Origin of the sequence: Kitasatospora sp. NPDC092948, from assembly GCF_044754805.1 — a bacterium.
GTDB lineage: Bacteria > Actinomycetota > Actinomycetes > Streptomycetales > Streptomycetaceae > Kitasatospora.
In genome coordinates, this window is record NZ_JBIVPU010000001.1 from 586,625 (window position 1) to 643,388 (window position 56,764).

General features: G+C 73.4%; 51 protein-coding genes (2 of these 51 cut by a window edge). 33 read left to right on the forward strand and 18 right to left on the reverse strand.

Translation table 11 applies throughout. From position 1 onward, the window contains the following. Positions 1-1,163, reverse strand: partial view of an alpha/beta hydrolase gene (locus ACIQF6_RS02150; protein ID WP_400888998.1) — the 5' portion only. Its footprint begins 70 nt before the window's first position; only the first 1,163 of its 1,233 coding nucleotides appear in the window; it begins with the start codon at positions 1,161-1,163; its stop codon lies off the left edge, out of view. Positions 1,164-1,347: 184 nt separating this feature from the next. Here ACIQF6_RS02150 and ACIQF6_RS02155 point away from each other — a divergent pair, with 184 nt between their 5' ends. Then, entirely contained in the window at positions 1,348-2,226 is an 879-nt protein-coding gene (locus tag ACIQF6_RS02155; RefSeq protein WP_400889001.1) for an ArsR/SmtB family transcription factor, read from the forward strand. A 288-nt stretch (positions 2,227-2,514) separates the two neighbouring features. Here ACIQF6_RS02155 and ACIQF6_RS02160 read toward each other — a convergent pair whose 3' ends face one another. Next, a complete protein-coding gene (locus ACIQF6_RS02160) occupies positions 2,515-3,051 on the reverse strand; it encodes a GNAT family N-acetyltransferase (protein ID WP_400889004.1) in 537 nt (178 codons plus the stop codon). 143 nt (positions 3,052-3,194) lie between these two features. Between ACIQF6_RS02160 and ACIQF6_RS02165 the strand changes: the two genes are divergently transcribed. Next, on the forward strand, positions 3,195-3,599 hold the full coding sequence (locus ACIQF6_RS02165; RefSeq protein WP_400889007.1) for a hypothetical protein: 405 nt from the start codon (positions 3,195-3,197) through the stop codon (positions 3,597-3,599). Positions 3,600-3,611: 12 nt separating this feature from the next. On the opposite strand, the gene ACIQF6_RS02170 is transcribed toward ACIQF6_RS02165, so the two are convergent. Further along, positions 3,612-4,220, reverse strand: coding sequence for a TetR/AcrR family transcriptional regulator (locus tag ACIQF6_RS02170; RefSeq protein ID WP_400889009.1), 609 nt, complete (start codon positions 4,218-4,220; stop codon positions 3,612-3,614). Between the two features lie 55 nt (positions 4,221-4,275). Here ACIQF6_RS02170 and ACIQF6_RS02175 point away from each other — a divergent pair, with 55 nt between their 5' ends. After that, positions 4,276-5,133, forward strand: a complete 858-nt coding sequence (locus ACIQF6_RS02175) for an alpha/beta fold hydrolase (RefSeq protein WP_400889012.1) — start codon at positions 4,276-4,278, stop codon at positions 5,131-5,133. A 323-nt stretch (positions 5,134-5,456) separates the two neighbouring features. Here the strand turns inward: ACIQF6_RS02175 and ACIQF6_RS02180 are convergent, their stop codons facing one another. After that, complete coding sequence (locus ACIQF6_RS02180) at positions 5,457-6,215, reverse strand: BTAD domain-containing putative transcriptional regulator (protein WP_400889015.1); 759 nt, start codon at positions 6,213-6,215, stop codon at positions 5,457-5,459. Between the two features lie 302 nt (positions 6,216-6,517). Here ACIQF6_RS02180 and ACIQF6_RS02185 point away from each other — a divergent pair, with 302 nt between their 5' ends. From ACIQF6_RS02185 to ACIQF6_RS02210, 6 genes are all read left to right on the forward strand, one after another. Continuing rightward, positions 6,518-6,928, forward strand: a complete 411-nt coding sequence (locus ACIQF6_RS02185; protein WP_400889018.1) for a hypothetical protein — start codon at positions 6,518-6,520, stop codon at positions 6,926-6,928. A gap of 233 nt (positions 6,929-7,161) precedes the next feature. After that, positions 7,162-7,596 carry a hypothetical protein gene (locus ACIQF6_RS02190; RefSeq protein ID WP_400889020.1) on the forward strand — a complete coding sequence of 145 codons (435 nt, stop codon included), beginning with the start codon at positions 7,162-7,164 and terminating at the stop codon, positions 7,594-7,596. 188 nt (positions 7,597-7,784) lie between these two features. Next, on the forward strand, positions 7,785-8,201 hold the full coding sequence (locus ACIQF6_RS02195) for a hypothetical protein (RefSeq protein ID WP_400889022.1): 417 nt from the start codon (positions 7,785-7,787) through the stop codon (positions 8,199-8,201). 321 nt (positions 8,202-8,522) lie between these two features. Continuing rightward, entirely contained in the window at positions 8,523-8,933 is a 411-nt protein-coding gene (locus tag ACIQF6_RS02200) for a hypothetical protein (RefSeq protein ID WP_400889025.1), read from the forward strand. 209 nt (positions 8,934-9,142) lie between these two features. Further along, on the forward strand, positions 9,143-9,559 hold the full coding sequence (locus ACIQF6_RS02205) for a hypothetical protein (RefSeq protein ID WP_400889028.1): 417 nt from the start codon (positions 9,143-9,145) through the stop codon (positions 9,557-9,559). Positions 9,560-9,704: 145 nt separating this feature from the next. After that, positions 9,705-10,679 (forward strand): hypothetical protein, encoded by a 975-nt coding sequence (locus ACIQF6_RS02210; RefSeq protein ID WP_400889031.1) that lies wholly within the window; start codon positions 9,705-9,707, stop codon positions 10,677-10,679. Between the two features lie 135 nt (positions 10,680-10,814). Here the strand turns inward: ACIQF6_RS02210 and ACIQF6_RS02215 are convergent, their stop codons facing one another. Both ACIQF6_RS02215 and ACIQF6_RS02220 read right to left on the reverse strand, forming a co-directional pair. Beyond that, complete coding sequence (locus ACIQF6_RS02215) at positions 10,815-11,207, reverse strand: VOC family protein (protein ID WP_400889034.1); 393 nt, start codon at positions 11,205-11,207, stop codon at positions 10,815-10,817. Positions 11,208-11,288: 81 nt separating this feature from the next. Next, positions 11,289-12,053 (reverse strand): TetR/AcrR family transcriptional regulator, encoded by a 765-nt coding sequence (locus ACIQF6_RS02220; RefSeq protein ID WP_400889036.1) that lies wholly within the window; start codon positions 12,051-12,053, stop codon positions 11,289-11,291. Positions 12,054-12,360: 307 nt separating this feature from the next. On the opposite strand from ACIQF6_RS02220, the gene ACIQF6_RS02225 reads away from it, so the two are divergent. From ACIQF6_RS02225 to ACIQF6_RS02250, 6 genes are all read left to right on the forward strand, one after another. Beyond that, the gene (locus ACIQF6_RS02225) at positions 12,361-13,782 is read left to right on the forward strand and encodes an APC family permease (protein ID WP_400890077.1); all 1,422 of its coding nucleotides are present in this window, start codon (positions 12,361-12,363) and stop codon (positions 13,780-13,782) included. A 26-nt stretch (positions 13,783-13,808) separates the two neighbouring features. Then, positions 13,809-15,449: an amidohydrolase gene (locus ACIQF6_RS02230; protein ID WP_400889039.1), complete on the forward strand. Its 1,641-nt coding sequence runs from the start codon at positions 13,809-13,811 to the stop codon at positions 15,447-15,449. A 125-nt stretch (positions 15,450-15,574) separates the two neighbouring features. Further along, positions 15,575-16,954: an NAD(P)/FAD-dependent oxidoreductase gene (locus ACIQF6_RS02235; protein ID WP_400889041.1), complete on the forward strand. Its 1,380-nt coding sequence runs from the start codon at positions 15,575-15,577 to the stop codon at positions 16,952-16,954. A 134-nt stretch (positions 16,955-17,088) separates the two neighbouring features. Then, complete coding sequence (locus ACIQF6_RS02240) at positions 17,089-18,060, forward strand: hypothetical protein (protein ID WP_400889045.1); 972 nt, start codon at positions 17,089-17,091, stop codon at positions 18,058-18,060. Positions 18,061-18,177: 117 nt separating this feature from the next. Next, a complete protein-coding gene (locus ACIQF6_RS02245; protein ID WP_400889048.1) occupies positions 18,178-20,088 on the forward strand; it encodes an HSP90 family protein in 1,911 nt (636 codons plus the stop codon). Beyond that, positions 20,088-23,060 carry a hypothetical protein gene (locus ACIQF6_RS02250; protein WP_400889051.1) on the forward strand — a complete coding sequence of 991 codons (2,973 nt, stop codon included), beginning with the start codon at positions 20,088-20,090 and terminating at the stop codon, positions 23,058-23,060. The genes ACIQF6_RS02245 and ACIQF6_RS02250 overlap by 1 nt, the downstream gene beginning before the upstream one ends. A 102-nt stretch (positions 23,061-23,162) precedes the next feature. Here ACIQF6_RS02250 and ACIQF6_RS02255 read toward each other — a convergent pair whose 3' ends face one another. The 3 genes from ACIQF6_RS02255 to ACIQF6_RS02265 form a co-directional block, all read right to left on the reverse strand. After that, positions 23,163-24,716, reverse strand: coding sequence for an adenosine deaminase (locus tag ACIQF6_RS02255; protein WP_400889054.1), 1,554 nt, complete (start codon positions 24,714-24,716; stop codon positions 23,163-23,165). A gap of 108 nt (positions 24,717-24,824) precedes the next feature. Beyond that, positions 24,825-26,468, reverse strand: a complete 1,644-nt coding sequence (pgm, locus tag ACIQF6_RS02260; RefSeq protein ID WP_400889057.1) for a phosphoglucomutase (alpha-D-glucose-1,6-bisphosphate-dependent) — start codon at positions 26,466-26,468, stop codon at positions 24,825-24,827. 130 nt (positions 26,469-26,598) lie between these two features. Then, positions 26,599-27,363 carry a LysR family transcriptional regulator substrate-binding protein gene (locus ACIQF6_RS02265; RefSeq protein ID WP_400889060.1) on the reverse strand — a complete coding sequence of 255 codons (765 nt, stop codon included), beginning with the start codon at positions 27,361-27,363 and terminating at the stop codon, positions 26,599-26,601. Between the two features lie 58 nt (positions 27,364-27,421). On the opposite strand from ACIQF6_RS02265, the gene ACIQF6_RS02270 reads away from it, so the two are divergent. After that, the gene (locus tag ACIQF6_RS02270; protein ID WP_400889062.1) at positions 27,422-27,808 is read left to right on the forward strand and encodes a DUF5997 family protein; all 387 of its coding nucleotides are present in this window, start codon (positions 27,422-27,424) and stop codon (positions 27,806-27,808) included. Between the two features lie 56 nt (positions 27,809-27,864). Here the strand turns inward: ACIQF6_RS02270 and ACIQF6_RS02275 are convergent, their stop codons facing one another. After that, a complete protein-coding gene (locus ACIQF6_RS02275; protein ID WP_400889065.1) occupies positions 27,865-28,767 on the reverse strand; it encodes a hypothetical protein in 903 nt (300 codons plus the stop codon). A 260-nt stretch (positions 28,768-29,027) separates the two neighbouring features. On the opposite strand from ACIQF6_RS02275, the gene galT reads away from it, so the two are divergent. Then, the gene (gene galT, locus ACIQF6_RS02280; RefSeq protein ID WP_400889068.1) at positions 29,028-30,110 is read left to right on the forward strand and encodes a galactose-1-phosphate uridylyltransferase; all 1,083 of its coding nucleotides are present in this window, start codon (positions 29,028-29,030) and stop codon (positions 30,108-30,110) included. Positions 30,111-30,337: 227 nt separating this feature from the next. Here the strand turns inward: galT and galK are convergent, their stop codons facing one another. Next, positions 30,338-31,483, reverse strand: a complete 1,146-nt coding sequence (galK, locus tag ACIQF6_RS02285) for a galactokinase (protein ID WP_400889071.1) — start codon at positions 31,481-31,483, stop codon at positions 30,338-30,340. 167 nt (positions 31,484-31,650) lie between these two features. Between galK and ACIQF6_RS02290 the strand changes: the two genes are divergently transcribed. The 3 genes from ACIQF6_RS02290 to ACIQF6_RS02300 all read left to right on the forward strand — a co-directional run bounded on the left by ACIQF6_RS02290 (position 31,651) and on the right by ACIQF6_RS02300 (position 34,543). After that, positions 31,651-32,442, forward strand: coding sequence for a DeoR/GlpR family DNA-binding transcription regulator (locus tag ACIQF6_RS02290; RefSeq protein WP_400889073.1), 792 nt, complete (start codon positions 31,651-31,653; stop codon positions 32,440-32,442). 173 nt (positions 32,443-32,615) lie between these two features. Next, positions 32,616-33,884 (forward strand): sensor histidine kinase, encoded by a 1,269-nt coding sequence (locus ACIQF6_RS02295; RefSeq protein ID WP_400889077.1) that lies wholly within the window; start codon positions 32,616-32,618, stop codon positions 33,882-33,884. Continuing rightward, positions 33,869-34,543, forward strand: a complete 675-nt coding sequence (locus ACIQF6_RS02300) for a response regulator (RefSeq protein ID WP_400889080.1) — start codon at positions 33,869-33,871, stop codon at positions 34,541-34,543. Before ACIQF6_RS02295 ends, ACIQF6_RS02300 begins: the two co-directional genes overlap by 16 nt. A gap of 54 nt (positions 34,544-34,597) precedes the next feature. On the opposite strand, the gene ACIQF6_RS02305 is transcribed toward ACIQF6_RS02300, so the two are convergent. Together ACIQF6_RS02305 and ACIQF6_RS02310 are read right to left on the reverse strand one after the other, a co-directional pair. Next, a complete protein-coding gene (locus ACIQF6_RS02305; RefSeq protein WP_400889083.1) occupies positions 34,598-35,761 on the reverse strand; it encodes a glycosyltransferase family 4 protein in 1,164 nt (387 codons plus the stop codon). Between the two features lie 31 nt (positions 35,762-35,792). Continuing rightward, entirely contained in the window at positions 35,793-37,406 is a 1,614-nt protein-coding gene (locus ACIQF6_RS02310) for a hypothetical protein (RefSeq protein ID WP_400889086.1), read from the reverse strand. Between the two features lie 153 nt (positions 37,407-37,559). Between ACIQF6_RS02310 and ACIQF6_RS02315 the strand changes: the two genes are divergently transcribed. The 4 genes from ACIQF6_RS02315 (at position 37,560) to ACIQF6_RS02330 (ending at position 40,713) form a co-directional block, all read left to right on the forward strand. Continuing rightward, positions 37,560-38,441: a helix-turn-helix domain-containing protein gene (locus ACIQF6_RS02315; RefSeq protein WP_400889089.1), complete on the forward strand. Its 882-nt coding sequence runs from the start codon at positions 37,560-37,562 to the stop codon at positions 38,439-38,441. Positions 38,442-38,737: 296 nt separating this feature from the next. Further along, on the forward strand, positions 38,738-39,604 hold the full coding sequence (locus ACIQF6_RS02320; RefSeq protein WP_400889092.1) for a carbohydrate-binding protein: 867 nt from the start codon (positions 38,738-38,740) through the stop codon (positions 39,602-39,604). 225 nt (positions 39,605-39,829) lie between these two features. Further along, positions 39,830-40,171, forward strand: a complete 342-nt coding sequence (cutA, locus tag ACIQF6_RS02325; RefSeq protein WP_400889096.1) for a divalent-cation tolerance protein CutA — start codon at positions 39,830-39,832, stop codon at positions 40,169-40,171. A 134-nt stretch (positions 40,172-40,305) separates the two neighbouring features. Further along, entirely contained in the window at positions 40,306-40,713 is a 408-nt protein-coding gene (locus ACIQF6_RS02330; protein WP_400889099.1) for a DUF3224 domain-containing protein, read from the forward strand. Positions 40,714-40,737: 24 nt separating this feature from the next. Here ACIQF6_RS02330 and ACIQF6_RS02335 read toward each other — a convergent pair whose 3' ends face one another. Both ACIQF6_RS02335 and ACIQF6_RS02340 read right to left on the reverse strand, forming a co-directional pair. Next, complete coding sequence (locus ACIQF6_RS02335) at positions 40,738-40,920, reverse strand: hypothetical protein (RefSeq protein ID WP_400889102.1); 183 nt, start codon at positions 40,918-40,920, stop codon at positions 40,738-40,740. 4 nt (positions 40,921-40,924) lie between these two features. Further along, positions 40,925-42,148, reverse strand: coding sequence for an aminotransferase class V-fold PLP-dependent enzyme (locus ACIQF6_RS02340; RefSeq protein ID WP_400889105.1), 1,224 nt, complete (start codon positions 42,146-42,148; stop codon positions 40,925-40,927). A gap of 548 nt (positions 42,149-42,696) precedes the next feature. On the opposite strand from ACIQF6_RS02340, the gene ACIQF6_RS02345 reads away from it, so the two are divergent. Further along, positions 42,697-43,440 (forward strand): dienelactone hydrolase family protein, encoded by a 744-nt coding sequence (locus ACIQF6_RS02345; protein ID WP_400889108.1) that lies wholly within the window; start codon positions 42,697-42,699, stop codon positions 43,438-43,440. Between the two features lie 129 nt (positions 43,441-43,569). Here ACIQF6_RS02345 and ACIQF6_RS02350 read toward each other — a convergent pair whose 3' ends face one another. Both ACIQF6_RS02350 and ACIQF6_RS02355 read right to left on the reverse strand, forming a co-directional pair. Beyond that, positions 43,570-43,737 (reverse strand): hypothetical protein, encoded by a 168-nt coding sequence (locus tag ACIQF6_RS02350; protein ID WP_400889111.1) that lies wholly within the window; start codon positions 43,735-43,737, stop codon positions 43,570-43,572. Between the two features lie 49 nt (positions 43,738-43,786). Continuing rightward, a complete protein-coding gene (locus ACIQF6_RS02355; protein ID WP_400889114.1) occupies positions 43,787-44,812 on the reverse strand; it encodes an NlpC/P60 family protein in 1,026 nt (341 codons plus the stop codon). A 147-nt stretch (positions 44,813-44,959) separates the two neighbouring features. Between ACIQF6_RS02355 and ACIQF6_RS02360 the strand changes: the two genes are divergently transcribed. Both ACIQF6_RS02360 and ACIQF6_RS02365 read left to right on the forward strand, forming a co-directional pair. Further along, complete coding sequence (locus ACIQF6_RS02360; RefSeq protein WP_400889117.1) at positions 44,960-45,394, forward strand: BlaI/MecI/CopY family transcriptional regulator; 435 nt, start codon at positions 44,960-44,962, stop codon at positions 45,392-45,394. Continuing rightward, positions 45,391-46,293: a M56 family metallopeptidase gene (locus ACIQF6_RS02365; RefSeq protein ID WP_400889120.1), complete on the forward strand. Its 903-nt coding sequence runs from the start codon at positions 45,391-45,393 to the stop codon at positions 46,291-46,293. The genes ACIQF6_RS02360 and ACIQF6_RS02365 overlap by 4 nt, the downstream gene beginning before the upstream one ends. A 67-nt stretch (positions 46,294-46,360) precedes the next feature. On the opposite strand, the gene ACIQF6_RS02370 is transcribed toward ACIQF6_RS02365, so the two are convergent. After that, the gene (locus tag ACIQF6_RS02370) at positions 46,361-47,146 is read right to left on the reverse strand and encodes a VOC family protein (protein ID WP_400889123.1); all 786 of its coding nucleotides are present in this window, start codon (positions 47,144-47,146) and stop codon (positions 46,361-46,363) included. A 227-nt stretch (positions 47,147-47,373) separates the two neighbouring features. On the opposite strand from ACIQF6_RS02370, the gene ACIQF6_RS02375 reads away from it, so the two are divergent. The 6 genes from ACIQF6_RS02375 to lpdA form a co-directional block, all read left to right on the forward strand. Next, positions 47,374-47,949, forward strand: a complete 576-nt coding sequence (locus ACIQF6_RS02375) for an O-methyltransferase (RefSeq protein WP_400889126.1) — start codon at positions 47,374-47,376, stop codon at positions 47,947-47,949. 83 nt (positions 47,950-48,032) lie between these two features. Then, positions 48,033-48,593, forward strand: a complete 561-nt coding sequence (locus tag ACIQF6_RS02380) for a DUF421 domain-containing protein (protein WP_400889129.1) — start codon at positions 48,033-48,035, stop codon at positions 48,591-48,593. A gap of 231 nt (positions 48,594-48,824) precedes the next feature. After that, positions 48,825-50,771 (forward strand): APC family permease, encoded by a 1,947-nt coding sequence (locus ACIQF6_RS02385; RefSeq protein WP_400890079.1) that lies wholly within the window; start codon positions 48,825-48,827, stop codon positions 50,769-50,771. A gap of 226 nt (positions 50,772-50,997) precedes the next feature. Next, entirely contained in the window at positions 50,998-54,831 is a 3,834-nt protein-coding gene (locus tag ACIQF6_RS02390) for a Pls/PosA family non-ribosomal peptide synthetase (RefSeq protein WP_400889132.1), read from the forward strand. Beyond that, positions 54,828-56,135: a M1 family metallopeptidase gene (locus ACIQF6_RS02395; protein WP_400889135.1), complete on the forward strand. Its 1,308-nt coding sequence runs from the start codon at positions 54,828-54,830 to the stop codon at positions 56,133-56,135. The genes ACIQF6_RS02390 and ACIQF6_RS02395 overlap by 4 nt, the downstream gene beginning before the upstream one ends. A gap of 78 nt (positions 56,136-56,213) precedes the next feature. After that, positions 56,214-56,764: the start of a dihydrolipoyl dehydrogenase gene (lpdA, locus tag ACIQF6_RS02400; protein WP_400889138.1), read on the forward strand. It continues 856 nt past the right edge of the window; only the first 551 of its 1,407 coding nucleotides appear in the window; it begins with the start codon at positions 56,214-56,216; the stop codon falls past the right edge of the window.

Genomic DNA, 56,764 nt, shown 5'->3' on the forward strand with positions numbered 1-56,764 from the left:
GGATCGACGGTGCCGATCAGCACGTTGCGCTCCGCAGCCGTCATCAACCCGGCTGCCTGGAGCTGGGGGAGCATCGCAGCGTAGTCGGTGAAGATCCAGTGGTTGGCGTCGGCGATCCGCGCGCTGCGGACCCATCGACCGGAGAGTGCGGCCAGGGCCGACCAGGAGCGGTCCAGTTCCTGCCGGCGATTGAACCCCTCGCTGCCGAGCAGGAGCAGTGGCCGGTCAATCCCGTCTGCCGCGACGGGGAACGGTTCGGCGGCGTCGCCGGGCGCGTCGGGCGGGTAGTCCAGGTAGCCCTCCAGGTTGATCCCGGCACGCACCCGTCGGTCCTCGTACATCACCTCGGTCACGGCGCTCCCGCCGGCGGAGTGCCCGTACACGCCGAGGCGGCGCAGGTCGAGCGTCTCGGCGAGGCCGCGCGGCAGCGGCAGGTCGGCCGCGTGCCGGAGCCGCCCGAGGACGCAGTGCAGGTCGGCGATCCGCGCGTCGATCATCGTGCGGGCCACGGCCGGCTGGTCCCGCGGGTCGCCGCGGAAGACGGTCGTCCGCACGGTGTCGCTCCGGTACGGCCGGGCATCCGGGAACTCGACCGCTGCGGCGTCGCCGGGGTGGTCGACGGAGAAGACGACGGCGCCGTGACTGGCCAGGTCTTCGGCCAGGGATGTCCCCAGGCCGCGCGGGTCGCCGCCGCCGGGGCTGTGCACCAGCACCGGCCATCGGCCCGACAGCGGCGACGCGCCCTCGAACGCGTGGGACCGGGTGGCGCCCCAGTTCACGCCCGCGGCGGGCAGGTGGAGGGGACTGAGCGGAGCGACCTCTCCGAACGCTTCCGCGGCCTGCGGCGGCAACTGTGGAGCCGGGGCGCGGCCGGCGACGTCGCGGGCCGGGTAGTAGACCGTCAGCATGAGCTCCCGCACGGGGATCTCGGGCGCCCACGGGTCGCGCCGGGAGTCGTCGACGAGGTACACCGGCCGGCACCCCACGAGGTGGCGGCCCGTGGGCGCGGGCAGGGTGAGAACGGCATCGCCCGGGACTCGGCCCGCGGCGGTGGCCCCGGCATCGGCGTAGGCGCGGTCGGTGGCGCCGAGCAACAGGGCGGCGGCGCCCAGCAGTGCGGACCTGGTGACGGCGCGTCGGCTGAGTGAGAAGTCGTGAGTCATGTCGTGCATGCTGTCCCGCCCGGCCCGGCGTCGGCGAGCGTTTAGGTTGGGGGCTCAAGGATGGCGCCCGGGACGCGGTTGGGGCCGACAGGCAGGGGGAGCCGTGCTCCGGATCCACTTCACGCCGGACGACTTCGCCCGGGTCGGCCTCGCGCCTCGGCCCGCGCCACTCCAGGAGCTCAACGTGGCGCTGACGATGATGTGCCGCCGGGACGGCGAGCTTCTCCACGGCTCATGGCGGCGCAGGGTGTTGCGCGCTCTGCCGAAGGCGACCCTCCCGCTCGCGGACCTCGTCCCGGGCGGGCGGGCGCCGAGCTTCCTGGACGTGCTGGCGGACTCCCTCCCGGACGCCTTGGAACAGGTCCGCCGGGCCCCGGCCGAGCTGGTCAGGGCCGAACTGGAACGCGTCTACGCACCCGCGCGCACCCCTGCCCCGGCGTGGATCCACGAACTGCACCGGGGTTCTCCCGAGGCATGGCACCTGATCCGTCGTGCGCAGGATGCAGCGTTCGAGGTGCTGCTCGGCCCTGTCTGGGCGCAGGTGCAGGACCTGCACCACGCCGAGTTCGTGCGCCGGGCCGTGCAACTTGCGGAAGACGGCGTCGGCTCGGTGCTGGCCGGGCTGCTGCCTGGCGCCCGCCTGCACGGAGGCGTTTGGGAGCTCCCGGGCAAGCCGCGGGAGGTCCACCTCGGCGGGCGCGGGCTGCTTCTCCTGCCCAGCTTCCACTGGACCGGTTGGCCGCTGTTGTCCGCCCTCCCCGACTGCCCGGTCGCTCTCACGTACCCGGCCGGTGCCGGCTTTCTGCCGCAGCCCGACGGCTCCGCCGGTCCGGAGGCGCTGGTCAAGGTGATCGGGAAAACTCGCGTCGAGCTGCTGCGCCTGCTGGCCGAGGAGCGCACCACGACCGAGCTCGCCCGACGGCTCGGCGTCAGCGCCGCCACGGTCTCGGCCCACACCGCAGCGCTACGCGGTGCCGGAATGATTTCCACCTCGCGTGCCGGCAAGGCGGTCCTGCACCGGCGAACCACGCTCGGCAGTCTGTTGCTACGCCACGATGCCTAGGGTCGGCCGCAAGCCACCACCGAATCCTCCGGTTCAGGCACGGCCAGCGCCAGCCCGGGTGAACGTATGCGGTCACGGCACCGGAGCGCCGTCGCGGAGACTCCGAACCCGCCGGCGACCTTGTTCACGGACGCCGCGTCCAGCCCCTCCGCGTCGGCGAGGGCCACGGCCGCCTCGGCGATGCGCTGCGAGGTCAGGCTCGGCTGGGGGCCGCGGGTCGGCCGGTCCTGCCCGCCCCACAGCAGTGGGATGCCCGCTGACGCAAACGTCCCGGTGGGGAGGATGGGTTCAGGCCGGGTGGCGGACGCCGAACCACTGCTCGGCGCCGTACTCCTCGAAGCGTTCGACCTCGGTGAAGCCCAGCTTCAGTGCCACGCGGCGCGAAGGGGCGTTGGCGACCTGGGTGGAGAGCACCACCGGCTCGCCCGCTCGCGCTTCGGCGCACCAGTCGAGGGCGGCCGCGCAGGCCTCGGTGGCGTAGCCGTGGCCCCAGGCGTGCGGCAGGAACATGTAGCCGAGCTCGGTCTCCGGGCCCTCCGGGCGGACGCGCCTGGGGTGCTCCGGGTCGCGCCGGTCGAGGGTGACGATGCCGATCATCGCGCCGTCGAGCTCGACCACGAACAGGCCGGGCCGCCGCCCGGGCGTCTCCGACATTGTCCGTTCGAGCTCCTCCCGCTCACGGGCGCCGCCGATGTACGTGCCGACCTCCGGCGAGGCGAACAGGTCGATGACCGCCGCCCGATCACGGGCCTCGGACTCGCGGAGAACGAGCCGCGCGGTGCGGACAGGAGCGGGCGGCCAGGCGTCGGATCCATGATCACTCATGCCGGGCAACCTACCCGAGACCTCCGATGCGCGGGCCGGAACGGGAGGGATCGGAAGGATCGGAGGGATCGGGAGGATCGGAAGGATCGGAACTGGCGGAAATCCCCGCGCGCGGCCGGTCGACGCCGTGTCAGGATCAGCGGATGCCCGCCCGCAACCGCCAGCTGCCACGCGGCCTTTCCTGGCCGCTCACCTCGACCGACATCCGCTCCACGCTCGGGGCGGAGGACGTGCCCGTCGGCTTCTGGCGGGCGGTCCGGGAGGACGGGGTGCTGGTGTCGGCCGAGTGGCTGCCCCGGCTCCGCGGCAACTACGGCGGCGGCATCCATCCGGGCTTGTGGGAGACGTTCAGAGTCGAGGTCTGGCCCCTGCCGTCGGCCCGGCGGGCCGCCGCCCGGCAGACGCTGCGCGCAGAGGTGCTGCCCGCGCTGGTGGAGTGGATCGCCGCCGCCCGCAGCGCGCCGGAGGGGTGGCAGGTGGTTGGACACAGCAGGTCCTGGCGGGTCGCGGACGGCGGCGCGGTCACGTACGTGGACGACCGGCGCTGATGCGACGGGCCGTCAACCGGCGGGCGCGAACAGCTCGTCCAGGTGGTGGGTGAGGATCGCGAGCGCGCGCTCGCCGTCGCGCTGGCCACCGAGGACGCTCTGGCCGAGGCCGTTGACCATGGCGGCGAGGCCGGCGGCGGTGACCTCCGGGTCGCGCGCGGGAGAGAGGCTGCCGTCCTGCTGGGCGGCGCGCAACTGCTTGGCGAGGAAGGACTCCAGGACATCGGCCTGGCCGGTGCCGTGCTTCTCCAGCGCCTCGGGGTCGTTGAGCACCAGGGCGTAGTACGCGGTGTAGGTGCGGGCGATGCGCCGGCTCTCGGCGTCGGTGGGTAGAATGCAGGCCAGCACCGCGGTGACCAGGGCGCGCGGGGTGGGCGGGCTGCCGGCGGCGGCGATCCAGCGGGCCATCCGGTCCTGCAACTGGGCGCCGAGGCGGGCCAGTGCGTCCAGCAGCAGGCCCTCCTTGGTCTCGAAGTAGTACTGGACCAGCCGCAGTGACACTCCGGCCTCGGCGGCGACCGCGCGCATGCTGGCGGACTGCAGCCCCTGGGTGTCGGCGATCCGCAGCAGCGCCTCGGCGATCTGCCGTCGGCGCTCCTCGTGCTCGACCTTCGTGTTCATGATCCGGCCTCCCTGGTACACCCGTATCATGCCGTGATACACATGTATCATGCGAATGAGCGAGTTCAGGAACGCCCAGGCCGCCGACCGATTCCACGCCGCCTACGACCACGCCCTGGCCGCCCTCTGGCCCGGCCCCCGCACCGCACAGGACGTCCCCACCGCCTACGGCGCCACCCGCGTCCACCGCACCGGAACCCCGGACGGACGGCCGATCGTGCTGCTCCCCGGGTCCGGCGGCAACGCCCTGATGTGGCACCACCACCTCGAACAACTCGCCCAGCACCACCAGGTGTTCGCCCTCGACCCGATCGGCGAACCCGGCGCCAGTACACAGACCGCACCGATCGCCGACGGCACGGACGCCGCCGCCTGGCTGGAGGACGTCCTGACCGGGCTCGACCTCACCGACGTGCACCTGGTCGGCTGCTCCTACGGCGGCTGGGTCGCACTCCAGCACCGGCTGCACCACCCCGGCCGGGTCGGCGCCATGACCCTGCTCGACCCGGCCGGCTTCAGCGGCTTCGGCTTCCGCTTCTACGCCTGGCTGATCGCCGGCGGCCTCGCCGCCTCCGCACCCCGCGCGCTGCGCCCCCGGCTGGCCCGGTGGGTCGCCAACAGCGCCGTGCTGGAGGACGAGTTGATGAAACTGACCCGCGCCGGCCTGGGCTTCCGCCGGGCCCTGCCCGTCCCGCCCGTGCTCACCGACGAGGAACTGCGACGGATCGACCTGCCGGCCCAGGTCCTGCTCGGCGCCCGCAGCGCCCTGCACGACTCCGCCGAGGTCGCCGCCCGGATCTCCCGCATCCTGCCCGAGGCCCGGGTCGAGGTCGTCCCCGGCGCCGGGCACTCCCTGCCGATGGACGCGCCCGACCTGGTGACCGAGCGGATCCTCGCGCAGAGCCTGGCCTGAGGCGCAGTCACATCCGGGACGCGACGCGACGTCGCTACCGAGCGGGACGCCGCTGCCGAGCGGAACGTGACTGCCGGACGAGAAGTCGCCGGCGGGCGGGAGGTTGCCGGCGGGCCGGACGGCGCTGCCTGGTCGGACGGCACTGCCCGGTCGGACGCTGCTTCCTGGCCGGACCGCGGTGGCTCGCTGCCGGGTGCCGGCTCGCGCCCGTGCGTGTCTCCTCGACCGTCGCGCGGCGAGGGCAGCGGTTCGCGGTCGGAGCCGTGGCCGCCGGGTCGGGTTGCCGTCACAGGTGCGCGGCAACCGGCGGCCGGTCGGGTACCTCAGGATGCGGCCCAGAGGGGCGTCGCGGTGTCGCCCTGCAAGATCCGGTGGTGCAACTCGCGGAGTTCGGGCCCGGGTTCGACGCCGATGGCGTCGGCGAGGTGGCGCCAGACCCGGTGGTAGACGGCGAGCGCCTCGGAGGGGCGGCCGGAGCGGGACAGGCCGGTCATCAGGAGCGCCCAGAAGCGCTCCCGCTCGGGGTGGCGGGCCGTCAGTTTGCGCAGCTCGGCGACGGCGGTGCCGGTGCGGCCCAGACGGAGCAGTGCCTCGACGCGCAATTCGCGGACGTCGAGGCGGAGTTCGGAGAGCCGGACGGCCTCCTCGTGGTGCAGGACGGCACAGGCGATGTCGGCGAGGGCCGGGCCCCGCCACAGCGCCAGGGCCTGATCGAGAGCGGCCAGGCCCTCGTCCGGACAGCCGTCGCGGACCTGCCGGGCTCCGTGTTCGTAGAGGCGGACGAACCGGTGGGCGTCGAGTTCGGTGTCGGTGATCGACAGCCGGTATCCGCCGGGGCCGGTCTCCAGGCGCGGGCCGAGCGGGCCGAGGGAGCGCCGCAGGCGCATCACATAGCTGCGCAGGGTGGTGGCGGCGCCGGCCGGTGGGCGGCCGTCCCAGACGAGTTCGGCGAGGGTGTCGCTCGGAACGAAACCGGGCCGCAGTAACAGGGCGGCCAGCAGGACGCGTTGGCGGGCGGCCGCCAGCGGCCGAGGACCGGTCTGATCGGATATCACCAGGGGGCCGAGAATCCCGAAGTGCATCTGTTCCTCCTCGTACGTGGGTGGACCCGGGACGGTGTCCCGGGACGGGGAGTTGTCGATCGCCCCCGGCCTACCCACGGTTCGGCGGAGCGAGCCGCCCCGCCGCCGCCGGTCAATCAATTCCGGTCAACCGGACAGCTGGACCCGCAGGTCGGGGCCGTTTCGCGGACGCCACACGGGTGCGACGGAGCCGCCACGGGCCTGACGAAGGATGGGTTTCGCGGGGCCACCGATCACTGGAGGGGCCCGCCGCCACTCCGGTGTCGGATGTTCCGGCACCGCCGTTGAGGAAGGACCTCGAGATGCGTCTTCGCAAGCTCATCGCCGCGGCCGGTATCGCCACCACCGTCGCCGGCTTCGGCCTGGCCTCCGCCGGTGAGGCTTCGGCCATCAACTACGACTGCTCCAGCGGCCAGGTCTGCCTGTACTACAACTCCTCGGGCAGCGGCTACAACGCCGTCTTCAAGCAGACCAGCAACATCTCCGACTACGCGAACTACTACTTCTCGGCCGGCAACAACGGCAGCGCCGGCGCCGGTGTCTCGGTGAAGAACAACGCCGCGGCGGTCGACAGCTGGTACAGCGGCACCTTCACCGTCTACTACAACAGCGGCTACAACTGCTCCGTCGCCTGCCAGAACATCGGGTCCCTGGCCACGGTGGACCTGAACTCGTCGCTGAAGAACAACAACGCCTCGGGCAAGTTCAACTGAGCCGACGCACCATCGGCTGAGTGATCGCCGGCAGGGCTGAGGCTCCCGACCGCTCACGCGGCCCGGGAGCCGCAGCCCCGCCCCGGCGGTCGGTTCATGGACGCCACCTCGCAGCGACGTGCCCGCCACGGGCACGGCGAAGGATGGGGTTCGTGGGCCATCAATTGTTGGAGTGGCCCGCCGTCGCTCCGGTGTCGGACGTTCCGGCGCCGTTGTTGAGGAAGGACCACGAGATGCGTCTTCGCAAGCTCATCGCCGCGGCCGGTGTCGCCACCACGGTGGCCGGCTTCGGTCTGGTCTCCGCCGGTCAGGCCTCGGCCATCATTGCCGACTGCTCCGGATCGCACTCCGTCTGCCTGTACTACAACCCCTCGACGTACGGCTACGGCGCCGTCATCAAGCAGGGCTTCGACATGCCGGACTACACGAACTACTACTTCTCGCCCAGCAACAACGGCAGCGGCGGCGCCGGGGTGCCGGCGAAGAACAACGCCTCGGCCGTCGACAGCTGGTACGGCGGCACGTTCACCATCTACTTCAGCCCGAACTTCAGCTGCTCCGTCGGCTGCGTGACCATCCCCGCCTGGGCCACGATGGACCTGACGGGGGCGGCGAACGACCACAACGCCTCGGGAGCGTTCACGGGCGGAGTGCCGGCTGCTGAGTGATCGCCAGTTCTGATCGACCGGGCCGCTGGACGCACAGGTCGCGGTCGGTTCGTGGACGCCACATGGGTGCGACGTGCCCGCCACGGGGGCGGCGAAGGATGGGGTTCGTGGGCCATCAATTGTTGGAGTGGCCCGCCGTCGCTCCGGTGTCGGACGTTCCGGCGCCGTTGTTGAGGAAGGACCACGAGATGCGTCTTCGCAAGCTCATCGCCGCGGCCGGTGTCGCCACCACGGTGGCCGGCTTCGGTCTGGTCTCCGCCGGTCAGGCCTCGGCCTTCGACGCCGACTGCGCCGGGAACACCCACGCCGTCTGCCTCTACTACAACACCTCGGCGAACGGCTACGGCGCCTACTTCAAGCAGACCGCCGACACCCCGGACTACGGGAACTCCGTCTTCACGGCCGGCTTGAACGGCACCGCCGGTGCCGGCGCCCTGGTGTGGAACCACGTCAAATCCGTCAACAGTTGGTACGGCGGCACCTTCGTGATCTATTTCGGCAGTGGCGCCTACAACTGTTCCGTCGGCTGCATGTCCGTCGCGCCGTGGGCCACGGTGGACGTGAACCTGCCGATGAACAGCACCATTTCGACCAGGTTCTCCTGAGCCGAAGCGCCGTCGGGCGCTCCCTCCGGCGTGTCCCTCCGGCGTTTCCCTCCGGCCTTCCGTCGGCAGTAGGGCTGCGGCTCCCGACCGTTCGCGCGGTCCGGAGCCCGCGGCCCCGCTCGCGGACGGCCCGGGCCGTGGCCGCGGTGCCGCCGCGTCCGGTCGACCGCACGGCGGGAGGCGCAGCTCGGAGCCGGTGGTTGCGGACGCCACGCGGGTGCGACGGGCCCGCCACGGGGTCGGCGAAGGATGGGGTTCGTGGGCCACCGATCGACGGGGCCCGCCGCCACTCCGGTGTCGTTGTCGAGGGAGGACCACGAGATGCGTCTTCGCAAGCTCATCGCCGCGGCCGGTGTCGCCGGCACGGTGGCCGGGCTCGGCCTGGTCCCGGCCGGTGAGGCTTCGGCCGTCACTGCCGACTGCTCCGGGTCGCAGTTCGTCTGCCTGTACTACCAGGTTCCGGCGGGCGGCTACGGCGCCACCTTCAAGCAGACCTTCAGCATCCCGGACTACGCCCCCTACGTCTTCACGGGCCCGAGCGGCAGCGCCGGCGTGGGTGTCTCGGTGCGAAACCACGTCGGAGCCGTCGACAGCTGGTACAGCGGCACCTTCACCATCTACTACAACACCGGCTACATCTGCGCCGTCGCCTGCCAGAGCGTCCCGGCCATGGCCACGGTGGACCTGAACTCGGCGCTGAAGAACAACAACGCCTCGGGCGCGCTCAACTGAGCCGACGCGCCATCGGCCGAACCGCCGTCAGCAGGATCGCGGCCCCGAACCGTTCGTGCCGTTCGGAAGCCGCGGCCCGCTCCGACCGCCGTGGACGCCACACAGGTGCGACGGGCCCGCCACAGGGTCGGCGAAGGATGGGGTTCGTGGGCCACCGATCGGCGGGGCCCGCCGCCACTCCGGTGTCGTTGTCGAGGAAGGACCTTCGGATGCGTCTTCGCAAGCTCGTCGCCGCGGCCGCCGTCGCCACCACGGTCGCCGGCCTCGGCCTGGCCTCCGCCGGCGAGGCCTCGGCCATCACTGCCGACTGCTACGGATCGCACATGGTCTGCCTCTACTACAACTCCTCGGGGAACGGCTACAACGCCGTCTTCATGCAGACCGGCAACATCTCCGACTACGCGAACTCCTACTTCCAGAGCAGCCGGAACGGCGGCACCGGCTCCGGCACCTCGGTGAAGAACAACGCCGCCGCCGTCGACAGTTGGTACAGCGGCACGTTCATCGTCTACTACAACAGCGGCTACAACTGCGCCGTCGCCTGCCAGAACATTCCGGCCTGGTCCACCGTGGACCTGAACTCGGCCCTGAAGAACAACAACGCTTCGGGCCTGTTCTACCTCTGAGCCGACGAAACCATCGACCGATCCGACGTCAGCAGGACCGCGACACCGGGTCGCTCGCGCGGCCAGGAAGCCGCGTCCTCGCTCGGGCCGGCCGGTTCAGGCCCGTGACAGCTGTGCCCGCCCCGACTTCGAGGAGTACCCGCTCGTGCCCCGCCACCCGCGCCGTTCCCGCCGTACCTCCGGGCTGCTCGTCCTGCCGCTGCTGCTGGCCGCCGGCTGCGCGGGTGCCGTCGCCGCGCCGCAGAGCGCCGAGCGGCCGAGCCAGTCCGCGTTGCCGACACCCTCGGTGGGTGCCGCGCCCGTGACCGACTCGGCCAACGCGCTGCCGCTGCCGTTGGACGGCTACCTGCTCAACCCGGCGCAGCTCACCGCCGTTCAGCAGGCGCAGGCGAAGCTGGTCGACACCTGCATGGCCGGGCTCGGCCTGGACTACCACTTCCCGGTGATGTCCAAGGAACTGCGCGACCCGGACGCGCCGACCACCCGGATCGACGGCCGGTACGGGCGGCAGAACGCGGAGTTGATGACCCGCTGGGGCTACCACCCGGTGGGCGGTGCGCCGACCGACTCCGCCAACGCCAAGCCGCCGGTGGAGGCCCCGGAGATCAGGACGGCCGAGACCGGGTCCGACAAGCCGAAGGACCGGTTCGGGCCCGGCGGGCAGCTGATCAACGGGCACAAGGTGCCCGAGCGCGGCTGCGTGGGCCAGGCCAACCGCCGGCTGACCGGGACCCCGGACGGGCAGATCGGCGACCCGCAGAGTGCTGTCGACGCGAAGTTCCGCACGCTGAGCGCCGCGCGGGAGGACCCGCGCACCCAGGCCGCGTTCGCGCAGTGGTCGGCGTGCATGGAGGAGCACGGCGTCACCGGGTACACCGACCCGATCGCCGCGATCGCCGACCCCGAGTGGAACAGCGGCCCGCAGCCCGGTGCACGCGAGCTGAAGGTGGCGAGCGCGGACGCCGACTGCCGGCACCGCGGCAACGTGGTCGGGATCTGGTACACCGTCGACTTCGCGTACCAGCAGGAAGTGGTGAACGCCGATCCGGCCGGGATGGCGCAGGTCAAGGCCGGACTGGAGACCCAGGTCCGCAACGCCACCGAAGTACTGGCCGGCTGACGGGAGTTCAAGCCGCCGACGCCGGGACCCGCAGACGGACGGGCCCCGGCGCGGGCGGCCCGCAGGGCGTCGTCGGGGAACTCCTGGAGCACCTGCCCGCCCGGCGAGGGCGCGGCTCGGACGCGGCCCCTTCGGTCAGGGCGTGGGGCGGACGATCTGGACCAGGTTGCCGCAGGTGTCGTCGAACACCGCCGCCGTCACCGGGCCCATGCGGGTCGGCTCCTGGGTGAACCGCACCCCGAGCGCGCGCAGTCGCTCGTACTCGGCCTGCACGTCGTCCACCATGAACGACACCGCCGGAATGCCGTCCGCGACCAGCGCCGCCTTGTACGGCGGGACGGCCGGGTGCTCGGACGGTTCGAGCAGCAGCTCGGTGCCCTCCGGCTGCTCCTGCGGGACCACCGTCAGCCAGCGGGCTCCGCCGCCGACCGGCACGTCGTGCTTCTTCACGAAGCCGAGCACCTCGGTGTAGAAGCGCAGCGCCTTCTCCTGGTCCTCGACGAACACCGAGGTGATCCAGATCCGCATCCCGTCGCCCTCCGCGCGTCGACACCCGCGACCGACCTTACGGCCCGTCACCACCGGGGCCGGCGGCGGCGCGCCGGGCGTTCACCCCGGGTGGGGGAGGCGGGCGGCGACGGCGGTGAGGAGGAGGTCGAGGGCGAGGGGGTAGGCGCTGCGGCGCATGTCGGCGGCGAGCAGGCGGGTGGTCGCGGCGATGTGCGGGTGCGTGGCGGGGGAGAGGGTGCGGTAGGCGGTGTCCCAGACGGCGAGGTCGGCGTGCTGGGCGGGCACGGGGAGGGCGAGTGCCGCGGAGTCGAGGACGGCGAAGCCGAGCGCCTGGTCGATGAAGGCGTGGTAGAGGCTGACGGCGTCCGGGTCGGGGAACCCCGCGTCGCGCAGGATGCCGAGCATGGTCTCGATGGCGCGGATCTCGTTGGCGCGGCCGGTGGTGCGGTGCGCGGCCAGGACGGCGGCCTGCGGGTGGGCGAGCGAGTGCGCGTGGACGCGCAGGCCGACCTCGCGCAGGTCGGCGCGCCAGTCGCCGGTGGGCTGCCACCCGCGCAGGGCAAGGCCGATGAGTTCGTCGGCGACGGCGAGCAGCAGGTCGTCCGTGCTGTGGAAGTAGCGGTAGATCGCGCTCGGGTCCGCGCCCAGCGCCGCGCCGAGCCGGCGGACGCTGAACGCCTGCGCGCCGTGCTGACCGACCAGGCGCAGCGCGGTGTCGACGATCACCTGTTGGGAGAGCACGGTGCCCTGCTTGGTGGGGCGCCGGCGGCGGCGCGCGGCCTCCGGGACGACGCGGTCGGGCGCGCGGTCCGACGCTCGGTCGGACGGTCGGTCGGGTGCGCGGTCGGAGGGTCGGTCGGTCATGGCAGCCGACCTTATGACAACGGCATTGACGTGTGAAGCGGCGCGCGGGTTTCATGGCGTGCCACCGGCCCTCCCGCCGGTGCCCCCACCCGGCGCGCCGGCCCCGGCGGCCGGCCCGTCGCCGTCCTGCCGCGCCCCCGGCGGCAGGACTGTCCCCGCACTGCCGCGCCCGCCGCTTCCGCTGTCGGCGCGCCCCCAACTCGCGCCCTCCGTAAGGGCGTTCCCCCACGACTGAATCGGTGGTGATCCCTTGGCGACGACGCTCAAGGACAGCGGCCCCGTCCCCGGCGGCGGTGCCCCCGGCACGATGCGCAAGTCGCTCGGAGTCGGCGCGGTGGTGGTGATCGCGGCGTCCAGCACCGCGGCCACCACGTCGATCGGCATCGGCCTCGGGCTGATGGCGGGCGTGGTCGGCCTGCATCTGCCGGCCATCATGCTGCTGGCCTTTCTGCCGGTGCTGGGCATCGCCAGCGGCTACGGCCGGCTCAACCGGGTCGAGCCGGACGCGGGCAGCTCGTACCGCTGGGTGGGGCGGACGCTCAGCCCGTGGCTGGGCTTCCTGACCGGCTGGGTCAACATCGTCACCACGATCGTCTTCATGGCGTACACCACCACCGTCACCGGCTCGGCGATCGTCCAGCTGGTCGGCAAGGCGGGGCTGCACGCGCTGCCGGGCGTGGCGCTGGACCCCGACTCCAGCGTCCAGTGCACACTGATCGGCATGCTGGTGCTGCTGGCCGCCACCGTGGTCGCGGTGCGCGGGCTGGACCTGGCGGCGGCGCTGCAGAAGTACCTGCTGATCTTCGAGTACGCGGTGCTGATCGCGTTCTGCGGGTACGGGCTGTTCTCCGGCGACCAGCCGTTCAGCCTGTCCTGGTTCAACCCGTTCGAGATTCCCTCGCTCGGTGCGCTCGCCCAGGGCATGGTGCTGGCGGTGTTCTGCTACTGGGGCTTCGAGTCGGTGTTCAGCGTCGGTGAGGAGGTGCACGACCCGAAGGACGCCTCCCGCGGCGGGTTCCGGTCGCTGCTGCTGATGCTCGGCCTGTTCCTGTTCGCCGGCACCGCGTTCCAACGGGTACTGCCGATGGACGAGTTGGCCGACAACGGGGCGACCGGGCTGGCCTACTTCGCCGAGCGGCTGGCCCACCAGCCGCTGGCCGCACTGCCGTTGGTGGCGCTGACGTTCTCCGCGGCGGCCTCGCTACAGGCCGCGGTGATCCCGACCGCGCGCGGCTGCTACGCGATGGGCCGCGACGGCACCCTCGGCACCGTGTGGACGCGGCTGCACCCGCGCTACCGCACCCCGTCCGCCGGCACCTGGCTGATCACCGGAATCTCCTTGGGACTTGCCGCGCTGTCGCTGGCCATCCCGACCGTCACCGAGCTGATCTCGGCGACCGTCAACGCCATCGGCATCGTGGTGGCGCTGTACTACGCGCTGGTGGCGATCGCCTCCGCCGTGCGCTTCCGGCACCTGCTGCGCGAGGACTTCGTGGAGGGGCTGAAGGCGGTGGTCGCGCCGCTGTTCGGCGGGGTGGTGCTGCTGCTGGTCGGCGGCTACCTGGCCTGGACCTTCTACGCCTCCGCCGACCACTTCGAACTCGCCGCCGACAACGGCTGGTTCGAGCTCTCGGTGCCGGTGCTGATGATCGGCTCCGGACTGCTGGCCGCGGCCTGGTCCCGCTGGGGCCGCCGCTCGCCGTACTTCGAAGCCGCCCAATCCGCCTGACCGCAAAGAAAGTTCGAGGTTCCACCATGACCCGCGCCGACCTGGTCTTCACCGGAGGACCGATCCACACCGGCGACGCCGCCCGTACCCGGGCCACCGCGCTGGCCGTCACCGACGGGCGGATCACCGCCGTCGGCCATGACGAGGTCCGGGAGTTGATCGGCCCCGGCACCGAAGTCGTCGACCTGCACGGCAGGTTGCTGATCCCCGGTTTCCAGGACGCGCACGTGCACGCGGTGTTCGGCGGCATGGAGATGGCCGCCTGCGACCTCACCGGCACCGTCGGCGTGGACGACTACCTGCGGCTGGTCGCCGAGTACGCCGCCACCCACCCCGAGAAGGAGTGGATCACCGGCGGCGGCTGGTCGATGGAGAGCTTCGACGGCGGCCTGCCCACCCGGCAGCTGCTCGACCGGGTGGTGCCCGACCGGCCGGTGCTGCTGGCCAACCGCGACCACCACGGCGCCTGGGCCAACTCCCGCGCCCTGGAGGCCGCCGGGCTCACCCGCGACACCCCCGACCCGGCCGACGGCCGGATCGAGCGCGAGCCGGACGGCACCCCGAGCGGCATGCTCCAGGAAGGCGCCGTCGGCCTGGTCGGCAAGCACGCCCCCGGCACCACGGCCGCCGACCGCCTGGCCGGCCTGCTCGCCGCCCAGCGGATGCTGCACTCGCTCGGCATCACCGCCTGGCAGGACGCCCTGCTCGGCGACTTCGGCGGCAACCCCGACCCGTCCGACGCCTACCTGACCGCCGCCCAGGACGGCACGCTGACCGCCCGGGTGGTCGGCGCGCTCTGGTGGGACCGTACGCGCGGCGCCGAACAGATTCCCGAACTCGTCGCCCGGCGCGAGAGGTTGAGCCACGGACGGTTCCGGGCCGGCGCGGTGAAGATCATGCAGGACGGGATCGCGGAGAACTTCACCGCCGCCCTCACCAGCCCCTACCTGGACGGCTGCGGCTGCGCCACCGGCAACAGCGGCCTCAGCTTCGTCGACCCGCTCGCGCTGCGCTCCCACGTCGCCGCGCTGGACGCGCTCGACTTCCAGGTGCACTTCCACGCCCTCGGCGACCGCGCCGTCCGGGAGGCCCTGGACGCCGTCGAGGCCGCCATCGCGGCCAACGGCCGCCGCGGCAACCGCCACCACCTCGCCCACCTGCAACTGGTCCACCCGGAGGACGTGCCGCGGTTCGCCGCGCTCGGTGCGATCGCCAACATCCAGCCGCTGTGGGCCGCCCACGAACCGCAGATGGACGAGCTCACCATCCCCTTCCTCGGCCCCGAACGCGCCGCCTGGCAGTACCCGTTCGGCGACCTGCTGCGGGCCGGCGCCACCCTCGCCGCGGGCAGCGACTGGCCGGTCTCCAGCCCCGTCCCGATCGACGGCCTGCACGTCGCCGTCAACCGCCGCGAACCCGGCGCCGACCCTTCGACCCCCGTCTTCCTCCCCGAGCAGCGGCTCGACCTGGCCACCGCCCTCGCCGCCTACACCGCCGGCACCGCCCACCTCAACCGCCTCGACGGCACCGGCGCCCTCCGGCCCGGCCACCTCGCGGACCTGGTCGTCCTCGACCGCGACCCGTTCGCCGCCCCCGCCGACGAGATCGCCGACACCCGCGTCCTGCGCACCTACGTCGGCGGCCGGGCGGTGCACGCCGCCGAGTGACCCGGACACCGTGTCAGTCCGCGGGCAGGCGGGCTGACACGGTGTTCGTTGCCGCGCTCGGGGCGGCCCGACTACCGTCCCAGCACGCATCGCACCCCCCACGTCTTCGGAAGCAGGACAGCCACATGAGTACCGTCAACGGCGGCGTCTCCTTCTGGTACGCGGCCACCGGGCTGCCCGCGCGGCGGGCGGCACTGACCGGCGAGATCGAGGCCGACGTCTGCGTGGTCGGGGGCGGGTACACCGGGCTGTGGGCCGCCTACTACCTGAAGCGGGCCGCACCCGAACTCGAAGTGGTCGTGCTGGAAGGCGAGTTCTGCGGGTACGGGGCGTCGGGCCGGAACGGCGGCTGGCTGTACAACGGGATCGCCGGGCGGGGCCGGTACGCGCGGCTGCACGGGGAGGAGGCCGCACGGCGGCTCCAACTCGCCATGAACGACACGGTGTCGGAGGCACTGCGGGCCGTCGACGAGGAGGGCATCGACTGCGACGCGCACCGCGGCGGGGTCCTGGAGGTGGCCCGGACACCCGCCCAACTGGCGCGACTGAAGGAGCGGTTCGCGCACGAGCAGGCATTCGGGGCGGACGAGGTGCACCTGCTGAGCGCCGCACAGACCGCCGAACGGCTGTACGTGCACGGCGCATTGGCGGCGACCTGGACGCCGAACGGGGCACGGGTGCACCCCGCGAAGCTGGTGGTCGGCCTGGCCGCCGCCGTCGAGCGGCTGGGCGTACGGATCCACGAGTCGACGCCCGTCACCACGATCACCCCCGGGCGGGCCGGCACCGCGCAGGGCGGCGTCAAGGCCCGGGTGGTGCTCCGGTGCACCGAGGGGTTCACCGCCAACCTGGCCGGACAGAAGCGCAGTCGGCTGCCGATGAACTCCTCGATGATCGCCACCGATCCGCTGCCCGCCGAGGTGTGGGAGGCGATCGGCTGGAACGGCCGCGAGGTGCTCGGCGACGAGGCGCACGCCTACATGTACGCGCAGCGCACCGCCGACGACCGGATCGCGCTCGGCGGCCGGGGCCGCCCGTGCCGGTACGGCTCGCGGATCGACCAGGACGGGGCCACGCCCGCCGGAACGGTGGCCCAACTCCGGGCGATCCTGCGGGAGATGTTCCCCGCCGCGGCCGACGCCCGGATCGACCACGCCTGGTCCGGCGTGCTCGGCGTCCCCCGCGACTGGTGCGCCGCCGTCGACCTCGACCCCGCCACCGGGCTCGGCTTCGCCGGCGGCTACGTCGGCAGCGGCGTCGCCACCGCCAACCTGGCCGGCCGCACCCTGCGCGACCTGACGCTGCGGCAGCTGGGCAAGGGGGAGCGGACCGGACTCACCGAGCTGCCCTGGGTCGGCCACCGCGTCCGCCGCTGGGAGCCCGAACCGCTGCGGTGGCTCGGCGTGCACGGGCTGTACGCCGTCTACCGGCATGCCGATCGCCGCGAGCACGCCACCACCTCCCCGCTCGCCGGCCTCGCCGACCGGATCAGCGGCCGGGCCTGAGGCACTGTCGGCGCGGTCGCCCGTCCCACCGGAAATTGATTCGCACACCTGTCGCACGGACGTGATATGAACATCCGTCCGGGCAGCGGAGCGCCGCCCACGTGGACAAACGGCACTTTTGAGGGGAACCGGGCATGGGACTGTTCGCGCGGCTGACGCGCCGCTGGAACACGGGCGGCGGTGCACCGGGCCTCACCATCGACCCGGCCCACGGCGACCCCGAGCTGACGCTGCTTCGGGAGCGCGCCCTGGCCGGCGACTGGCCCGGCGTCCGCGCCGTCCTCGACCGCGCCGTCGACCAGGACGACCTGACCCTGATGATCGGCCTGCTCGCCGACGTCACCGGCAGCGAGAGCTGGCTGGGCCAGGCCCTCGCGGCCGACCCCGAGGACCCGGTGACGCTGCTCGCCCACGGCGCCCGGCACATCCACTGGGGCTGGGAGGCCCGTACCGCCGCCCGCGCGCAGCACGTCAGCGAGGAGCAGTGGAAGACCTTCCACGAACGGCTGGAGGCAGGCGAGGAACTGCTGTTCAAGGCCGCCGAACTCGACCCGGAGCTGCTCGGCCCCTGGCTCTTCCTGCAGATGAGCGGCCGCGGCGCGTCCGTCGACCGCTCCGCCGCCCGGCACCGCTTCGACGCGGCGCTGCGCCGCAGCCCCGGCCACCCGGCCTCGCACCGTCAGCGGCTGCAGCAGCTGCGCGCGAAGTGGAGCGGCTCGCACGAGCAGATGCACTCCTTCGCCCGCGCCTCGATGCTCGCCGCCCCCGAGGGCAGCCCGCTCGGCGAACTCGTCGCTCTCGCCCACATCGAGCACTGGCTCTCGCTGCCCTCCGGCGAGGACGCCGCGTACATGGGCCGCAACCAGGTCCGGGACTCCCTCCACGAGGCCGCCGACCGCTCGATCCGGCACCCCGACCACGTCCGCGGCCGGACCTGGGCGCAGACCCACAACACCTTCGCGATGGCCTTCTACCTGGCCGGGCAGCCGCACGCCGCGAACCTGATCTTCCAGGAGATCGGCAACGCCGTCTGCGAAGACCCCTGGAACTACCTCGGCGGCGACCCGGTGGACACCTTCCGCCGCGTTCGCGCAGCCTGCGCCTGACGCCTGACGCCTGACGCCTGACGCCTGACGCCTGACGCCTGACGCCTGACGCCTGACGCCTGACGCCTGACGCCTGACGCCTGACGCCTTGCGCCCGACGCCTTGCGCCCGCGCCCGATGACCGGCCGCAGCCGTGACCCGCACCGAACCCCGAAGCGAAGGACCCGCCCGGTGACCCCGAACGACTCCAGCGCGCACACCTTCCAGGTGGACCTGCGCGGACTGGTCGACCTGCTCTCCCACCACCTGTACTCCAGCCCGCGCGTCTACCTGCGCGAACTGCTGCAGAACGCGGTCGACGCGATCACCGCCCGCCGCCAGCTCGACCCGGCCGCGCCGGCCGCCATCACCGTCACCACCGGCGACGAGTTCTCGGTCTCCGACACCGGCGTCGGCCTGACCGAGGCCGACGTCCACACCTTCCTCGCCACCATCGGCCGCAGCTCCAAGCGCACCTCCGACGGCGCCCTGGACGCCGGCCAACTCGCCGACGCCCGGGCCGAGTTCATCGGACAGTTCGGCATCGGCCTGCTGGCCTGCTTCGTGGTCGCCGACGAGATCACCGTCCGCACCCGCTCCGCCCGCACCCCCGACGCCCCGGTGATCGAGTGGCGCGGCCGCTCCGACGGCCGCTACACCATCACCACGCTGCCCGCCTCGGCCCGCCCCGAGCCCGGCACCACCGTCATCCTCACCCCGCGCGCCGACGCCGAGGAGTGGACCTCCACCCGGCGGGTCACCGAACTCGCCCGGCACTACGGCAGCCTGCTGCGCCACCAGGTCACCGTGGTCGACGGCGCCGGCCGCAGCACGCAGATCAACCAGACCCCCGCGCCCTGGGCCCGCCGGTACGACACCCCCGCCGCCCGCCGCGAGGCGCTCACCGCGCACTGCCGCGACACCTTCGACTTCGCCCCGCTCGACACCATCGACCTGGACCTGCCGCTGGTCGGCCTCAGCGGCGTCGCCTACGTGCTGCCCGAGGCCGTCCCGCCCTCCCGCCGCGCCGGACACCGGGTGCACCTCAAGGGCATGCTGCTCTCCGACCAGGCCGACGAACTGCTGCCCGACTGGGCGTTCTTCGTGCGCTGCGTGGTCGACGCCGAGCAGCTGCGCCCCACCGCCTCCCGTGAGGCGCTGTACGCCGACGAGACCCTGGCCGCCGTCCGGGAGGCGCTCGGCCTGCGGATCCGCGACTGGCTGACCGGCCTGTCCGCCAGCGACCCCGGGCTGCTGCACCGCTTCCTGTCCATCCACCACCTGGCCGTCAAGTCGCTGGCCCGGCACGACGACCAGCTGCTGAAGATGCTGCTGCCCTGGCTGCCGTTCGAGACCACCGACGGCAACGTCACCCTCGACGAGTTCGCCCGCGCCCACCCCGTCATCCTGGTCACCCGCACCGTCGAGGAGTTCCGCCAGGTCGCCCCGATCGCCGGCGCGGCCGGCCTCGGCGTCATCAACGGCGGCTACACCTACGACCGCGACCTGGTCCACCGGCTGCCCGAGATCCGCACCGGCACCAGCGTCGCCGACCTCGACCCGGCCACCGTCACCGCCCACCTCGACAACGTCGACCCGGCCACCGAACTCGCCGCCGCCGCCTTCCTCGCCGCCGCCCGCGAGGTGCTCGGCCGGTTCGACTGCGACGTCGCGCTGCGCACCTTCCACCCCAGCAGCGCCCCCGCCCTGCTGCTCGACGACCGGGAAGCCCGGCACGAGCGCACCCGCACCCAACTCGCCGACCAGGCCGACGGTTTGTGGGCCGACATCCTCGGCTCGCTGGGCAGCTCCGCGCCGCGCGCGCAGCTCGTCCTGAACCATCTCAACCCGCTGGTCCGGCGGGCGGCCGGGATCCGGAACCTCGAACTCGTCACCACCACCGTGGAAGCGCTGTACGGCCAGGCCCTGCTGCTCACCCGGCGCCCGCTCAAGGCCAGCGAATCCGCGCTGCTCAACCGCTCGTTCCTCGCCCTGCTCGACCACGCCATGCTCGGCCACGAGCCCACCACGCCGCACCGGGAGCCGTGATGCTCGACACCATCGACGCCGTCCGCGCCGCCCTGCGCGCCAACGACGAACAGCCGCACGGCCGGCAGCGCACCGTCACCGCCGAGGAACTCGTCGACGCCGCCGAGCAGTTCGACGACCCGGAGCTGCTCGCCTACGCCCTCCTCGACCTGATGGAGGCGTACGAGAACGACGCCGAACGGCGAAAGCTCCCGGTGGTCTTCGCCCGGGTCGTCACCCTGCGCAAGAAGCACCCCGAAGGCTTCGACGGCTGGGCCCAGCGCGCCACCGACTGGCGCTACAAGTGGGTCGCCAACGCCCTGCGCAGCGTCCCCGACGTCCCGTTGGAGGCCGTCCGCCGCTGGCACGGCGAACTGCGCGAGCACTACCGCAGCGCCGGCCACGACCTCCAGCCCTACTACGGCGAGCAGTACCACCTGGCCGCGCTCACCGGCCAGGGCGTCGAGAACGCCTTCGAGCTGTGGGCCGCCCGGGCCCGGTCCTCGTTCAGCGACTGCCGGGCGTGCGAACTGCGCTCCCAGGCACGGCACTTCGTCCGCCTCGGCGACGACGAACGGGCGCTGTCGGTCTGGCGGCCGGTGTTCGACGGCGAACACTCCTGCGCGGAGGAACCGCACGTCAGCCGCGCCCACGCGCTGCTGCCGCTGCTGCGGGTCGGCCGGATCGACGACGCGCGCTCGTTCCACCTCACCGGCTACCGGTGGGCCCGCGGCCGCTCGCGCGCCGCCGAGGAGATCGGCCTGCACCTGGAGTTCTGCGCGCTCACCGGCAACGAACCGCGCGGCCTGGAGATCCTCGCCGACAACCGCGACCTGTTCGACCAGCACGGCGACCCGCTGGCCCGCCTGCACTTCCTGACCGGCACCCAGCAGTTGCTCGCCCGCCTCGCCGCCACCGGCCACGGCGGCGTCCCGGTGGCCGGCCCGCCCGGCAACAGCTGGACGGTCGACGGGCTGCTCGCCGAACTCCGCACCGAGGGCGACGCCCTCGCCGCCCGCTTCGACGCGCGGGGCGGCACCACCGCCGTCGGCGACGCCCGCCGCGAACGCCTGGCCCGCACCCCGCTGTTCGCCGAACCGCTCGCCCTCGGCCTGCGCGCCGCCACCCCCGCGCCCGCCGCCGCGCCCAGCCCGGCGGCCGCGGCGCAGGCAGCTCCCGCCGCCACCGAGAGCGTGGCCGAACTCGTCGCCCGCGCCCGCGAGTTGCGCGACCGCCGGCACCCCGAGGCGGCCGCCCTGTGGCGGCGCATCGAGGCCCTCGCCGCCGCCGACGGCTACCAGCACCCCGACGATCCCGACCTCGGGCCGCTCGACCTGATGCGCGCCGAACTCGCCGAACAGCGCGCCCGCCGCGACGGCCTGCCCGACCACGAACTGGCCGCCCACCTGACCGAGGCCGCCGAGCTCTACCAGCAGGTCGGACGGGACGCCCAGGCGATCGGCTGCCGCGCGCTGGCAGCGGTCCTGCCCGAGCCGGACGCCACGACCGGGACCGACGCCACTGCCCACGCCGGAGTTGAGGACGTCGAGGACGCCGGGACCGGCGCCGCCGGCGACCTGGTGGCCGAACTCGACCGCTACGAGCAGCAGGTCCGCGACCTGATCGAGGCCGACGCCGTCCGGGCCCAGGACGCGCTGCTCACCGTGCTGCACGCCCACGCCGTCGTCGCGATCCGCCAGGACCTGCCGGACAGCCACCAGCGCCCCGCCGACGAACCCGAGCAGCGCGACCTCACCCGCACCGAGGCCGCCGTCGGCCGCCTGCTGGCGGAAGCCGTCCGGCAGGACGACGCGGCGACCGAGGTCAACGCGCACCAGTTCCTGGTCCGCGCCTACGTCCTGACCGGCCGCAGGCAGGCCGCCATCGAGCTGATCGAGCAGGCCGAACGCCGGATCGTGGCCGCCGACATCCGCTGGAAGCTGGTCGCCGTCCACGGCTGGCAGGGCGAATTCGCCCTGGAGGACGAGGAGTTCGCGCGCGCCGAGGAGCTCGCCCAGCGCGGGCTGAAGATCGCCGCCGAGTACAACGACCGCAGCGCCGTCCCCGCCCGGGTACAGCTGCTGCTGGCCCGGATCCACCTCGCCCGCGGCGAACACGAGTCCGCGGCACGGGCGTTCACCGAGGCCGCCGCCCGCTTCGACCACGCCGGGCAGGCCGACGACGCCGCCTCCTGCCGCGGCCGCCTCGGCCAGGTGCTGGCCTCGTCCGGCCGGTTCGCCGACGCCGCCGCCGTCCTGGAGGCCGTCCGGCTGGAGCCGGGCTTCGCCTCGCTCGACGTCCGCGAACAGGCGCAGATCCGCCTCGACCTCGCCCGCACCCTGCGCGAACTCGACGAACACCGGCCCTCCGCCGAGGAGTTCCTGCACATCGCCGACCTCGCCGCCGGCTGGGACGACCGCGAGGTGCACACCATGGTCGCCTGCGAGGCCGCCGTCGCGCTGGCCCGCACCGGCCAGTGGCCCGCCGCCGACCTGGCCCGGCAGCGCGCCCTCGACAGCCACCGCACCGCACCGCACGCCGCCGCGGCCTTCGACATGCTGCTGCGCCTGGCCCGGATCACCGCCGACACCCTCGGCGCGACCGCCCAGGACGAGGCCCTCGCCCGGCTCGACGAGGCCGCCGAGGTGGTGGCGAACGCCCAGCGCGACGGCCACGAACTCGGCAGCGGCAGCCCCGAAGGCACCCTGCACGACACCCGCGGCCGCACCCTGGTCGGCCTCGGCCGCCCCGAGGAGGCCCTCGCCGAGATGGAACTGGCGATCGCCGCGTTCGCCTCCCTCGGCACCGACGCCCGCCTGGCCCGCGCCGAGTCCATCCGCTACGCCGCCCTGATCGAGGGCAACCGCCTCGACCGCACCCAGGACGCGCTGACCCGGCTGGAGGCCGCCATCGCCTGGTGCCGCGAGATCGGCGAACCGCAGGCCGCCGACGTCCTCGACGACCTGCACACCCACCTGCGCCGCCAGCACTGACGCAGCGGCACCGATACAGCGGCACCGACGCAGCGGCGCCGACACGCCGACGGCCCGCCGGGAACCCTCCCGGCGGGCCGTCGGCCGTTCACCGCCCGCGGGCTACTTGCCCCGCAGCACCGCCTGCTCGAAGTCCCGGAACGCGCCCTCCTGCTGCCACTCCAGCGCCGCCTTCGGGTTGTCCCGCAGCAGCGCCGCGCACGCGGACGTCGGCTTCGTCCCCAGCGGGCGGTCCTGGCACTCCGCCACCGGCCGGTAGCCGTTGCGGTCCTGCCAGAGGCTGCGCCCGCCGACGAAGCCGTACTCCAGCGAGGTCCGCGCCAGGTCCTTCAAGTCCCGGTACGTCAACTGGTAGGTCCGGACGGCCCGGAGGTACTCGTGGGTGATGTCGATCCGCTCCACCCCGGGGTCGTCCGTGGACAGCGCCGTCGGGACGCCGCTCTTCCGGTACAGCGCGAACGGGTGGTCCTGGCCGGACACCTGGAGGATCTGGTCGTTGGAGGTGAGCGGCACCTCGATCAGCACCTTGCGCTCGGCCAGGGTGCGCAGCAGGTCCGCCGAGTCGTCCTCGTTGGCGACGTCGACGCCGTGCCCGATCCGCTCGGCGTGGCCGGTCAGCACGGCCTGGCGGATGTGGAAGCGCAGGTCCTCGGGCTTGACCAGGCCCGGTGCGAGCTCGCCCGCGTGCAGGCTGATGTGCGCGTTCGGGTACAGCGGGTGGAGGAAGTCCAGCATCCGCATCTGCAGGTCGTAGTTGTCCAGCGAGGCCTGGTAGTCCTCCGGCTGCACCAGGTTCACCGCGGCGAACCGCTGGTCCTGGGAGGCGAGTTCCATGCCGAGCAGCAGCTGGGTGAAGACCCGTGCCGGGGCGGCGGCCCGGGAGGCCTGGGACTGGATGCGCACCGTCACGGCGCAGCCGGGGCGGGCCTGCGCGGTGCCGCAGTGCTCGGTGTCCTGGTACTCGGCCATCGCCCGGTCCAGGTCGCCGCGGGCCTGGTCCACCAGCGTCTGGATCTGGCCGTCGGCCAGCAGCCGCTGCCGCAGCGCCGCGAAGTCCTGGTCGAAGCCGGTCTTCGCGGCGAGTGCGGCGGCCCCGCCCGACGCGGGCGTGAGCATCGTCTCCAGGTAGCTCTGGTGCTGGGCGGCCATGGTGTCGGTCACCTCGGCCAGCATCCGGCCCGGGTGGCGCCAGCTGGCCTCGCCGAACTTGCCGAAGGTCGCGAAGAAGTGGTCGTGGCCGGACTCCTGGCCCGGCGCGAAGTCCTGCATCGACCAGGACCGGATCACCTGGGTGCGGAAGTCCTGGTCGGTGACCGCGTCCTGGGCGGGGCGGGCGGTGCCCTGGCACGGGCCGGTGGCCGAGACGAAGGTCTCCGAGTCGATGCACAGCCCGTCCTCGGCGGCCAGCTGGATCAGCAGCTCGGTCGAGACCGCACCCGACAGGTGGTTGTGCAGGTCACCGCCCTTGGGGAGCTGCCGCAGGAAGGCGTCCAGCCGGGCCGGGTCCTGCCGGATTCCGTCCAGGAACGCGGCGACCCTGCCTTCCAGCGGGCGCCCGCCGGGGAGTTGCGTCCCGGCCTGGGCGGGGGCCAACGGCGCGAGCAGGGCCGCGCAGGCGACGAGGGCGGCCGTGGTGGTACGGCGAAGCGAGATCATGCCGCCATGCTGACGTTTCGTCAGCTGCCGTACTCCGTCCGGCCGCCCGTGTCGCGTCCACACCACCCGGACGAGTGGTGAGGTGGCGGAACAGCGCCAATCCGGGTGTCAGGCCTTCGTCAGCACTTCGCCGACCAGGGAACGGGCCTCGTCCTGGACCTGCGCCAGGTGCTCGGCGCCGCGGAAGCTCTCCGCGTAGATCTTGTACACGTCCTCGGTGCCGGACGGGCGGGCCGCGAACCAGGCGTTCTCGGTGCAGACCTTCAGACCGCCGATCGCCGCGCCGTTGCCCGGGGCGTGGGTGAGAACGGCGGTGATCGGCTCGCCCGCCAGCTCGGAGGCGGTGACCCGGGACGCGTCGAGCGCGGCCAGCGCGGCCTTCTGGTCGCGGTCGGCGGGGGCGTCCACCCGGGCGTAGACCGGGTCGCCGTGCCGGGCCGTCAGCTCGCGGTAGTGCTCGGACGGGGTGCGGCCGGTGACGGCGGTGATCTCGGACGCCAGCAGGGCCAGCAGGATGCCGTCCTTGTCGGTGCTCCACGGCGAGCCGTCGCGGCGCAGGAACGACGCCCCGGCGGACTCCTCGCCGCCGAACGCCACCGTCCCGTTCAGCAGCCCGTCCACGAACCACTTGAACCCGACCGGGACTTCGAGCAGCTCCCGGCCGAGCCCGCCCGCCACCCGGTCGATCATCGAGGACGACACCAGCGTCTTGCCGACCGCGGCCGCCGCCGGCCAGCCCTCGCGGTGCCGGAACAGGTAGTCGATGGCCACGGCCAGATAGTGGTTGGGGTTCATCAACCCGCCGTCGGGCGTGACGATGCCGTGCCGGTCGGCGTCCGCGTCGTTGCCGGTGGCCAGCGTGAACGCGTGCCGACGGTCGATCAGCGAGGCCATCGCGTACGGGGAGGAGCAGTCCATCCGGATCTTCCCGTCCCAGTCCAGCGTCATGAACCGCCAGGTCGGATCGGTCAGCGGATTGACCACCGTCAGGTCCAGCCGGTGCGTCTCGGCGATCCGCCCCCAGTACGCGACGGACGCCCCGCCCAGCGGGTCCGCGCCGATCCGCACGCCCGCCTCCCGCACCGCGGCGAGATCGACCACGGCCGGCAGGTCGTCCACGTACGTGCCCAGGAAGTCGTAGCGGCCGGTGGTGTCCGCCGCCAGCGCCCGCGCGTACGGAATCCGGCGGACCTCCTTCGACCCGCCCGCCAGCAGCTCGTTGGCGCGCCGCTCGATCCAGCCGGTGGCCGTCGAATCGGCGGGGCCGCCGTGCGGCGGGTTGTACTTGAAGCCGCCGTCGGCGGGCGGGTTGTGCGACGGCGTCACCACGATGCCGTCCGCGAGCGCCGCCGGAAGGGTCCGGTTGTGCGCCAGGACGGCGTGCGAGACGGCGGGCGTCGGGGTGTAGCCGTCGGCGGAGTCGAGCAGCACCGTGACACCGTTCGCCGCCAGCACCTCCAGCGTCGTCGCCCGGGCCGGCTCCGACAGCGCGTGGGTGTCGATGCCGAGGAACAGCGGCCCCGTGGTGCCCTGTTCGGCCCGGTAGTCGCAGATCGCCTGCGCCGTCGCCGCGATGTGGTCCTCGTTGAACGCCGCCCGCAGCGACGACCCCCGGTGCCCGGACGTCCCGAACGCCACCCGCTCCCCGACTTCCGCCGGATCCGGATGCAAGGTGTAGTACGCCGTCACCAGACGCGCGACGTCGATCAGGTCCTGCGGCTGCGCCGGCTGCCCAGCCCGCTCATGCACCATCGTGGCTTCTCTCCTAGGTCGGTACGGCAAGGATGCCCGCCGACCATCATCCGGGCCACACCGCCCCAACTGCGGGAACACGGAGGGAACCCGGACTGACGGTGCGTCGGACGAACGGGATGCCGCCGGCCTACCGCTTGCGGCCGCGCTTGGCCTGGGTCTGGCTCGTCCGGGGCTTGTGCTGGCGGGCGGCCTGGTGCGGCTGGGACTTGGCAGTCTTGGCGGACTTGGCGGGGGCCTTCTTCGCGGCGGGCTGCTTCTTCGCCGGTTCGGCGGCGCCCCGGCCGCGGGAGCTGTTGGCGGTGCGGCCGCGCACGATGCCGATGAACTCCTCCACCAGGTCGGTGGTCGCCGCCTCCGGCCAGGCCAGGGCGATCCGGGACTGCGGGACGTCCGCGAGGGTGCGGTAGGTCAGGTCGCGGCGGTGGTGCAGCCGGGCCAGCGACTGCGGGACGGCCAGCACGCCGACATTGGCGGCGACCAGCTCGATCGCGTCGGCGGTGGTGGCCGGGCGCTCGAACGCCGGGCGGCCGGGGAGGCCCTCCGGCCACTCCAGCGCGTCGTCCTGCGGGTGGAAGACGATCTCCTCGGCGAGGTCCTCGACGGTGACCTCCTCGGCGGCGGCCAGCCAGTGGTCCTTCGGGAACACCACCACGGTGGTCTCGGTGTACAGCGGGATCGCGCTCAGCACCGTCCGGTCCACCGGCAGCCGCACCAGGCCGGCGTCCGCGCCGCCCGACAGCAGCAGGCCGTGCCCGGCCTCCTGGGTGGACTGCAGGAGTTCCAGCGGGACGTCGGGCAGCCGCTCACCCCACACCCGCAGCCACTTGGTCGGCGTCACCCCGGGCACGTACACCAGGCGGAAGGGGGAGGAGGGCTGTTCGATCTCGGTCACACCGTCCAGGCTACCCACCGTGACCTGGGCAGGTGCGCACTCCCTATACCCTTGTCGCATGACTACGCCCAAGCCCAAGAGCTCCCAGACCATGAAGCCCGCGACTGCGGCCAAGAAGCTGGGGATCTACCTGGCGGCGACCCCCGCCGAGTTCCAGGCGGGCGTCGTCACCCGCGACGAGCTCAACGCCATGCAGGCCACCGCCCCGCAGTGGCTCGCCGACCTGCGCCGCAACGGCCCGCACCCGCGCCAGGTGGTCGCCGCCCGCCTCGGCATCTCGGTCACCGGCCTCAACCGCGCCGGCATCTCCGAGGCCCTCACCACCGAGCAGATCAACGCCCTCCGTGACGAGAACCCGGACTGGCTGCAGCGCGAGCGCACCATCCAGGCGGAGGTCCGCAAGGAGGCCCAGCGCCTCAAGGACAAGCCGGCCGCCAAGAAGTAGTTCCCGCTCCGGCCGCCGCGGGACGCGTTCGTGCGTCCCGCGGCGGCCGGAGGCGGTCAGCCGGCCTGCGCGCCCGACATGAGCTTGGCGAAGTCCACCGCATCGCTCTCGCTCGGGGCGCTGGTCGAGACGGGCGTGCCGTAGTCGGAGTAGGTCGCCGTCGCGCTGATCTCGCCGGCCTTGCTCTGCATCTGCTCGACCTTCTTCACCAGCAGGTTGTCCGCGCCGATCCAGACCTCGATGTGGTCGCTGGTGATCCCGGCGGCGGTGAACTGCTTCTGGAGGGCGTCCGCCTGCTCCTGGGTGAGCCCCTTGGAGGTGGCCTGGGCGATGTCGGCCGCCGCGAGGTCACCGGTGTACTTGGTGGCCTGCACGCCGTTCACGCTCTCGGTCCCGGCCTTGGTGACCTTGCCGGAGGCGATCAGCGCCCGCACCGAGGAGACCGGGTCGGCGCTCTGCAACTGGCTCTTGAGGCTGTCGCCGGCCGCGCCCATCAGCTTGGCGAGGTCCGCGTAGTTGTACTTGATCCAGTGCGCGCCGCCGAGCTGCGAGGCCATCGCCGGGCCCATGTTGATGTACATGGCGTCACTCAGGTAGCGGGCGGTGAAGGTGCCGTCACCGCCCGCCTTGGCGAGGTTCGCGGCCGCCGGCCCGCCCATGGTCCCGGTCAGCTCGCCCATGAGGCCGTTCTCCCAGGAGACGGCGCCCTTCACGTTGGTGGCCTCGCCGGCGCCGATCTTCATGGTGACCTCGGACTTGGCGGACTTGGCCGCGGAGGTCTTCTGGCTCACCTGCGTGAGCAGCGCGGCTGGCGTCAACTCAGCGGCTGCCGACGGCGTCTCCGCCGTGGTCCTGGCACTCGTGGTGCTGCCGTCGGTGGCCTTGCTGCCGCAGGCGGTCGCGGTCAGTGCGAGCACGACGGCGGTGGCGGCGAGGATCGTACGTCCGGTCCTGAACACGTGCTTGTTCTCCCCCGGGGAACGGCCCCGGGTGCGGTACCTCCGCCGCCCGGTGGACGCGAGACGCAGGATGCCCTCACCGTTCCCCTTCTCAGTGGCGGACTCTAATCGACGGCGACGACAACTCCGCAGCGGGTTTTCTCGGTGGGGACACTGCGGGCGGACGGAGGCGACCCGCCCGCGCCCCGAGGCTGTTGCATTTCGGTGTTTCATGTTTGAAAATGTTTGCCGTGATGGTCGAACCTCGAGGGAGTGCCGCCGTGCACAAGACGGTGACCAAGCTGGCCGACGGCCGGGAACTGATCTACTACGACACCGAGCCCACCGTGCGCGACGCGGTCGACGCCCGCCCGCTCGACCCGGCGGCGAGCGTCTCCGAAGTCCGGGTCGACCCGTTCACCGGCGACGCGGTCACCATCGCCGCGCACCGCCAGGGCCGCACCTACCACCCGCCGGCCGACCAGTGCCCGCTCTGCCCGTCGCGGGACGGCCGGCTCAGCGAGGTGCCCGCCGCGGACTACCAGGTGGCGGTGTTCGAGAACCGCTTCCCGTCGCTGGCCGGCTCCTCCGCCGAACACGTCGCCCCCTGGTCGGACGGGCCGTACACGCTCGCCCCCGGCACCGGCCGGTGCGAGGTGGTGTGCTTCACCTCCGACCACGGCGCCTCGTTCGCCGACCTGACCGAACAGCGGGCCCGCCTGGTGCTGGACGCCTGGACCGACCGCACCGCCGAGCTGTACGCCCGCCCCGGCGTCCGACAGGTGTACTGCTTCGAGAACCGCGGCGCGGACATCGGCGTCACCCTCGGCCACCCGCACGGCCAGATCTACGCCTTCCCGTTCACCACCCCGCGCACCGCCCAGGCCCTCGTCAAGGTCGCCGAGCACCGGCGGGCCACCGGCCGCAACCTGTACGACGACGTCCTCGCCGCCGAACGCGCCACCGTCGGCGACCCGGACTCCCGGGTGGTGCTGGCCGGCGAGCACTGGACGGCGTTCGTCCCGTTCGCCGCCCGCTGGCCGTACGAGGTGCACCTGTACCCCAACCGGCGGGTCGCCGACCTCACCGCACTCGACGAACCGGCCCGCGCCGAGTTCCCCCGGCTCTACCTCGACCTGCTGCGCCGCTTCGACCGCCTGTTCCCCGAGCCGGCCCCCTACATCGCCGCCTGGCACCAGGCGCCGCGCCCCGTCGCGACCGAACTCGCGCTGCACCTGGAGCTGTTCACCGTCCGGCGGACGGCCGACAAGCTCAAGTACCTGGCCGGAACCGAGTCCGGCATGGGCGCGTTCATGAACGACATCCGCCCCGAGACCGCCGCCCGCACGCTGCGCGAGCTGTAGCGGGGCCGTACGCTGCGTGGACCGTCGCGGCTTCGGACGCTGCCCGGGCCGGTTCCGGTCCGTACGCCACGTGGACCGGCACGGGTCGTCGCGGGTCGTCGGCCGCGGAAGTGCGAAGCCCCGCCCGGGGAAGGGAAGTTCCCGGGCGGGGCTTCGTTCTGTCCTGCTGCCTGCTGCCTGCTGCCTGCTGCCTGTCCCTGCGCCCCCTTGCCGGCGCTGCCTCCTGCTCAGGCGATGCGGTGCGCGCCCTGCGAGGGGACGGCCGGGAAGACCAGCGGCGCGCCGAACCCGGCCTGCGCGAACGCGTCACGCACGGCCTGCTCGACGGTCGCCAGCCGGTCGGTGTCGACCAGGGCCAGCACCGAGCCGCCGAAGCCGCCGCCCATCATCCGGGCGCCCAGCGCGCCGGCCGCGTTCGCCGCGGACACCGCGAGGTCGGTCTCCGGGCAGGACACCCGGTAGTCGTCGCGCAGCGAGGCGTGCCCGGCGGTCAGTACCGGCCCGAGCGCCCGCGGCTCGCCCGCGTCCAGCAGCCGGATGGTGTCCAGCACCCGCTGGTCCTCCGTCACCACGTGCCGCAGCAGCGGCCGCAGCTCGGCCGGCAGCTTCTCCTCGGCCGCCGCCAGCTCCTCGATGCCGATGTCGCGCAGCGCCCGCACGCCCAGCAGCCCGGCCGCCCGCTCGCAGCCCGCCCGCAGCGCGGCGTACGCGCCGTCGCCCAGGTCGTGCTTGACCCGGGTGTCGATCACCAGCAGCGACAGGCCCACGGCGGGGAGGTCGAGCGGCACCTGACGGCCGGTCAGCGTCCGGGTGTCCAGGAAGAACGCGTGGCCGGCCACGCAGCAGCTGGACGCCATCTGGTCGAGCGCGCCGCACGGCACGCCCACGAACTCGTTCTCGGCGCGCTGGGCGAGCAGTGCCCGGGTCGGGGCGTCCAGGCCGAGACCGAACAGCTCGTCCAGGGCGATCGCGGTGGCGCACTCCAGCGCCGCCGAGGAGGACAGGCCCGCGCCGGTCGGCACGTCGGAGGTGAACGCGAGGTCCGCGCCGCCCACCGGGTGGCCGGCCTGTGCCAGCGCCCAGAACACGCCCGCCGGGTACGCCGCCCAGCCCGGCACCGCGCCCGGCGCGAGGCCGTCGAGGGCCAGCTCGGTGACCTTGCCGTCGCCCTGCACGCTGGTCAGCCGGATCCGGCCGTCGGTGCGGCGTCGGGCTGCCACCCGGGTGGTCTGCGGGAGCGCCGCCGGCAGCACGAACCCCTCGTTGTAGTCGGTGTGTTCACCGATCACGTTGATCCGGCCGGGCGCGGCCCACACGCCGTCGGGGGCGTCACCGTAGGCGGCGGCGAAGGCGTCGGCGGCGTCGGTGGTCATCGGGCACTCCAGCGGGCGATCACGGGGTGGGGGTTCCTCGAGGGATGCGGAGACCCTCAAGGGGATACTGGGATTCTCAACACATTCAAACACACAGCACCAGAGCCGAACAGTATTCGGTCGGTCGACTATGCTGACGGCTCCCCAGCACCCCGGTGGAGGACCGAGTGACCGACGGCGCACTGCTCGCCGCCCAGCGACGGGCGCTGATCCTCGACCAGGTACGCCGCCACGGAGCCGTCAAGGTCGCCGAACTGGTCGACCGGCTCGGCGTGTCCGACATGACCGTCCGCCGCGACCTGGACGCCCTCGCCCGCACCGGAGCCGTCCGCAAGGTCCACGGCGGCGCCGTCGCCCGCACCGCCACCGCCGAGGAACCCGCCTTCGAGGCCAAGTCCGGCCTGGAGACCGACACCAAGGCCGCGCTCGCCGAAGCCGCCGCCGCCCAGGTCCAGCCCGGCAGCGTGGTCGCGATCTCGGCCGGCACCACCACCTACGCCGTCGCCGCCCGCCTGTTCGACGTCCCCGGTCTGACCGTCGTGACCAACTCCCTCCCGGTCGCCGAACTCGTCCGCACCCACACCGGCGAGCGCGGCGAGGACGCCCCCGCCCTGCTCCTCACCGGCGGCGCCCCCACCCGCTCCGCCGCGCTGGTCGGCCCGCTCGCCGACCAGGCGATCCGCTCCCTGCACGTCGACCTCCTGATCATCGGCGCCCACGGCGTCAGCGACCACGCCGGCCTCACCACCCCCAACCTCGCCGAGGCCCAGACCAACCGCGCCCTGATCGCCTCCGCCCACCGCACCGTAGCCGTCGCCGACCACACCAAGTGGGGCATCGTCGGCCTCAGCAGCTTTGCGGCCCTCACCGACCTCGACTGCTTCATCACCGACCACGACCTCCCGGCGGACGCCCGAACCGCCCTCACCGAATCCTGCGGCGAACTCCTGATCGTCTGAGCGGGGAACAGCGGCCGCCGTGCGAGATCTCGACTCGTGGCCGGGCAGCTCCCCCTCTTTTTCCCATGCTGCCCGTCGGACGGGCGGCTGCTGGTGCCACCGACCGCCGAGTAGCACGGCTGACGGCCGAGCTGCGTAGAGTCGGGTGCGAACGGTGAGGGGGAGTCGGGCGGATGGACGTCGCGGTGTGGGCGGTGGTGCGGCGGCGGCCTCTGGGGTTCCTGGTGTCCGGGTGGCCGTGGCGGGCCTGGGCGTTGCTGGTGAGCGGGGCGGTGCAGGGCGTACTGACCTTGGTGGTGCTTGCCGTTGGGGTGCTCGCGGGCGTCGCGCTGTCGGCGGTCGGGGTCGGGCTGGCGGTGCTCGCCGGGACGGCCGTTCTCGGGGTGCCGGTCGGGGCGGTCGAGCGTCGGCGGCTGCGGCTGGTCGAGCCGGTTCAACTCGCCGACCCCCATCGGACGGTGGGGCAGCGCTGGGTGCGGAGCCGGTTGCGGGAGCGGGCGACCTGGCGTGAACTCGGGTACGCCGCCCTGCAGTCGACGGTGTTCACCGCCCTCGGGCTGCTGTTCGCGGCGGGGATCGGGTTCTGCCTGCTCCTGCTGGCCGCGCCGGTGTTCATCTGGGCGGTGAGCCCGGACACCGTGATGCTGGTGCCCGGGCGGGCGGTCTCCGGCCCGGTCGACGGGCTGGCGGCAAGCGCCGTCGGCCTGCTCGGGCTGGTGGTCGCGGCGTACAGCGGTGCACTGGTGGCCGGTGCACAAGTCTGGCTCGCCCGGCTGCTGTTGGCGGTCCGGGACGAGGACCTCGGGGCGCAGGTGGTCGAACTCACCCGCTCGCGGGCCAGGTTGGCGGACGCCTTCGAGGCCGAGCGGCGGCGGATCGAGCGGGATCTGCACGACGGAGCGCAGCAGCAACTGGTGGCGCTCGGCATGACGTTGGGCCTGGCCGAGCTCGAACTGCGCGGGCAGGACGGTCCGGTGGCGGAACTGGTCACCCGGGCCCGGGGTGAGGCGCGGCTCGCGCTCGACCAGCTCCGCACACTGGTGCGCGGGATCCACCCACAGGTGCTCACCGATCACGGACTCCCGGCCGCCCTGGAGGAGTTGGCGCTGCGTCACCCGGTGCCGGTGACGGTCGAGCTGGATGTGCCGCGGCGGCTCCCCGGCCCGGTGGAGAGCGCGGCGTACTTCACCGTCACCGAGGCGCTGACGAATGCCGCCAAGCACAGCGGGGCCGACGAGATCGCTGTCGAAGGCGGGGTGGACGGTGACGTGCTGGTGCTGTCCGTCACCGACAATGGCCGCGGCGGGGCGGATCCCGCCGCCGGCACCGGCCTGCAGGGCCTGGCCGACCGGGTGGCCATCCTGGAAGGACGACTGACCGTGACCAGCCCCGCCGGAGGGCCGACCCGCCTGCGCCTGGAGGTACCGTGCTCCGGATCGTGATCGCCGAGGACGCCGTGCTGCTCCGGGCCGGCCTTGTCGAACTGCTCACCCGGCTCGGGCACCGCGTCATCGCCTCGGTCGGCGACGCCGAGCAGCTGATCCGGGCCGTGGACGAGGACCGCCCCGACGTGGTCGTCACCGACGTCCGAATGCCCCCCGAACACCGCGACGAGGGCCTACGGGCCGCCCTCCACCTGCGCGAACAGCACCCGGGCCTCCCCGTTCTGGTGCTCTCCCAGTACGTCGCCACCGCCTACGCGACCCGGCTGCTCGGCGCCGCCACCGCCGACCGGGGCGGACTCGGCTATCTGCTCAAGGACCGCGTCATGGACGTCGCCGACTTCACCGACGCGCTCGAACGCGTCGCGGCCGGCCGGACCGTCATCGACCCCGAGGTCGTCCGCATCCTGCTCGCCCACCGCACCGCCGACGACCCGCTGCGCCGTCTCACTCCCCGTGAACACGAAGTCCTCGCCCTGATGGCCGAAGGCTTCAACAACCAGACCATCGCCCACCGTCTCACCGTCACCGAAGCCTCCGTGGTCAAGCACGCCGGCAACATCTTCATGAAGCTCGACCTCGACCCCACCGAGGGCAACCGCCGCGTCCTCGCCGTCCTTGCCTACCGCGAACACGCCTCCGCCACCGACCCGTCCTGACCCCTGCGCCCGCGGCACGAGAGCAGCTCTTCGGGCGGGCGTCCAGGGTGGTGACTACGTCGCGGCCGGGGAGTCCGCCGGGGTGGGCTGCCAGGTGCCGGCGAGGAGGGCGGTGAGGTGGGCGGCGGAGGCGTCCCAGGTCCATTGGTCTTGCACCCAGGCGCGGCCGGTGCGGCCGAACTCGTGGGCGCGGGACGGGTCTTCGAGGTACGGGGCGATGGCGTCGGCGAGCGCGAGGAGGTCGCGGCCGTTGACGACGGTGCCGGTGCGATGGGCGAGGACGGCGTCCGGGGCGCCGCCGGAGTGGCCGGCCACGACGGGGAGTTCGGCGGCGGAGGCTTCGAGGTAGACGATGCCGAGGCCTTCGGCCTCCAGGCCGGCGCGGCGGGTGCGGGAGGGCATGGCGAAGACGTCCGCGGCGGCGTAGAACGGGGCGGTGTCGATGTGACGGTGGCCGCCGGCGAAGACGACGGCGCCCGGGGCGTGGCGGCCGGCCAGGTTGCGGAGGCGGGTCTCGTCCGGGCCGTGGCCGACCAGGAGGAGGGTGGCGCCGGGGACGCGGCGGCGGATCGCGGGCAGGGCGCGGATCAGCATGTCCTGCCCCTTGCGGGGGACGAGTCGGGCCACGCACAGCACCACGGGCGCGTCCCCGAGGCCGTACAGCTCGCGGACGGTGCGGCGGGCGGAGGACGAGGGACGGAAGAGCGACGGGTCGACGCCCGGGACCAGTCGGGAGAGGGTCGCGTTCGGGCCGAGCGCGGGGGCGATGCGGCGGCGGGTGTACTCGCCGAGGTAGGTGACCACGTCGCAGTGGGTGCCGATCCGGCGCAGCAGGCTGCGGGCGCCGGGCGTCCGGGCCCACCAGATCTCGTGCCCGTGCGTGGTGGCGACGATCCGTTGCACCCGGCCGGCACGCCGGAGGGCCGGAGCCATGGCGGCGAGCGGGGACGCCGCCCCGAACCACACCCGGTCGCAGCCGTGGGCCCGGGCGAGATCCGCTGCGCGGCGGGCCACACGGGGCGTGGGCAGGAGGAGCCGGGACCGGTCGCGGATCACCGGGAACGGCAGCGTCGCGTCGAACGCCTCCGCGCCGGGTTCGGCGGAGGTGTAGACGACCACGTCGTGCCCGGGGACGCGGACGGCCATCGCGTGGACGAAGGTCTCGATGCCGCCCTGTCGGGGCGGGAAGTCGTTGGTGACGATCAGTGTGGTGGCCATGAGTGCCTCGAAGCGGGTCGGAGTGGGTGGTTCAGGGGGCGGAGATCAGGGCCGATGGCCGGGGGTCCTCGGCTGGGAGGGCCGTCGGGTGGTGGTCGGTCGGGTGGTGGTGGGTCGGGTGGTGGTCGGGCGGCCGGTGGTCGGTCGGGTGGTGGTCGGTCTGGCGGAGGGAGGCGAGGCGGGTGAAGAGGGCGAGGAAGAGTGGCAGCGCCAAGTAGCCGAAGCGGCCGGCCGGTGCGAGCAGGAAGGCCAGGGCCAGTCCGGCGGCCAGGCGGTCGGCGGCCGCGACCGGGCTGGTGGGTGGGCAGCGGATCAGGGAGATCGCGACCGCACCGCCACCGAGAAGCAGCAGGGCGAGCGCCAGCCACCAGCCGCCGGGCCCGAGTTGAGCGAGCAGGTGGCCCGGCAGGGGGCTCGCTGCGGGGGTCCGCCACTCACCGAGGCCGAGAGGGAAGGCGAAGACCTGGCGTACCAACGGCCCGGGAGAGAGCACCAGCCAGGGGGCCGTCAGCGCGGTCGCGACCGTCACCGCGACCCCGGCACAGCGCCACGCGGCCCGCCCTCCGGCCACCGCCGCGAGCAGCGCGACCGCCACCGGAACGGCCGGCCAGGCCGTCCACTTCAGCGCGCACGCCACCGCGAGCGCCAGTCCGGCACCGGCTGCGTGCCGCCGGGACGCGAGGGCGAGGGCCAGGCAGAGCAGACCGGTCATCGGCAGGTCGACCCCGCTGACTGTCAGCGGCAGGGCCACCACCGGCGAGGCGAGAAGTGCCACGGCGCTCGGGGACAACGAGGAGCGGGGGGAAGGCAGTTGAGTGCGGCGAGCGGGGTCCGCCGGGGACGGGTGGGCAAGGGGGAGCCGGGTGGGAGCGCTCTGCGCCGACGGTGGGCGGGCCACCGGGAGTCGGGTGGGGGCGCGCCTCGCGGCCTGCGCCGAAGGCGGGTGGGCGAGCGGGAGTTGGCCGAGGGGAAGGACTGTTCCGGCGGCTTGTGCCAGGGAGGGGCGGGCGAACGGGATTCGGGCGAGAGCCGCCCTTGCGGCGTGCGTCGAGGAAGACCGAGCGAGGAGGAGTCGGGCGTGGGTTGTCCGGGCGGTCCGCGTCAAGGGCGGCTGGGAGAGCGGGAGTTGGGGGGACCTCTGGCGCAGCAGGTGCCAGGTGTCGCCCGCCGTCGCGAGGAACGCCGCCGCGCACCACAGGCGCGGGTCGCCGAGGGTGGCGTGCGGGCCGAGGAGGGCGTGGGGCAGGCCGAAGACGGCCATGGCGGGGAGGTAGGGGGTCAGGTCGAGGACCGAGGTGGGGGAGGGCAGGTAGGGCGTGCCGTGGGTGAGCAGTTCGGTGCCGGAGCGGCCGATCACCAGGACCTCGCTCTGGCCCGCGCCGGTGTGCAGCGCCAGGACCAGCGGGAGCAGAGCGGAGAGGGCGAGCGCCAGGAGGGCGGAGAGCATCCGGGTGTCGCGGCGCCACAGCGGCGCGGCGACGACGGTGGCCAGCAGGTAGCCGGCCGTGGCGACGGCGCCCCAGTCGCGGTGCGGGCCGAGTTGGGACACCAGCGGGAAGACGCCCGCCCAGACCGCGCAGAGCAGCCAGCCGGCGGACCACAACCAGCGCTGGTGGAGGTCGAATTGGCGGAGGAGAGTGAGCACTCGTCCATTCCAGTCGGCGGACCGGCCGGCGTCGGCGGGGCCAGGTCGAGACCTGATGGTCGACTTTTCCCTACCTGGGTGCGGGGGCCACCACCATCCGAACCTGGTCTGGACCACTGGACGGTTCGAGGGGAGTCCGCGCACACTGGCGCGATGACGCTCCGACCGCCTGCCGGCCTGGAACTGCACAACCTGGACGTGCCGGACCCCGGGTTGCTGCCGTTCGCCGCCGGCAGTTTCGACTCCATCGGGCCGCTCTCCCGGGCCGATTTTCCGCACCGGCACTCGTTCTACGAGTTGGTGTACGTCACCAAGGGGAGCGGGACGCACGTCGTCGATCTCGCGGAGTACCGGATCGAGCCGCCGGTGCTGTACGTGGTGCTGCCCGGGCAGGTGCACCACTGGCAGCGGGCGCGCCAACTCGACGGCTGGGTCCTGCTGTTCAACGAGGACTTCCTGCACCGCCACCCGGAGGACCTGGCCCTGCTGCGCGCGCTGGCCGGCGCCCCCGCGTCCCGGCCGACCCGGCAGGACAGCGGCGAACTCTCCCGCCTGCTCGTGGAGTTGACCGCCGAGCACCGGGCCGGGCTGGACGGCGGGCTGGGGGTGATGCAGGCGCTGTTGCACGTCCTGCTGGTGCGGGCGCTGCGGGTGGCCAGGCAGCAGGGGGGCGAGGTGGGGGCGGTCGCTCCGCGGGCGCCGGTGCATCCGCTGGTGGACCGGTTCGCCCGGCTGATCGCCGAGGCCGACCGCGCCGACCGCTCGGTGCTCGCGCTGGCCCGCCAACTCGGGGTGTCCGCCGGTCACTTGCACGAGGTGGTGAAGGACGCCACCGGCCGCACCCCGGCCCGGCTGATCCGCGAGCAGCAGACCCTGGAGGCCAAGCGCCTGCTCGCCACCACGGACATGACGATCCGTCAGGTCGCCGTGGCGGCAGGCTTCTCCGACCCGGCGTACTTCTGCCGCTTCTTCCGACGCGAAGTCGGCCGCACGCCGGGGGAGTTCCGCGAGCGAGCCGGACAGCGGGCCGGATAGCGGGTCGGGCAGCGGACAGCGGACAGCGGACGGAGGGCCGAACGGCGGGGTGGCGGGCCGAACGGCAGGGCGGTGGGTCGGCGTGGGCGGTGGCACCGTCAATGGTGGGTAAAGCTCGGCTGAGGAATGCACCACGTCCGGCGGCACCCGTCCATCGACGGCCCGCCCGGCAGGGCCTAGCGTCTGTGGCACCCCACAGTGCCGCCGCACGGGGACACCCGACCTCTCCAGGTGTCATGTCCCCACCAGGGGAATCCGGGCGGGCGGCGTCCGACGAAGCAGCCGAACGGAGAGCCATGTCCACCCCCCACAACCCCCTGGGCGACCGGCAGATCAGCCGCAAGAGTCTGCTCAAGGCCGCTGCCCTGGCCGGCGCCGTGCCGGTGCTGATCGGCGGCGGCACCGCCCTGGCCCGCGACACCGCCGCCGCAGGCGGGACGGCCCCGCTCACCCCCGACTGCCACGACGGCGACGCGCCCACCGGCGAGCAGATCGAGGGCCCGTACTTCAAGCCGGGCTCCCCGCTGCGCACCAACCTGGTCACCCCCGGCACCCAGGGCACCCCGCTGACCGTCAGCGGCTACGTCTTCGGCCGCAACTGCGCCCCCATCTCCGGTGCGCTGCTGGACTTCTGGCAGGCCGACGTCAACGGCAACTACGACAACAGCGGCTACACCTTCCGCGGCCACCAGTTCAGCGACGCCAACGGCGCGTACACGCTGGGCACGATCATCCCGGGCCTCTACCCCGGCCGCACCCGGCACATCCACGTCAAGGTGCAGGCCCCCGGGCAGCCGATCCTGACCACGCAGCTGTACTTCCCGAACGAGCCGCGGAACGCCACCGACAGCATCTTCGACCCGGCGCTGGTGATGACGGTCCGCCAGGTCGGCAACGGCAGCCAGGCCAGCTTCGACTTCGTGCTCAACGTCAACGGGACGCCGAAGCCGAGCACCAGCCCGAGCAGCAGCCCGACCGGCAACTCGCCGAGCCCGAGCCCGAGTTCCTCCTCCGGTGGCACCACCACCTGGCAGGCCGGAACCAGCTACAAGGTCGGCGACCAGGTCACCTACAACGGCGTCACGTACGTCTGCATCCAGGCGCACACCGCCTTCGCCGGCTGGGAACCCCCGAACGTTCCCGCCCTCTGGTCCCGTCGCTGACCGCACCACCCCCACGGGGGCGGTCAGCGACGACAGCCAACCGAAGCGGCGGCACGGCCCCACTCCCCGGGAGGGGAAAACCGGGGGTGCGGCCGTCAACCGTCAAGCGCCATGGCGGCTCGCGCGCGGGGTGCCCGAGCCGCCATGGCGCGACGCCGTCGAACGTCGACGGCGTGTCACCCGAGCAACCCAGTGCCTCCCTCCTGCGCGCCGTAGGCTCGGTCCATGACCGAGCCTCAGCACCTGGTGGTCACCACCACCCACGACGACGAGGGCGCCGCCCGCGCCCTCGCCGTCGCGCTGGTCCGCGAACGCCTCGCCGCCTGCGCCCAGGTCCACCCGATCCGCTCCGTGTACTGGTGGGAGGGTGCGGTCCAGGACGCCGCCGAGTGGCGGATCGACTTCAAGACCAGGGCTACGCTCGCCCCGCAACTCGCCGAGCGGATCGTCGAGTTGCACAGTTACGACACCCCGGAGGTGATCGCCGTGCCGATCGCCGCCGGAACGCCCGGCTACCTGGCCTGGCTGGACGCGGAGACCGCCGCCGTCGCCGAGCAGGACGAGTAGCCGGCCGTACCACGACGGTCGCGCACCCGGCGTCGGCGGGCGCTCCCGTCGAGGGCGCTCCCGCCGAGGATGATCCCGCCGAGGGCGGCCTGTCGGTGGCGGGCCTGTCAGTGGTGGGGCCTAGCATCGCGCGCATGCGAGCATCAGGAACCTTCACCGTCCCCGAGTTCACCCCCGCGGCCGTCCCGGTCGGCGATATCGAGACCGCCGTGGGCGTCGGCGTCGCGACCATGCGCAAGGAGTTCCAGGGCGAGATCGCGGGCCGCTCCACCACGCTGTTCACCTCGGCGTTCGACCATGCGGCCGGGGTCGGCACGTACCTCGCCATGGAGTCGTTCGCCGGCCGACTGCACGACGTCGAAGGGACGTTCAACTTCGCGCACTCCGCCACCACGCTGGGGGCCGGCCGCGAGGGCGAGTACTTCGTGATCGTGCCCGGCAGCGGCACCGGCGGCCTGGTGGGCATCACCGGCACCGGCGGCATCGTGATCGACGAGGACGGCACCCACCGGATCCACCTGGACTACGAACTGCCGTCCTAGTGCGGGCCGGTGGGGGCGCACTCGTCACTCCGGGCGGGACCAGTTCGCCGCCACCCGGCGGCGTTCCTCCTCCACCAGCCTGCGCACCACGTCCGTCACCGTCCGGTGCGAGAGCTCCGCGAAGCCCTGGAGCCACTCGGCCAGTTCGAGGGGAAGGTCCACCTGTACGCGGCGGTGGCCCGGTGGCACCTTCTGGTAGCCGGCCACCGGGCTACGCCTCCTGGCGGGCCTTCAGGGCCCAGTCGCAGAGCATCGGGACGCAGGACTCCGCGAAGTACTCGTAGTCCGCCGCCGTGTTGTAGACGTGCGTGGAGAGCCGGAAGTAGCCGGTCCCGTCGAAGCTGGTGAACGCCGTCTCGACGCCGAACTCCGTTGCCATCCGGTCCCGCAGGGCGTCGGCCTCCAGCCGGGTGCGGCCGAGGCCGGCCGGCAGTTTGACCAGGCGCAGCGCGTTGACCGGCATGCCGACCTCGGCCGCGGCCGGCTCGCCGGTGGCCGCGGTGAACGCCTCGCCGATCAACTCCTGGGCGTAGTCGGCGAGTTCCGTCATGTACTGGCGCGCCTGCGGCCAACCCCACTGCTGCTGCACGAAGTCCAGGGCGGTCGGCGCGGCCAGGTAGGAGGTCGCGTCCACCGTGCCCTGGGTGTCGAAGCGCTCCGGGAACGGCTCCTCCGCGCCCCAGGAGTCGATCAACGGGTAGAGCGAGTGCCGGAGTTCGCCCCGGGCGACGAGCGCCGCGGTGCCGCGCGGCGCGCAGCCGAACTTGTGCAGGTTGCCGACCCAGGCGTCGCAGTCGACGCCCGCCTGCGGGTCCTCGGCCAGGCCGGGGACGTGCGCGGCGTCGACCAGCAGCGGGATGCCGCGCTCGCGGGCGGCCGGGCCGATCAGGTCGATCGGGAGGCGGCGGGCGGTGGCGGAGGTGATCTGGTCCAGCACGATCAGCGCCGTCCGGTCACCGAGCTGCTCCAGCACGGCGGCCGCGGTCTCCTCCGGCCCCGCCGCCAGCGGCACGTGCACGGTGCGGACCGAGCCGCCCCAGCGCCGGGCCAGCCGCGCCGCGCCCATGGTGACGGCCCCGTACCCGTGGTCGGTGACCAGCACCTCGCCGCCCGGCCGGTGCGGCAGGCTGTTGTACACGGCGCTCGCGCCCGCGCTGGCGTTCGGGACCAGTGCGGTGAACTCGGCCGGGACACGCAGGAATGCGGCGATCGCGGCGCGTGCCCGGGCGACCCGGCGGGGGAGCGCCGGGAACCACACCACCGGGGCGCGGTCCATCTCCTCCCGCAGGTCCTGCTGCGCGCGCTGCGCGGCCAGCGGGACCGCGCCGAACGAGCCGTGATTGAGGTGCCGCAGCGACGGGTCCAACGACCAGCCGGCGGCGGCCGGGCGCCCGTCCTGGAGCAGCAGCGGCTTGGGGGCGACGACGGTTCCCACGATCCCTCTCCGTTCCGGCCGCCGGGTCCTGGGTCGGCGCGGCCTGCCGGCTGATCCTGGCACAGCCGCCTGCGGGGCCCGGCGGGCGGGCCGCCCTGGCCCGTTCGGGTGGCTTCCCGTTGCGCCGTCCGGATGCGGCCGAGCGGGTGCCGCATCCTGATCGCATCCGACCCGCCCCGTCCCACGGTGGGCCGCCGACCGAGAACGAGGATTCCCGCATGTTCCAGAAGTCCCGCCCGCCGGCCATCCCCGCCCCGCGACGTCCGCTCGCCAGCGTGCGCCCGTCCGCCCGCACCCCCCGGCCGCCGCGGACCCGCCGCGAGCGTTGACCGCGCCGCCCCATTGACCGGCCCGTCCCGGCCGACCGTCTCCCGCGGCCGGGACCGGGCCATCAACCGGCCGAACCGGGCCATCAACCGGCCGAGCTGCTCACGTCCTTACCGCCCGGTGGCCGGTCCGCCGCAACTGCCCGGCGAACACCGCCTCCCGCTCTGCTCGCAGCTAAGACCGTACCGAGCGGAGTCCGGCAGCCCGTACAGTCCGGACGCATGACGACGGTCACCACTCGCACAGTCCACTACCCCGCCGACGGCCTGACCATGGTCGGCCATCTGGCGCTGCCCGCCGGCACCGGCCGCCGGCCCGCGGTCCTGATCGGGCCCGAGGGCCCCGGGGTGAGCGACTTCCAACGCGGCCTCGCCGACGCGCTGGCCGAACTCGGCTATGTGGCACTGCTGTTCGACATCAACGGCGGCCGCTGGTTCACCGACCCGCAGGAGATGCTGGACCGCGCCCTGCCGTTGCTCGCCGACCCGGAGCGGATGCGGGAGATCGGGCGCGCCGGGCTCGACGTGCTGCTGGCCGAGCCGCGCACCGACCCCGAGCGGATCGCGGCCATCGGCTACGGCACCGGCGGTGCCATCGCCCTCGAACTCGGCCGTGCCGGAGTCCCGTTGAAGGCGATCGGCACCCTCAACGCCGTCACCACCGGCCGCCCCGGCGAGACCGCGAACATTTCCTGCCCGGTGTGGGCCGGCGTCGGCTCCGAGGACCCGATCATGTCGGTCGAGCGGCGCACGGAGTTCACCGCCGAGCTGGAGGCCGCCGGCGTCGACTGGCGTCTGACCGTCTACGGCGGGGCCCAGCACGCCTTCCACCACCCCATCGGGAACGCCGTCGTGCTGCCCGGCGTCGGCCACCACCCGCGGCAGGCCGAACGTGCCTGGCGCGACATGGTCGACCTGCTCGCCGAGTGCCTGCCCGTCACCGACTCGGACGCCGCCGACGCCTGAGGGCCCGCCGGGTGCGGGAGGGCTTCACGCGAGCGGCCTTCACGAGAGCGGCCTTCGTACGAGCAGCGATTGCGCGAGCGTCCTTCGCGCGAACGGCCATTGCGTGAGCGGCCGTTGCGTGAGCGGGCCTCAGGAGGGTTTGAGGAACCGCAGGTAGCACGCGCCGAACACCAGCACGATGCCGACGTTCAGCATCAGCCGGGGCCAGAAGTGGTCCCGGAAGAACGCGAAGTCCAGCCCGACGATCAGGCCCACCATGGCCAGCACGTAGAGCGCGAGGCCCAGCTGTCTGCTCATGCCTCCTTTCTACTGCTCCCGGTGGCGAAAGGAAGGGATCCGGCGACGATCAGGGCCGGACGGCGCCCATGTACGGCATCACGTCGATGCCGACGATCTCGACGTTCTTGCCGGTGCGCGGGGCGTGCAGGAGTTTGCCGTTGCCGATGTAGATGCCGACGTGGTGCAGATCGTTGTAGTAGAAGAGCAGGTCGCCGGGCTGGATGTCGGCCTTCGCGATGCGCTTTCCGGCGTTCCACTGGTCCTGCGAGACGCGCGGCAGGCCGACGCCGCCGGCCCGGAAGGCCATCTGGGTGAGGCCGGAACAGTCGAAGGAGTCGGGGCCGGCGGCGCCCCACCGGTAGGGCTTGCCGAGTTGGGCGTAGGCGAAGTCGAGGATCGCCTTGACCTGGCCGGTGGCGGGGCCGGTGTACGTCTGGCCGCGGGCCGAACTACGGGACGCTGCCTGGTCGTTGTCGCCCAGGACGCGGGCCCGGTCGGCGGCCTTGAGGCCGGCCAGGACCCGGCTGGCCTCGGCCAGCTTGCCCTGCACCTCGGACTTCTTCGCCGTCATGGTGTTCCGGGCCTGCTCCAACTCGGCGAGTGTGGCGGAGGTTTCGGCCCGTTCCTGGTCGATGGACTGCTGGAGCCGCAGCGCGTTGCTCAGGGCCTCGGCCTGCTGCCCGCCGGCCAGGTCCTGGAGGCCGGCCCGTCGCAGGTACTCGTCGGGGGAGGTGCTGAGCATCAGCTGGACGCTCGGGTCGATCCCGCCGCTGCGGTACTGATCGGCGGCCAACGCGCCCAGGGAGTCCTGGAGTTCCAGGATCTTCGCCTGCTGCCCGGCCAGCCGCTCCTGCAACTTCCCGGCCTTCTGCTGGAGTTGGCGGGCCTGCTCGTCCACCTTGTTGTACTGCTCGGTGGCCGCCTCGGCGTCCTCGTACAGGCCGTCGACATTCGCCTTGACCTGGTCGAGGCTGCCGGTGGCGGGTTCGGCCCAGGCCGGGGCGGTGGGCAGCAGGACGGCTGCTCCGGCCGCCGCGCCGAGGACGGCGGTCCTGGTGCGTCCGGCGGGTCGGGGGCGGCGGTGCGTTCCCATCGCTGCGTCTCGTCTCCTCGGGTCGGGGCACCCGCCGTCCCGGCGGCTACTACGAGACAACTTAGTAGTTCAGTAGAACGACCGGCAAGCCACCCCCCGCCCACTACGATGAGCCGGAAGACGGCGGACCGAGGGGACGGAACGGCAGTGCGCAGACTCGGCGACCTGGAGGCGGAGATCATGGACCGCCTGTGGACCTGGGGCCGCCCCGCCACCGTCCGCGAGATCGTCGACGACCTCAACCGGTCCCGGCCGCTCGCCTACACCACCGTGATGACGGTCGCCGACATCCTGTACCGCAAGGGCATGCTGCGCCGTGAGAAGTCCGGCCGGGCCTGGAGCTACCGCCCTGCCTGCACCCGCGAGGCGTACAGCGCCGCCCTGATGCGCGACGTCCTCGGCGAGAGCCCCAACCCCGCCGGCGCCCTCGTCCACCTGGTCGAACAGCTCACCCCGGCCGAACTCGACGCGCTGCGCGCCGCCATCGACTCCGTCGACCAGGACCGGCCGGGCGGGAGCGGGGGGAACGGCGGGAACGGCGAAAGCGGTGGGAACGGCGGCGGTCGGGGGAACGTGCGGTGACCGCCGCGCTCGCGCTGCTCGGGTACGGGCTGCTGGTCGGCGTGCTCGCCCCGCTGCCGCTGGCCCGGGCCCGCTGGACGCACCGCGCGCCCCGGCTGGCCGTCGCGCTCTGGCAGGGGCTGGGGCTGTCCTTCCTCACCGCCCTGGTGCTGGCCGCCCACCACCTGGCCGTCCCGGGCGTCCACCTGCACCTCGGGCTGGTCGGCCTGCTGCACCTGTGCGGCGTCGACCACCCTGCCGGGCCGGGCCTCGGCGGCGGCTGGCGGCTGCTGCTGCCCGTCGCGGCCGCCCTGTGGCCGCTCGGCCGGCTCGCCGCCGCGCTGGCCCGCACCGCCCGCCACCGGCGACGCCACCGCACCGTGCTCGACCTGGTCGCCGCCCGCGACCCGGGGCTCGGCGCGCACGTCCTCGACCACCACGTCCCCGCCGCGTACTGCCTGCCCGGCCGCCGCGCCCGGATCGTGCTCACCCGCGGCGCGGTCGACCTGCTGACGCCCGCGGAAGTCGCCGCCGTGCTGGCCCACGAGCGCGCCCACGTCCGCGGGCGCCACCACCTGGCCCGCACCGCCGCGGACGCGTTCGCCGCCGCGTTCCCGTTCCTCCCGCTGGCCCGCCTCGCCGCCCGGGAGACCCCGCTGCTGCTGGAGATGGCCGCCGACGACCGGGCCGTGCGCCGCCACCCGCGGGCCGTCCTCGCCGCCGCCATGTACCGGGTGGCCGGCGGCCAGGTCCCGCAGGCCGCGTTCGGAGCCGGCGGCCCCGCCGCGCTGCTGCGGGTCCGCCGCCTGCTCGCCCCCGCCACCGCCCCGCACCCCGCGCTGCGCGCCGCTGCCGCGTTCTCCGCCGCCGCGGCCCCGATCCTGCCGCTGCTGTTCACCTGCGGGCCGGTCCTGCCCTGAAACGCGCGGCACCGCCCGCCGGGGCGAACCGGACGGGCGGTGCGGGGGACGTCGGGGCCGACAGGCGTCAGGACTGCATCGGCTTCGGCTTGATCATCGCGAACGGCGCGCCCTGCGGGTCGGCGACCACCGTCATCCGGCCGGCCTCCATGTCGAACGGCGGGGCCAGCACGGTGCCGCCCCGCCTGACCAGGGCGTCCACCGTGGACTCGACGTCGTCCACCGAGAAGTAGGACAGCCAGTGCGCCGGGGTGCCGGGCGGGTCGTTGGCCAGCCGGGTGACGCCGCCGACGTCCTTGCCGCCGACCCGCAGCGCCCAGTAGTCCTTCGCGCCCTCCATCGGCTCGATCTCGATGCCGAACGCCTCGCCGTAGAAGGCGGTGGCCGCCGGGACGTCACTGGTGTGCAGCTCGTTCCAGGTCAGCGCACCGGCCTGGTTCACCACCTTGGCACCGGCGAACCCGACGGCCTGCCAGACGCCGAACACCGCGCCCTGCGGGTCGGCGGCGACCAGCATCCGGCCGAGCTTGCCGACGTCCATCACGGGGACGATCAGGTTGCCGCCGGCCGCGACGATCGCGTCCTGGGTGGCCTGGGCGTCGGTGGTGGCCAGGTAGGTGGTCCACACGGTCGGCGGCTCCGGCTGCCCCTCGGGGGCCATCGCGGGGCCGATCCCGGCGACGGCCCTGCCGTCCAGCTCGCAGACCGCGTACCCGCCGAACTCGGCCGGGCCGGGCTTGCCCTGCCAGCCGAGCAGGTCGCGGTAGAAGTCCAGCGCCGCCTGCTGGTCCTTCGCCATCAGATCGATCCAGCACGGCGTGCCGGTCGCGTACGGTTTGGTGACTTCGGGCATCTCTCGCTCTTTCCGGTGAGGCGTTCCGGTTCTCCCCCGAAGTCACCCTCGTGGCGCGGCCCGCGATCCGCCACCGGACGCGCGCCCGTCGGGCACCCGGGCGGCCCGGAGGCGTGCCGCGGGTGCGGCGGGCCGTCCGAGGTGTGGAATGCGCCGGGGGCGGCCGGGTCGCGCCCGCTACGGTGGCATCGTCGCTGACGAACCGTCACCTCCGGAGGGCCCGCGCCATGACGCTCACGACCGAGACCCACTCCGCCGTGCTCGCCGCGATCGTCGAGGGCTGCGCGTCGCTCGGCTTCGAGATGTCGTGCGACCTGGTGACCGGCCAACTGCTGCGGACGCTCGCGGCCTCCCGGCCGGGCGGGCGGATCCTGGAGCTGGGAACCGGCGCGGGCGCGTCCACCAGCTGGCTGCTGAGCGGGATGGACGCGGACACCACCCTGCTCAGCGTGGAGCAGGACCCGGTGGTGGCGGCGGTCGCGGCCGCCCACCTCGGGGCGGACCGGCGGCTGGACCTCAGGGTGGGCGACGGGGCCGAACTGATCGACGCGCTGGCCGGCCACCGCTTCGACCTGATCTTCGCGGACACCTGGCCCGGCAAGTTCCACCACCTCGACCAGGCGCTCGGCCTGCTCGCCCCCGGCGGCGTGTACCTGGTCGACGACCTGCTCCCGCAGCGGACCTGGCCCACCGACCATGCCCGCGCCGTCCGGGAGCTGCTCGACCGGCTGACCACCGACCCCCGCCTGCACACCACCTACCTGGACTGCTCGACCGGCCTGCTGCTGGCCACCCGCCACTAGGAGCTAGGCCGATCGGGCGAGCGGGCGAGCGTCGGGCGTGGGGGCCGGACCGCCGGATCGCGCCGGTGCCTACCGTGGCGGGCATGTGGCACGACATGTTCCAGGCGGGGATCTCCTACGGCGAGAAGACGGTGCGCACCGTGCTGGTGTACCTGGCGCTGCTGGTGCTGCTGCGGGTGATCGGCAAGCGCGGGCTGGCGCAGCTGAACACCTTCGACCTGGTGGTCATGCTGCTGCTGTCGAACGTGGTGCAGAACGCGGTGATCGGGAACGACAACTCGCTGGTCGGCGGCCTGTACGGGGCGATGGTGCTGCTGCTCACGGACTGGGTGCTGGTGCGGCAGGCGGCCCGCTGGGACTGGTTCAACCGGCTGTTGGACGGGACGCCGACGGTGCTGGGCCGGAACGGCAGGTACGACGTCCGGGCCGTCGCGCGGCAGGGCATCCGGGTGCCCGACCTGGACGTGGCGATCCGGCACCAGGGCGGCGACGGAGTGGAGGAGACCTCGCTGATCGTGCTGGAGCCGGGCGGCACCCTGCTGGTGAAGCTGAAGGACGGCGACCAGATGGCCGACAAGGCCGATGTGGCGGCGATCAGGGCCGCGCTGGCGGCCATCGAGGCCCGGCTGCCGGCTCCGAGCTGACCGTTTCATCCCGGTTTGCGGCCCCATCGGACGTACCTTGACGAATCCTTAACGGCAGGCGTTAACGGCCTCCGGGCCTTGGATTTGAGTGTCCGCCTGCCGTTTGACCTGCGGAAACGTCGGTAATTCGCCGATTGGACGGGCCGGTTCCCTTAACGGCGATCGCGCATACGCTCCCGTGCTGTGTTCAACCTCCCCCAGGCGCTCAAGCGCCTCGTGATCGGCCGGGCCATGCGCAGCGAGGAGCTCGGCGAGACGCTGCTCCCCAAGCGGCTCGCGCTGCCGATCTTCGCCTCCGACCCGCTCTCCTCGGTGGCCTATGCGACCGGCGAGATCCTGCTCGTCCTCACCGTCGGCGGCACCGCCTTCCTGTACCTCACCCCGTGGGTCGCCGCCGGCGTGATCGGGCTGATGGCCGTGGTGGTGATGTCCTACCGGCAGGTGGTGCACGCCTACCCCAGCGGCGGCGGCTCCTACGAGGTGGTCTCGCGCAACCTCGGCGCCAACTCCGGCCTGGTGGTGGCCGCCTCGCTGCTGGTCGACTACGTGATGACGGTCGCCGTCTCGGTGGCCTCCGGCGTCGACAACATCATCTCCGCGTTCGGTTCGCTGGCCGACCACCGGGTGGCGCTGGCGGTCGGCTTCGTCGCCCTGCTGACCGCGATGAACCTGCGCGGCGTCCGCGAGTCCGGCCGGGCGTTCGCCGCCCCCACCTACCTGTTCATCGGCGGCATCCTGCTGATGGTCGTCACCGGCCTGGTCCGGCTGGCCTTCGGCGACAGCCCGCAGGCCCCCACCGCCGCGCTCGGCGTCGCCGCCGTCGACGGCAAGGACGGCCTCCAGGGCCTCGGCCTGCTGATGCTCGGCCTGCGCGCGTTCGCCTCCGGCTGCACCGCGCTCACCGGCGTCGAGGCGATCTCCAACGGCGTGCCCGCGTTCCGGGCGCCGAAGTCCCGCAACGCCGCCGCCACCATGGCCGTGATGGGCATCGTCGCGGTGGTGATGTTCGCCGGCGTCACCCTGCTCGCGCTCACCTCGCACGTGCACTACGTCGAGGACGCCTGCCGGTTGACCGGCCTGGCCGGCGACTGCCACACGTACACCCAGCAGACGGTGATCGCGCAGCTCGCCGCGACGGTCTTCGGCGGCTCCGACACGCTGCTGTTCTACTTCATCCAGGCGGTGACCGCGCTGGTGCTGATCCTGGCCGCGAACACCGCGTTCAACGGGTTTCCGCTGCTCGCCTCGATCCTCGCCCAGCACCGCTACCTGCCCCGGCAGCTGCACACCCGCGGCGACCGGCTGGCGTTCTCCAACGGCATCATCGCGCTCGCGGTGGTGGCCGGCGGGCTGCTCTGGTTCTACCGGGCGGACGTCACCAGCCTGATCCACCTGTACATCCTCGGTGTGTTCACCTCCTTCACGCTCTCCCAGATCGGCATGGTCCGGCACTGGAACCGGGCGCTGGCGACCGAGCGCGACCCGGCGGTGCGGGCCGCAGCGCAGCGCAGTCGGCTGATCAACGGGCTGGGCGCCGTCACCACGGCGCTGGTGCTGGTCATCGTCCTGATCACCAAGTTCACCCAGGGCGCGTGGCTGGCCGTGGTCGCCGCGCTGCTGCTCTGGCTCACCATGCGGGGCATCCGCCGGCACTACGACCACGTCGCGGCGGAACTCGCCGTCGAGGACGTCGCCGCGGAGAGCTCGCGCCCGCGCCAGGTGCACGCCGTGGTGCTGGTCTCCAAGCTCCACAGGCCGACCCTCCGGGCGCTCGGCTACGCGGAGGCGTTCCGGCCGGACACCGTCGAGGCGGTCACGGTGGACGTCGAGCCCGAGGCGACGGCCGACCTGCGGTCCGGCTGGGAAGCCAGCGGCCTGGACGTTCCGCTGCGCGTACTGGAATCGCCGTTCCGGGAGATCACCAAGCCGGTCGTCGCCCACGTGCGGGAGCTGAAGGCGCAGTGGCCCGGCGACGCGGTGGCGGTGTTCATCCCCGAGTACGTGGTGGGGCACTGGTGGGAGAACCTGCTGCACAACCAGTCGGCGCTGTGGCTGAAGAGCAGGCTGCTGTTCACGCCCGGGGTGATGGTCATCTCGGTGCCCTGGCAGCTGACCTCGGCGAACCGGGCGGACAGGCCCGCCCGCGAGGCCCCGGGGGCGGTGCGACGGGGGCAGTAGCCGGGCGCCCGGCACGGCAGGGTCGCGGCCACGCGCAGGTCATGGCGTGCGTCGCGATCTCGCCGTCGGGCGCCCTCCGGCGCGCGCGGTTCCCCCGCGTCCCTGGTTCCGCACCCGCGTGCGTCCTCTGATGTCGCACCCTCGTTTGCCTAAACTTTCCCGGGATGTCGCGTTTTCGACGCTTATGGTTGACCGCCGGGGAACCCAGGACGAGGACCGTATGGCCATGATCACCGATCCCGAGACCGCGTTGTTCCGTGCCCGCCCTGCGGCCCCGCCTCGGACGTTGGTGGACGTGCTGGCGGCGACGGCGGACGCGTACCCGCAGGAGCCCGCGTTGGACGACGGGCGGGTGACGTTGAGCTATGCCGCGCTGCTGGGGGAGGTGGAGCGGGTGCGGCGGCAGCTCGCGGAGGCCGGCGTCGGGGCGGGGGACCGGGTCGGGGTGCGGGTGCCGTCGGGCGGGAACGACCTGTACGTGGCGATCCTGGGGGCGCTCGCGGCGGGGGCGGCGTACGTGCCGGTCGACTTCGAGGACCCGGACGAGCGGGCGGAGCTGGTGTTCGGCGAGGCGGACGTCAACGCGGTGATCGGGGCGGGCGGGCGGCTGGAGAAGGTGAAGCCGTCGGGGCACGCGGCCGGGAGTCCGACGCCGGAGCACGACGCGTGGATCATCTTCACGTCCGGTTCGACGGGCAAGCCGAAGGGCGTGGCGGTGACGCACCGCAGCGCGGCGGCGTTCGTGGACGCCGAGGCGGCGATGTTCCTCCAGGACGAGCCGATCGGGCCGGGGGACCGGGTGATGGCGGGGCTGTCGGTGGCGTTCGACGCGTCCTGCGAGGAGATGTGGCTGGCGTGGCGGCACGGCGCATGCCTGGTGCCGGTGCCCCGGGCGCAGGTGCGCAGCGGGGCGGACCTGGGGCCGTGGCTGGCCGAGCAGGAGATCACGGTGATCTCGACGGTGCCGACGCTGGCCGCGCTGTGGCCCGCCGAGGCGCTGAACGAGGTGCGGCTGCTGATCTTCGGCGGCGAGGCGTGCCCGCCGGAGCTGGCGGAGCGGCTGGTCACCGAGGGCCGCGAGGTGTGGAACACCTACGGTCCGACCGAGGCGACGGTCGTCGCGTGCGGGGCGCTGCTGACCGGCCGGGCCCCGATCCGGATCGGACTGCCGCTGGACGGCTGGGAGTTGGCGGTCGTCGACGAGGCGGGCGAGCCGGTGCCGATGGGCGGCAGCGGGCAGCTGGTGATCGGCGGGGTCGGCCTGGCCCGGTACCTGGACCCGGCGAAGGACGCCGAGAAGTACGCGCCGCTGACCTCGCTGGGCTGGGAGCGGGCGTACCGCAGCGGCGACCTGGTGCGGGCCGAACCCGAGGGGCTGGTGTTCCTCGGCCGGGCCGACGAGCAGATCAAGCTGGGCGGCCGGCGGATCGAGCTGGGCGAGGTGGACGCGGCGCTCCAGGCGCTGCCCGCGGTGTCCGGCGCGGCGGCCGCGGTGCGGACGGCCCGCGGCGGCAACCAGCTGCTGGTCGGGTACCTGGTGGCCCAGGAGGGCTTCGACCGGGAGGCGGCCGTCGCCAGGCTGCGGGCCGAGCTGCCGGCCGCGCTGGTGCCGCTGCTGGCCACCGTCGAGCACCTGCCGACCCGGACGTCCGGCAAGGTCGACCGGGACGCGCTGCCCTGGCCGCTGCCGGACCTGGAGACGTCCGGCCCGGCCGAGCAGCTGTACGGCACCGAGGCGTGGCTGGCCGAGCAGTGGACGGAGATCCTCGGCACCCAGGTGCGCGGCGCGGACGACGACTTCTTCGCGATCGGCGGCGGCTCGCTGGCCGCGGCGCAGCTGACCACGCTGCTGCGCGGCCGCTACCCGGCGGTCTCGGTGCTCGACATCTACCAGCAGCCGACGCTGCGCAAGCTGGCCCGGCTGCTGGAGAAGTCCGCGCAGCCCGGGGGCCCGGCGCGCACCGTCGAGCCGGTGCCGCGCCGCGCCCAGGCCCTGCAACTGCTGCTGATGCTGCTGCCGGCCACCCTGATCGGTCTGCGCTGGTCGCTGCTGCTGGGGGTGCTGGGGGCCGTGCTGCACCTGGTCGGTGACTACCCGTGGGCCCCCGCCGCGCCGTGGTGGCTGCTGGCGGCCGGCGTGGCGCTGCTGTACTCGGCGCCGGGCCGGCTGGCGATCGCCGCCGGCGGCGCGCGGCTGCTGCTGCGCGGCGTCGGCCCCGGCACGTACCCGCGCGGCGGCGGCGTGCACCTGCGGCTGTGGGCGGCCGAGCGGCTGGCGGAGGCGACGGGGGCGGTGCAGCTGTCCGGGTCCTGGCTGGTGCGGTACGCGCGGGCCCTGGGCTGCCGGGTCTCCGCCGACGTCGACCTGCACTCGCTGCCGCCGGTGACGGGCCTGCTGCGGCTCGGCAAGGGCTGCGCGATCGAGAACGAGGTGGACCTGTCCGGCTACTGGCTGGACGGCGACCGGCTGGAGATCGGAGCGTTGCGGATCGGCGCGGGCGCGGTGGTCGGCACCCGGTCGACGCTGCTGCCCGGCGCGAAGATCGGCAAGCGGGCGGAGGTCGCGCCCGGCTCCGGCGTCACCGGGCACGTCCCGACCGGTCAGCGCTGGGCCGGCGCGCCCGCCGTGAAGACCGGCAAGGCCGAACGCGGCTGGCCCAAGGAGCGTCCGCCGCGCACCCTGCGCTGGGCCGCCGTGTACGGCGCCACCGGGTTCGTGCTGTCCGCGCTGCCGCTGCTGTCCGCGGTGCCCGCCCTGCTGATCGCCGGCCGGTTCGTCCACCCCGGCGACGGCCTGCCGGAGGCGCTCGGGGGCGCGCTGATCGCGCTGGTGCCCGCCACCCTCGCCTACGGGCTGGCGTACGCCGCGAAGGTGCTGATCGGGGTCCGGCTGCTGTCGCGCGGGCTGAGCACCGGCTACCACCCGCTGCACGGCCGGGTCGGCTGGCAGGCGTGGACGGTCAGTCAGCTGATGGACCTGGCCCGGGAGACGCTGTTCCCGCTGTACGCCGGCCTGATCACCCCGGTGTGGCTGCGGCTGCTGGGCATGCGGGTCGGCAAGGGCGCCGAGGTGTCGACGGTGCTGGCGCTGCCCAGCCTGACCACGGTCGGCGACGGGGCGTTCCTCGCCGACGACACCCTGATCGCCCCGTACGAGCTGGGCGGTGGCTGGGTGCGGATCGGGCGGGCCGAGATCGGCGAGCGGGCGTTCCTCGGGAACTCCGGGATGACCGCGCCCGGCCGGGCCGTCCCCGACCGGGGGCTCGTCGGGGTGCTGTCGGCGACGCCGAAGAAGGCCAAGCGCGGCAGCTCCTACCTGGGCATGCCGCCGGTCAAGCTGCCCCGGGCCGCCGACACCGCCGACCTGGCGCTCACCTACGAGCCGCCGGCCCGGCTGCGCTGGGCGCGCGCGGCGACCGAGCTGGGCCGGATCGTCCCGGTGCTGGCCTCCGCGGCGCTGGCCGTGCTGACGGCCGCCGCGCTGTGCGCCGTCGGGCAGCCGCTGCTGTCGGGCCTGGTGCTGCTGGCGTCCGGCACCGTCGCCGGTGTCGTCTCCGCCGCCGCGAAGTGGCTGCTGGTGGGCCGGTTCCGGGCGGTCGAGCACCCGCTGTGGTCCTCCTTCGTGTGGCGCAACGAGCTGGCCGACACCTTCACCGAGGTGCTGGCGGTGCCCTGGCTGGTCGGCCGGGCGGCCGGCACGCCCGTGATGACGCTGTGGCTGCGCTCGATCGGCGCCCGGATCGGACGCGGCGTGTGGTGCGAGAGCTACTGGCTGCCCGAGGCCGACCTGGTCACCCTCGGCGACGGAGTGAGCGTCAACCGGGGCTGCGTGCTCCAGACGCACCTCTTCCACGACCGGATCATGCGGCTGGATACTGTGGAACTCCGCGCCGGATCCACCCTCGGCCCGGGCGGGATCGTGCTGCCCGGCAGCACCGTCGGCGAACGCACCACCCTCGGCCCGGCGTCGCTGGTGATGCGCGCCGAGACGGTGCCCGCCGACACCCGCTGGCTCGGCAACCCGATCGAAGCCTGGCACCAGGAGGATGCGCACCGGTGAGCGCCGACCCGTACTTCCCCCGCAACGGGGACCCGCGCTACCGCGCCCACCGCTACGAACTGGCCCTCGACTACCGGCCCGGCCCCAACCGGCTGGCCGCCTCCGCCCGGATCGCCGCCATAGCGGGCCCCGAACCGCTGCGCGAGTTCACCCTCGACCTGGCGGCGTTCCGGATCGGCAAGGTGCTGGTCGACGGCAAGGCCGCGCACTACGCGCACCGCGACGGCAAGCTGCGGATCAGACCCGCCAAGGCCCCCGCCGCCGGCGCCGTCTTCACCTGCGAGGTGCACTGGTCCGGCAACCCGCGGCCGGTCCGCAGCCCGTGGGGCGGCCTCGGCTTCGAGGAGATCGAGGACGGCGCCCTGGTCGCCTCCCAGCCGACCGGCGCACCGTCCTGGTTCCCGTGCAACGACCGGCCCGCCGACAAGGCCGCCTACCAGCTGACCGTCACCACCGCGTCCCCCTACACCGTGGTCACCGGCGGCCGGCTGCTCAGCCGCACCACCCGCTCCTCCGCCACCACCTGGGTGTACGAGCAGCCCGCGCCCACCGCGTCCTACCTGGTCGGGCTGGCGATCGCCCCGCTGCGCGAGTTCCCGCTGACCGAACGCGTCCCCGGGACCGTCCCGCAGATCGCCTGGGTGCCGCTGTCGCTGCAGGCCGCGTTCGAGCACGACTTCGCCCGGCAGCCGCAGATGATGCGGCTGTTCGAGGAGCTGTTCGGCCCGTACCCGTTCGGCGAGTACACCGTCGCCGTGGTCGACGAGGAACTGGACGTCCCCGTCGAGGCGCAGGGCATGGCCACCTTCGGCCGCAACCACGTCGACGGGCAGCGCGGCTGGGAACGCCTGGTCGCCCACGAGCTCGCCCACCAGTGGTTCGGCAACAGCGTCACCATCGCCGACTGGCGGCACATCTGGCTGAACGAGGGCCTCGCCAAGTACGCCGAATGGCTGTGGTCCGAGCGCACCGGCGGCCCCACCGCGCAGCACCGGGCCGCCGAAGCCCACCGCCAACTGCGCGGCCTGCCGCAGGACCTGGCGATCGGCGACCCCGGCAAACGGCACATGTTCGACGACCGGGTGTACGAACGCGGCGGCCTCACCGTGCACGCCCTGCGCCGCACCCTCGGGGACCCGGCGTTCTTCCGCCTGCTGCACGGCTGGGCCACCGCGCACCGGCACTCCGTGGTCACCACCGACGACTTCGCCGCACACGCCTCCCACTACACCGACCGGCCGCTGCGCCCGCTGCTGGACGACTGGCTGCACCGGACCGCGCTGCCGGACCTCCCCGAGCTCTGACGGTTCGTGACCTGATGTACTGACACCATGGCCGCGAAGCCATCGTCGGTCTTCGGAGTCTTCGGAGGAACGAGGAACATGAGCACGCACTACGACGTGGTCGTCCTGGGCGCCGGCCCCGGCGGCTACACCGCCGCTGTCCGCTCCGCCCAGCTCGGTCTGCGCACCGCCGTGATCGAGGCCAAGTACTGGGGCGGCGTCTGCCTGAACGTCGGCTGCATTCCCTCCAAGGCGCTGCTGCGCAACGCGGAGCTCGCCCACACGGTGCTGAAGGAGGCCGACCTCTTCGGCATCCAGGTCGAGGGCAAGGTCTCCTTCGACTACGGCAAGGCGTTCAGCCGCTCCCGGCAGGTCGCCGACGGCCGGGTCAAGGGCGTCCACTACCTGATGAAGAAGAACAACATCACGGAGCTGGACGGCTGGGGCACCTTCGTCGACGACCACACCCTTCAGGTCGCGCTGCGCGGCGGCGGCTTCGAGCTGGTCACCTTCGACCACTGCATCATCGCCGCGGGCGCCACCACCCGGCTGCTGCCCGGCACCTCGCTCAGCGAGCGGGTCGTCACCTACGAGGAGCAGATCCTCACCGAGCAGCTGCCGGAGTCGATCATCATCGCGGGTGCCGGCGC

Coding starts and splice junctions, on each gene's coding strand:
- ACIQF6_RS02375 (WP_400889126.1), top strand. CDS start 47,374: ATGACGCTCACGACCGAGACCCACTCCGCCGTGCTCGCCGCGATCGTC.
- ACIQF6_RS02345 (WP_400889108.1), top strand. CDS start 42,697: ATGACGACGGTCACCACTCGCACAGTCCACTACCCCGCCGACGGCCTG.
- ACIQF6_RS02235 (WP_400889041.1), top strand. CDS start 15,575: ATGAGTACCGTCAACGGCGGCGTCTCCTTCTGGTACGCGGCCACCGGG.
- ACIQF6_RS02220 (WP_400889036.1), bottom strand. CDS start 12,053: ATGACCGACCGACCCTCCGACCGCGCACCCGACCGACCGTCCGACCGA.
- ACIQF6_RS02180 (WP_400889015.1), bottom strand. CDS start 6,215: ATGCACTTCGGGATTCTCGGCCCCCTGGTGATATCCGATCAGACCGGT.
- ACIQF6_RS02330 (WP_400889099.1), top strand. CDS start 40,306: ATGCGAGCATCAGGAACCTTCACCGTCCCCGAGTTCACCCCCGCGGCC.
- ACIQF6_RS02240 (WP_400889045.1), top strand. CDS start 17,089: ATGGGACTGTTCGCGCGGCTGACGCGCCGCTGGAACACGGGCGGCGGT.
- ACIQF6_RS02165 (WP_400889007.1), top strand. CDS start 3,195: ATGCCCGCCCGCAACCGCCAGCTGCCACGCGGCCTTTCCTGGCCGCTC.
- ACIQF6_RS02215 (WP_400889034.1), bottom strand. CDS start 11,207: ATGCGGATCTGGATCACCTCGGTGTTCGTCGAGGACCAGGAGAAGGCG.
- ACIQF6_RS02170 (WP_400889009.1), bottom strand. CDS start 4,220: ATGAACACGAAGGTCGAGCACGAGGAGCGCCGACGGCAGATCGCCGAG.
- ACIQF6_RS02355 (WP_400889114.1), bottom strand. CDS start 44,812: ATGGGAACGCACCGCCGCCCCCGACCCGCCGGACGCACCAGGACCGCC.
- ACIQF6_RS02185 (WP_400889018.1), top strand. CDS start 6,518: ATGCGTCTTCGCAAGCTCATCGCCGCGGCCGGTATCGCCACCACCGTC.
- ACIQF6_RS02195 (WP_400889022.1), top strand. CDS start 7,785: ATGCGTCTTCGCAAGCTCATCGCCGCGGCCGGTGTCGCCACCACGGTG.
- ACIQF6_RS02390 (WP_400889132.1), top strand. CDS start 50,998: ATGATCACCGATCCCGAGACCGCGTTGTTCCGTGCCCGCCCTGCGGCC.
- ACIQF6_RS02160 (WP_400889004.1), bottom strand. CDS start 3,051: ATGAGTGATCATGGATCCGACGCCTGGCCGCCCGCTCCTGTCCGCACC.
- ACIQF6_RS02225 (WP_400890077.1), top strand. CDS start 12,361: ATGCGCAAGTCGCTCGGAGTCGGCGCGGTGGTGGTGATCGCGGCGTCC.
- ACIQF6_RS02380 (WP_400889129.1), top strand. CDS start 48,033: ATGTGGCACGACATGTTCCAGGCGGGGATCTCCTACGGCGAGAAGACG.
- ACIQF6_RS02315 (WP_400889089.1), top strand. CDS start 37,560: ATGACGCTCCGACCGCCTGCCGGCCTGGAACTGCACAACCTGGACGTG.
- ACIQF6_RS02200 (WP_400889025.1), top strand. CDS start 8,523: ATGCGTCTTCGCAAGCTCATCGCCGCGGCCGGTGTCGCCGGCACGGTG.
- ACIQF6_RS02350 (WP_400889111.1), bottom strand. CDS start 43,737: ATGAGCAGACAGCTGGGCCTCGCGCTCTACGTGCTGGCCATGGTGGGC.
- ACIQF6_RS02255 (WP_400889054.1), bottom strand. CDS start 24,716: ATGATCTCGCTTCGCCGTACCACCACGGCCGCCCTCGTCGCCTGCGCG.
- ACIQF6_RS02250 (WP_400889051.1), top strand. CDS start 20,088: ATGCTCGACACCATCGACGCCGTCCGCGCCGCCCTGCGCGCCAACGAC.
- ACIQF6_RS02305 (WP_400889083.1), bottom strand. CDS start 35,761: ATGGCCACCACACTGATCGTCACCAACGACTTCCCGCCCCGACAGGGC.
- pgm (WP_400889057.1), bottom strand. CDS start 26,468: ATGGTGCATGAGCGGGCTGGGCAGCCGGCGCAGCCGCAGGACCTGATC.
- ACIQF6_RS02205 (WP_400889028.1), top strand. CDS start 9,143: ATGCGTCTTCGCAAGCTCGTCGCCGCGGCCGCCGTCGCCACCACGGTC.
- ACIQF6_RS02320 (WP_400889092.1), top strand. CDS start 38,738: ATGTCCACCCCCCACAACCCCCTGGGCGACCGGCAGATCAGCCGCAAG.
- ACIQF6_RS02270 (WP_400889062.1), top strand. CDS start 27,422: ATGACTACGCCCAAGCCCAAGAGCTCCCAGACCATGAAGCCCGCGACT.
- cutA (WP_400889096.1), top strand. CDS start 39,830: ATGACCGAGCCTCAGCACCTGGTGGTCACCACCACCCACGACGACGAG.
- ACIQF6_RS02370 (WP_400889123.1), bottom strand. CDS start 47,146: ATGCCCGAAGTCACCAAACCGTACGCGACCGGCACGCCGTGCTGGATC.
- ACIQF6_RS02245 (WP_400889048.1), top strand. CDS start 18,178: ATGACCGGCCGCAGCCGTGACCCGCACCGAACCCCGAAGCGAAGGACC.
- galK (WP_400889071.1), bottom strand. CDS start 31,483: ATGACCACCGACGCCGCCGACGCCTTCGCCGCCGCCTACGGTGACGCC.
- ACIQF6_RS02175 (WP_400889012.1), top strand. CDS start 4,276: ATGAGCGAGTTCAGGAACGCCCAGGCCGCCGACCGATTCCACGCCGCC.
- ACIQF6_RS02385 (WP_400890079.1), top strand. CDS start 48,825: ATGCGCAGCGAGGAGCTCGGCGAGACGCTGCTCCCCAAGCGGCTCGCG.
- ACIQF6_RS02230 (WP_400889039.1), top strand. CDS start 13,809: ATGACCCGCGCCGACCTGGTCTTCACCGGAGGACCGATCCACACCGGC.
- ACIQF6_RS02190 (WP_400889020.1), top strand. CDS start 7,162: ATGCGTCTTCGCAAGCTCATCGCCGCGGCCGGTGTCGCCACCACGGTG.
- ACIQF6_RS02295 (WP_400889077.1), top strand. CDS start 32,616: ATGGACGTCGCGGTGTGGGCGGTGGTGCGGCGGCGGCCTCTGGGGTTC.